This window comes from Neobacillus sp. DZ-9 (genome assembly GCF_059587065.1).
Genome location: NZ_JCAIOL010000008.1, coordinates 115,343 through 171,457, shown reverse-complemented (window position 1 = coordinate 171,457; position 56,115 = coordinate 115,343). Strand labels below are relative to the sequence as shown.

At 40.5% G+C, this 56,115-nt stretch carries 63 protein-coding genes and 2 riboswitches (2 of these 65 only partly in view); of the genes, 48 read left to right on the top strand and 15 right to left on the bottom strand.

Annotated features, from left to right (window positions below; genetic code table 11):
- Positions 1–339: the end of a flotillin lipid rafts scaffold protein FloT gene (gene floT, locus AC59HZ_RS21925; RefSeq protein ID WP_496547889.1), read on the top strand. It extends 1,182 nt beyond the left edge of the window; 339 of the gene's 1,521 nt are visible here — the last part of the coding sequence; its start codon lies beyond the left edge, outside the window; its stop codon occupies positions 337–339.
- A gap of 44 nt (positions 340–383) precedes the next feature.
- On the opposite strand, the gene AC59HZ_RS21920 is transcribed toward floT, so the two are convergent.
- Positions 384–1,745: a sensor histidine kinase gene (locus tag AC59HZ_RS21920; RefSeq protein ID WP_496547888.1), complete on the bottom strand. Its 1,362-nt coding sequence runs from the start codon at positions 1,743–1,745 to the stop codon at positions 384–386.
- 347 nt (positions 1,746–2,092) lie between these two features.
- Between AC59HZ_RS21920 and AC59HZ_RS21915 the strand changes: the two genes are divergently transcribed.
- The gene (locus tag AC59HZ_RS21915; RefSeq protein ID WP_496547887.1) at positions 2,093–2,803 is read left to right on the top strand and encodes a response regulator transcription factor; all 711 of its coding nucleotides are present in this window, start codon (positions 2,093–2,095) and stop codon (positions 2,801–2,803) included.
- The gene (locus tag AC59HZ_RS21910) at positions 2,781–4,154 is read left to right on the top strand and encodes a sensor histidine kinase (RefSeq protein ID WP_496547886.1); all 1,374 of its coding nucleotides are present in this window, start codon (positions 2,781–2,783) and stop codon (positions 4,152–4,154) included. The genes AC59HZ_RS21915 and AC59HZ_RS21910 overlap by 23 nt, the downstream gene beginning before the upstream one ends.
- Before the next feature lie 19 nt (positions 4,155–4,173).
- Here AC59HZ_RS21910 and AC59HZ_RS21905 read toward each other — a convergent pair whose 3' ends face one another.
- Positions 4,174–4,932: a (S)-benzoin forming benzil reductase gene (locus AC59HZ_RS21905; RefSeq protein WP_496547885.1), complete on the bottom strand. Its 759-nt coding sequence runs from the start codon at positions 4,930–4,932 to the stop codon at positions 4,174–4,176.
- Positions 4,933–5,285: 353 nt separating this feature from the next.
- Between AC59HZ_RS21905 and AC59HZ_RS21900 the strand changes: the two genes are divergently transcribed.
- The gene (locus AC59HZ_RS21900; RefSeq protein WP_496547884.1) at positions 5,286–5,948 is read left to right on the top strand and encodes an FMN-dependent NADH-azoreductase; all 663 of its coding nucleotides are present in this window, start codon (positions 5,286–5,288) and stop codon (positions 5,946–5,948) included.
- A gap of 32 nt (positions 5,949–5,980) precedes the next feature.
- Here AC59HZ_RS21900 and AC59HZ_RS21895 read toward each other — a convergent pair whose 3' ends face one another.
- The gene (locus AC59HZ_RS21895) at positions 5,981–6,763 is read right to left on the bottom strand and encodes an undecaprenyl-diphosphate phosphatase (protein ID WP_496547883.1); all 783 of its coding nucleotides are present in this window, start codon (positions 6,761–6,763) and stop codon (positions 5,981–5,983) included.
- A gap of 187 nt (positions 6,764–6,950) precedes the next feature.
- Here AC59HZ_RS21895 and AC59HZ_RS21890 point away from each other — a divergent pair, with 187 nt between their 5' ends.
- Positions 6,951–7,715, top strand: a complete 765-nt coding sequence (locus AC59HZ_RS21890) for a DUF4931 domain-containing protein (protein WP_496547882.1) — start codon at positions 6,951–6,953, stop codon at positions 7,713–7,715.
- An 89-nt stretch (positions 7,716–7,804) separates the two neighbouring features.
- Complete coding sequence (gene rodA / locus AC59HZ_RS21885) at positions 7,805–8,980, top strand: rod shape-determining protein RodA (RefSeq protein WP_496547881.1); 1,176 nt, start codon at positions 7,805–7,807, stop codon at positions 8,978–8,980.
- A 249-nt stretch (positions 8,981–9,229) separates the two neighbouring features.
- Here rodA and AC59HZ_RS21880 read toward each other — a convergent pair whose 3' ends face one another.
- Entirely contained in the window at positions 9,230–10,180 is a 951-nt protein-coding gene (locus AC59HZ_RS21880) for an ABC transporter substrate-binding protein (RefSeq protein WP_496547998.1), read from the bottom strand.
- 218 nt (positions 10,181–10,398) lie between these two features.
- Here AC59HZ_RS21880 and AC59HZ_RS21875 point away from each other — a divergent pair, with 218 nt between their 5' ends.
- The 5 genes from AC59HZ_RS21875 to AC59HZ_RS21855 all read left to right on the top strand — a co-directional run bounded on the left by AC59HZ_RS21875 (position 10,399) and on the right by AC59HZ_RS21855 (position 14,387).
- Positions 10,399–11,403 carry a FecCD family ABC transporter permease gene (locus AC59HZ_RS21875; protein WP_496547880.1) on the top strand — a complete coding sequence of 335 codons (1,005 nt, stop codon included), beginning with the start codon at positions 10,399–10,401 and terminating at the stop codon, positions 11,401–11,403.
- Entirely contained in the window at positions 11,400–12,455 is a 1,056-nt protein-coding gene (locus AC59HZ_RS21870) for a FecCD family ABC transporter permease (RefSeq protein ID WP_496547879.1), read from the top strand. Before AC59HZ_RS21875 ends, AC59HZ_RS21870 begins: the two co-directional genes overlap by 4 nt.
- Before the next feature lie 142 nt (positions 12,456–12,597).
- Positions 12,598–13,416 carry an ABC transporter ATP-binding protein gene (locus AC59HZ_RS21865; RefSeq protein ID WP_496547997.1) on the top strand — a complete coding sequence of 273 codons (819 nt, stop codon included), beginning with the start codon at positions 12,598–12,600 and terminating at the stop codon, positions 13,414–13,416.
- On the top strand, positions 13,409–14,176 hold the full coding sequence (gene fhuF, locus AC59HZ_RS21860; RefSeq protein WP_496547878.1) for a siderophore-iron reductase FhuF: 768 nt from the start codon (positions 13,409–13,411) through the stop codon (positions 14,174–14,176). Before AC59HZ_RS21865 ends, fhuF begins: the two co-directional genes overlap by 8 nt.
- Positions 14,136–14,387 (top strand): DUF2573 family protein, encoded by a 252-nt coding sequence (locus tag AC59HZ_RS21855; protein WP_496547877.1) that lies wholly within the window; start codon positions 14,136–14,138, stop codon positions 14,385–14,387. The genes fhuF and AC59HZ_RS21855 overlap by 41 nt, the downstream gene beginning before the upstream one ends.
- A gap of 68 nt (positions 14,388–14,455) precedes the next feature.
- On the opposite strand, the gene AC59HZ_RS21850 is transcribed toward AC59HZ_RS21855, so the two are convergent.
- Positions 14,456–14,587: a YuzL family protein gene (locus AC59HZ_RS21850; protein WP_430065584.1), complete on the bottom strand. Its 132-nt coding sequence runs from the start codon at positions 14,585–14,587 to the stop codon at positions 14,456–14,458.
- Between the two features lie 217 nt (positions 14,588–14,804).
- On the opposite strand from AC59HZ_RS21850, the gene AC59HZ_RS21845 reads away from it, so the two are divergent.
- The 7 genes from AC59HZ_RS21845 (at position 14,805) to AC59HZ_RS21815 (ending at position 22,210) form a co-directional block, all read left to right on the top strand.
- Positions 14,805–17,192 (top strand): 3-hydroxyacyl-CoA dehydrogenase/enoyl-CoA hydratase family protein, encoded by a 2,388-nt coding sequence (locus tag AC59HZ_RS21845; RefSeq protein ID WP_496547876.1) that lies wholly within the window; start codon positions 14,805–14,807, stop codon positions 17,190–17,192.
- A 33-nt stretch (positions 17,193–17,225) separates the two neighbouring features.
- Positions 17,226–18,401 (top strand): acetyl-CoA C-acetyltransferase, encoded by a 1,176-nt coding sequence (locus AC59HZ_RS21840; protein WP_496547875.1) that lies wholly within the window; start codon positions 17,226–17,228, stop codon positions 18,399–18,401.
- Between the two features lie 59 nt (positions 18,402–18,460).
- Complete coding sequence (locus AC59HZ_RS21835; RefSeq protein ID WP_496547874.1) at positions 18,461–20,242, top strand: acyl-CoA dehydrogenase FadE; 1,782 nt, start codon at positions 18,461–18,463, stop codon at positions 20,240–20,242.
- 242 nt (positions 20,243–20,484) lie between these two features.
- Positions 20,485–20,844 (top strand): arsenate reductase family protein, encoded by a 360-nt coding sequence (locus AC59HZ_RS21830; RefSeq protein WP_496547873.1) that lies wholly within the window; start codon positions 20,485–20,487, stop codon positions 20,842–20,844.
- Between the two features lie 76 nt (positions 20,845–20,920).
- Complete coding sequence (gcvH, locus tag AC59HZ_RS21825) at positions 20,921–21,304, top strand: glycine cleavage system protein GcvH (RefSeq protein ID WP_496547872.1); 384 nt, start codon at positions 20,921–20,923, stop codon at positions 21,302–21,304.
- A 235-nt stretch (positions 21,305–21,539) separates the two neighbouring features.
- The gene (locus AC59HZ_RS21820; RefSeq protein WP_430065572.1) at positions 21,540–21,896 is read left to right on the top strand and encodes a toprim domain-containing protein; all 357 of its coding nucleotides are present in this window, start codon (positions 21,540–21,542) and stop codon (positions 21,894–21,896) included.
- A 5-nt stretch (positions 21,897–21,901) separates the two neighbouring features.
- Positions 21,902–22,210 (top strand): thioredoxin family protein, encoded by a 309-nt coding sequence (locus AC59HZ_RS21815; protein ID WP_496547871.1) that lies wholly within the window; start codon positions 21,902–21,904, stop codon positions 22,208–22,210.
- 1,149 nt (positions 22,211–23,359) lie between these two features.
- Here the strand turns inward: AC59HZ_RS21815 and AC59HZ_RS21810 are convergent.
- Positions 23,360–24,190, bottom strand: coding sequence for a nuclease-related domain-containing protein (locus AC59HZ_RS21810; RefSeq protein WP_496547870.1), 831 nt, complete (start codon positions 24,188–24,190; stop codon positions 23,360–23,362).
- A gap of 202 nt (positions 24,191–24,392) precedes the next feature.
- Between AC59HZ_RS21810 and AC59HZ_RS21805 the strand changes: the two genes are divergently transcribed.
- From AC59HZ_RS21805 to sufB, 10 genes are all read left to right on the top strand, one after another.
- Positions 24,393–24,725 (top strand): hypothetical protein, encoded by a 333-nt coding sequence (locus AC59HZ_RS21805; RefSeq protein WP_496547869.1) that lies wholly within the window; start codon positions 24,393–24,395, stop codon positions 24,723–24,725.
- A gap of 79 nt (positions 24,726–24,804) precedes the next feature.
- Positions 24,805–24,910: riboswitch (SAM riboswitch) on the top strand.
- Positions 24,911–24,968: 58 nt separating this feature from the next.
- Complete coding sequence (locus tag AC59HZ_RS21800) at positions 24,969–26,285, top strand: O-acetylhomoserine aminocarboxypropyltransferase/cysteine synthase family protein (protein WP_496547868.1); 1,317 nt, start codon at positions 24,969–24,971, stop codon at positions 26,283–26,285.
- Positions 26,286–26,403: 118 nt separating this feature from the next.
- A riboswitch (SAM riboswitch) is annotated at positions 26,404–26,508 on the top strand.
- A 158-nt stretch (positions 26,509–26,666) separates the two neighbouring features.
- On the top strand, positions 26,667–27,692 hold the full coding sequence (locus AC59HZ_RS21795) for a methionine ABC transporter ATP-binding protein (RefSeq protein ID WP_496547867.1): 1,026 nt from the start codon (positions 26,667–26,669) through the stop codon (positions 27,690–27,692).
- Positions 27,685–28,353, top strand: coding sequence for a methionine ABC transporter permease (locus tag AC59HZ_RS21790; protein WP_496547866.1), 669 nt, complete (start codon positions 27,685–27,687; stop codon positions 28,351–28,353). Before AC59HZ_RS21795 ends, AC59HZ_RS21790 begins: the two co-directional genes overlap by 8 nt.
- 17 nt (positions 28,354–28,370) lie before the next feature.
- Positions 28,371–29,213: a MetQ/NlpA family ABC transporter substrate-binding protein gene (locus AC59HZ_RS21785; protein WP_496547865.1), complete on the top strand. Its 843-nt coding sequence runs from the start codon at positions 28,371–28,373 to the stop codon at positions 29,211–29,213.
- Positions 29,214–29,677: 464 nt separating this feature from the next.
- Positions 29,678–30,463 (top strand): Fe-S cluster assembly ATPase SufC, encoded by a 786-nt coding sequence (sufC, locus tag AC59HZ_RS21780; RefSeq protein WP_496547864.1) that lies wholly within the window; start codon positions 29,678–29,680, stop codon positions 30,461–30,463.
- Positions 30,464–30,481: 18 nt separating this feature from the next.
- A complete protein-coding gene (gene sufD, locus AC59HZ_RS21775; RefSeq protein ID WP_496547863.1) occupies positions 30,482–31,783 on the top strand; it encodes a Fe-S cluster assembly protein SufD in 1,302 nt (433 codons plus the stop codon).
- Positions 31,783–33,012: a cysteine desulfurase gene (locus AC59HZ_RS21770; protein WP_496547862.1), complete on the top strand. Its 1,230-nt coding sequence runs from the start codon at positions 31,783–31,785 to the stop codon at positions 33,010–33,012. The genes sufD and AC59HZ_RS21770 overlap by 1 nt, the downstream gene beginning before the upstream one ends.
- The gene (gene sufU, locus AC59HZ_RS21765) at positions 33,002–33,445 is read left to right on the top strand and encodes a Fe-S cluster assembly sulfur transfer protein SufU (RefSeq protein WP_496547861.1); all 444 of its coding nucleotides are present in this window, start codon (positions 33,002–33,004) and stop codon (positions 33,443–33,445) included. Before AC59HZ_RS21770 ends, sufU begins: the two co-directional genes overlap by 11 nt.
- Before the next feature lie 51 nt (positions 33,446–33,496).
- Positions 33,497–34,894 (top strand): Fe-S cluster assembly protein SufB, encoded by a 1,398-nt coding sequence (sufB, locus tag AC59HZ_RS21760; RefSeq protein ID WP_496547860.1) that lies wholly within the window; start codon positions 33,497–33,499, stop codon positions 34,892–34,894.
- Here the strand turns inward: sufB and AC59HZ_RS21755 are convergent.
- Positions 34,884–35,048, bottom strand: a complete 165-nt coding sequence (locus AC59HZ_RS21755; protein WP_496547859.1) for a hypothetical protein — start codon at positions 35,046–35,048, stop codon at positions 34,884–34,886. The genes sufB and AC59HZ_RS21755 overlap by 11 nt on opposite strands.
- Before the next feature lie 183 nt (positions 35,049–35,231).
- Between AC59HZ_RS21755 and AC59HZ_RS21750 the strand changes: the two genes are divergently transcribed.
- From AC59HZ_RS21750 to yunB, 5 genes are all read left to right on the top strand, one after another.
- The gene (locus tag AC59HZ_RS21750) at positions 35,232–36,077 is read left to right on the top strand and encodes a DUF72 domain-containing protein (RefSeq protein WP_496547858.1); all 846 of its coding nucleotides are present in this window, start codon (positions 35,232–35,234) and stop codon (positions 36,075–36,077) included.
- Positions 36,078–36,094: 17 nt separating this feature from the next.
- On the top strand, positions 36,095–36,916 hold the full coding sequence (locus tag AC59HZ_RS21745) for a sulfite exporter TauE/SafE family protein (protein ID WP_496547857.1): 822 nt from the start codon (positions 36,095–36,097) through the stop codon (positions 36,914–36,916).
- A gap of 7 nt (positions 36,917–36,923) precedes the next feature.
- Positions 36,924–38,276: a bifunctional metallophosphatase/5'-nucleotidase gene (locus tag AC59HZ_RS21740; protein WP_496547856.1), complete on the top strand. Its 1,353-nt coding sequence runs from the start codon at positions 36,924–36,926 to the stop codon at positions 38,274–38,276.
- A 60-nt stretch (positions 38,277–38,336) separates the two neighbouring features.
- A complete protein-coding gene (locus AC59HZ_RS21735; protein ID WP_430065511.1) occupies positions 38,337–38,639 on the top strand; it encodes a YunC family protein in 303 nt (100 codons plus the stop codon).
- A gap of 75 nt (positions 38,640–38,714) precedes the next feature.
- On the top strand, positions 38,715–39,500 hold the full coding sequence (gene yunB, locus AC59HZ_RS21730) for a sporulation protein YunB (RefSeq protein WP_496547855.1): 786 nt from the start codon (positions 38,715–38,717) through the stop codon (positions 39,498–39,500).
- Positions 39,501–39,526: 26 nt separating this feature from the next.
- Here yunB and AC59HZ_RS21725 read toward each other — a convergent pair whose 3' ends face one another.
- The gene (locus tag AC59HZ_RS21725) at positions 39,527–40,522 is read right to left on the bottom strand and encodes a M23 family metallopeptidase (RefSeq protein WP_496547854.1); all 996 of its coding nucleotides are present in this window, start codon (positions 40,520–40,522) and stop codon (positions 39,527–39,529) included.
- 175 nt (positions 40,523–40,697) lie between these two features.
- Between AC59HZ_RS21725 and lipA the strand changes: the two genes are divergently transcribed.
- Positions 40,698–41,615: a lipoyl synthase gene (gene lipA / locus AC59HZ_RS21720; RefSeq protein ID WP_496547853.1), complete on the top strand. Its 918-nt coding sequence runs from the start codon at positions 40,698–40,700 to the stop codon at positions 41,613–41,615.
- A gap of 40 nt (positions 41,616–41,655) precedes the next feature.
- Here the strand turns inward: lipA and AC59HZ_RS21715 are convergent, their stop codons facing one another.
- Positions 41,656–42,291 carry a YhcN/YlaJ family sporulation lipoprotein gene (locus tag AC59HZ_RS21715; protein WP_496547852.1) on the bottom strand — a complete coding sequence of 212 codons (636 nt, stop codon included), beginning with the start codon at positions 42,289–42,291 and terminating at the stop codon, positions 41,656–41,658.
- A gap of 115 nt (positions 42,292–42,406) precedes the next feature.
- Here AC59HZ_RS21715 and AC59HZ_RS21710 point away from each other — a divergent pair, with 115 nt between their 5' ends.
- Positions 42,407–42,682, top strand: a complete 276-nt coding sequence (locus AC59HZ_RS21710) for a YutD family protein (protein WP_496547851.1) — start codon at positions 42,407–42,409, stop codon at positions 42,680–42,682.
- 27 nt (positions 42,683–42,709) lie between these two features.
- Here the strand turns inward: AC59HZ_RS21710 and AC59HZ_RS21705 are convergent, their stop codons facing one another.
- The gene (locus AC59HZ_RS21705) at positions 42,710–42,994 is read right to left on the bottom strand and encodes a cytosolic protein (RefSeq protein WP_496547850.1); all 285 of its coding nucleotides are present in this window, start codon (positions 42,992–42,994) and stop codon (positions 42,710–42,712) included.
- Between the two features lie 59 nt (positions 42,995–43,053).
- On the bottom strand, positions 43,054–43,320 hold the full coding sequence (locus AC59HZ_RS21700) for a DUF3055 domain-containing protein (RefSeq protein WP_496547849.1): 267 nt from the start codon (positions 43,318–43,320) through the stop codon (positions 43,054–43,056).
- Positions 43,321–43,509: 189 nt separating this feature from the next.
- On the opposite strand from AC59HZ_RS21700, the gene AC59HZ_RS21695 reads away from it, so the two are divergent.
- The 3 genes from AC59HZ_RS21695 to AC59HZ_RS21685 are packed head-to-tail and all read left to right on the top strand — an operon-like array spanning position 43,510 to position 46,053.
- Positions 43,510–44,811, top strand: coding sequence for an EAL domain-containing protein (locus AC59HZ_RS21695; protein WP_496547848.1), 1,302 nt, complete (start codon positions 43,510–43,512; stop codon positions 44,809–44,811).
- A 27-nt stretch (positions 44,812–44,838) separates the two neighbouring features.
- On the top strand, positions 44,839–45,282 hold the full coding sequence (locus AC59HZ_RS21690) for a DUF86 domain-containing protein (RefSeq protein WP_496547996.1): 444 nt from the start codon (positions 44,839–44,841) through the stop codon (positions 45,280–45,282).
- A gap of 6 nt (positions 45,283–45,288) precedes the next feature.
- Positions 45,289–46,053, top strand: coding sequence for a TIGR01457 family HAD-type hydrolase (locus tag AC59HZ_RS21685; RefSeq protein ID WP_496547847.1), 765 nt, complete (start codon positions 45,289–45,291; stop codon positions 46,051–46,053).
- 31 nt (positions 46,054–46,084) lie between these two features.
- Here AC59HZ_RS21685 and AC59HZ_RS21680 read toward each other — a convergent pair whose 3' ends face one another.
- The gene (locus AC59HZ_RS21680) at positions 46,085–46,597 is read right to left on the bottom strand and encodes a phosphatidylglycerophosphatase A family protein (RefSeq protein WP_496547846.1); all 513 of its coding nucleotides are present in this window, start codon (positions 46,595–46,597) and stop codon (positions 46,085–46,087) included.
- A 214-nt stretch (positions 46,598–46,811) separates the two neighbouring features.
- Here AC59HZ_RS21680 and yutH point away from each other — a divergent pair, with 214 nt between their 5' ends.
- Complete coding sequence (gene yutH, locus AC59HZ_RS21675) at positions 46,812–47,825, top strand: spore coat putative kinase YutH (RefSeq protein WP_496547845.1); 1,014 nt, start codon at positions 46,812–46,814, stop codon at positions 47,823–47,825.
- A gap of 95 nt (positions 47,826–47,920) precedes the next feature.
- Positions 47,921–48,910 (top strand): 2-hydroxyacid dehydrogenase, encoded by a 990-nt coding sequence (locus AC59HZ_RS21670; protein ID WP_496547844.1) that lies wholly within the window; start codon positions 47,921–47,923, stop codon positions 48,908–48,910.
- 50 nt (positions 48,911–48,960) lie between these two features.
- On the opposite strand, the gene AC59HZ_RS21665 is transcribed toward AC59HZ_RS21670, so the two are convergent.
- Positions 48,961–49,197, bottom strand: a complete 237-nt coding sequence (locus tag AC59HZ_RS21665) for a NifU family protein (protein ID WP_223591894.1) — start codon at positions 49,195–49,197, stop codon at positions 48,961–48,963.
- 255 nt (positions 49,198–49,452) lie between these two features.
- On the opposite strand from AC59HZ_RS21665, the gene AC59HZ_RS21660 reads away from it, so the two are divergent.
- Positions 49,453–49,782 (top strand): YuzD family protein, encoded by a 330-nt coding sequence (locus tag AC59HZ_RS21660; RefSeq protein WP_496547843.1) that lies wholly within the window; start codon positions 49,453–49,455, stop codon positions 49,780–49,782.
- Positions 49,783–49,825: 43 nt separating this feature from the next.
- Here the strand turns inward: AC59HZ_RS21660 and AC59HZ_RS21655 are convergent, their stop codons facing one another.
- Positions 49,826–50,893 carry an NAD(P)/FAD-dependent oxidoreductase gene (locus AC59HZ_RS21655; protein WP_496547842.1) on the bottom strand — a complete coding sequence of 356 codons (1,068 nt, stop codon included), beginning with the start codon at positions 50,891–50,893 and terminating at the stop codon, positions 49,826–49,828.
- Between the two features lie 262 nt (positions 50,894–51,155).
- On the opposite strand from AC59HZ_RS21655, the gene AC59HZ_RS21650 reads away from it, so the two are divergent.
- Together AC59HZ_RS21650 and AC59HZ_RS21645 are read left to right on the top strand one after the other, a co-directional pair.
- Positions 51,156–51,395 (top strand): YuzB family protein, encoded by a 240-nt coding sequence (locus AC59HZ_RS21650; RefSeq protein ID WP_430065480.1) that lies wholly within the window; start codon positions 51,156–51,158, stop codon positions 51,393–51,395.
- Positions 51,396–51,433: 38 nt separating this feature from the next.
- Complete coding sequence (locus AC59HZ_RS21645) at positions 51,434–51,799, top strand: HesB/IscA family protein (RefSeq protein ID WP_496547841.1); 366 nt, start codon at positions 51,434–51,436, stop codon at positions 51,797–51,799.
- 33 nt (positions 51,800–51,832) lie between these two features.
- Here AC59HZ_RS21645 and AC59HZ_RS21640 read toward each other — a convergent pair whose 3' ends face one another.
- A complete protein-coding gene (locus AC59HZ_RS21640) occupies positions 51,833–52,831 on the bottom strand; it encodes an NAD(P)/FAD-dependent oxidoreductase (RefSeq protein WP_496547840.1) in 999 nt (332 codons plus the stop codon).
- A 452-nt stretch (positions 52,832–53,283) separates the two neighbouring features.
- On the opposite strand from AC59HZ_RS21640, the gene AC59HZ_RS21635 reads away from it, so the two are divergent.
- The 5 genes from AC59HZ_RS21635 to spsC form a co-directional block, all read left to right on the top strand.
- Complete coding sequence (locus tag AC59HZ_RS21635) at positions 53,284–54,501, top strand: NAD(P)/FAD-dependent oxidoreductase (protein WP_496547839.1); 1,218 nt, start codon at positions 53,284–53,286, stop codon at positions 54,499–54,501.
- Between the two features lie 59 nt (positions 54,502–54,560).
- The gene (locus tag AC59HZ_RS21630) at positions 54,561–55,052 is read left to right on the top strand and encodes an NUDIX hydrolase (RefSeq protein WP_496547838.1); all 492 of its coding nucleotides are present in this window, start codon (positions 54,561–54,563) and stop codon (positions 55,050–55,052) included.
- Positions 55,053–55,209: 157 nt separating this feature from the next.
- Complete coding sequence (locus tag AC59HZ_RS21625; RefSeq protein ID WP_496547837.1) at positions 55,210–55,338, top strand: YuiA family protein; 129 nt, start codon at positions 55,210–55,212, stop codon at positions 55,336–55,338.
- Between the two features lie 142 nt (positions 55,339–55,480).
- Positions 55,481–55,804 carry a YuiB family protein gene (locus AC59HZ_RS21620; protein ID WP_496547836.1) on the top strand — a complete coding sequence of 108 codons (324 nt, stop codon included), beginning with the start codon at positions 55,481–55,483 and terminating at the stop codon, positions 55,802–55,804.
- 293 nt (positions 55,805–56,097) lie between these two features.
- Positions 56,098–56,115 carry the beginning of a stationary phase survival protein SpsC gene (spsC, locus tag AC59HZ_RS21615; protein WP_496547835.1) on the top strand. The gene runs 594 nt beyond the window's last position, so 18 of the gene's 612 nt are visible here — the first part of the coding sequence; it begins with the start codon at positions 56,098–56,100; its stop codon lies off the right edge, out of view.

The following is a 56,115-nucleotide window of genomic DNA, read 5'->3' as shown; positions in this document are numbered from 1 at the left end:
GCGAAGGAAAAAATCGCTGAAGCCTTTGAGCAATTTGGTCAAGCAGCGATCCTCGACATGGTCATCAAAATGCTGCCTGAATACGCGAAACAAGTGGCAAGCCCATTATCCAATATTGATAAAATTACTGTTGTGGACACTGGGGGCGGTTCCGGTGCGGACGGTGGCGCCAACAAAATCACCAGCTATGCGACCAACCTGATGGCAAGTCTGCAAGAGTCACTAAAGGCATCAAGCGGTATTGATGTAAAAGAACTGATTGAAAACTACTCCGGTAAAGGAAATGTTCGGAAAAGCATCGATGAACTGACTGACGAAATCAAGAAAAAAGACGCATAAAAATGAAATGCCCACGTGATTTCAGAGCACGTGGGCATTATTATTTAAAGGATAATTTTAAATGTCGTTCCCACATTCAAATTGCTAAAAACTTCAATCGTCCCTCCATGAGCCTCCACCAACTGTTTCACAATCGAAAGCCCCAGGCCAGATCCCCCTAGAGCGCGGGTACGTGATTTATCCACCCGGTAAAACCGTTCAAAAATGCGAGCTAAATCCTTTTCAGGAATCCCTTTTCCCTCATCTGACAAGGTAATGTGAAGCTTGTCATCCTCCTGATTAACCTTCACAGTAATTTTCGTATGTGGCTCCGAATATTTCCGGGCATTGTCCAACAGATTAACAATTACCTGTTCAAATCGAATTGGATCCAGTTCTCTATAGAGTTCAGACGGGCATGAAAGTAGAAGCTCCTTATGGTTCTCTTTTAACGCTGGTGATACCTTTTCAATAATACTCTGAAAATAAGGGAGTAAATGCACCTCTTCTTTTTCGATCGAAAAAGAATTTTCATCCATTTTTGCTAGATGAAATAAATCCTTCACGAGCTTCGAAAGCTTAACAGCCTCTTCAAATATAATCCCTAAATAATTGTCCCGGTCCAAAGCAGTTGTATCATCACGGCGGGCAATTTCTGCATAGCCTTTGATATACGTCAATGGTGTCCTGAGCTCATGTGAGATACTGGCCAAAAACTCATTTCGTTCATTTTTTAATATTTCTAAGTCACTGGCCAGAACCTTTATCGATTCACCGAGCTCCCCAATTTCGTCCTTCCCTAGCTTCGGAAGGGAAACGGAAAAATCCCCATTACTGATCCGCTTCGTCGCATCACTCATCTTAATAAGTGGATGCGTAACTGCCCTTGTCAAAAAGACAATGATAATCAACATAAATAGAAGGGAAAGCAAGCCTGCAAGCAAAAAGTGCCTGTTTAACCCAGAAATTAAATCCCTGATTTTTTGCGTACTTTGGAACATATATACATAACCCTTAACCTTATTATCTATTACTACTGGGCTAATAGAGGCAATATAGGTTGCGTGCCTCCAGTCATCTTCTAAGATTAAACCATTATGAGGCACACTTTTTGGCGTTCCCTTTAAGATTTTCTTCATTTCATCCGTCACTTTATTTGACGACATATAAATGCCATCATCCGGTGTTGTAAGGATTACCTGGGTATCAGTCCGCGCCTCCATCATCGCAATATGCCTGATTGTTTCTTCTTGGAAGGAAGCCTCGAGAATTTCGCGATGATTATTGCCCCGAGTTTGAAGAGCCGACAACTCATCATGAACCCGGGAATGAATGATATTATCGTGTAAGAAAAACATCGAAATACATTCTAATAGAAAAATAGCGACAAAGAAAAGCAATCCTATTTTAAAAGAAATTTTATTCATGGAAAACAACTCCTCATGACCTAAGAATACTACATGTTTAGTCATGAGAAGTCCTCAAATTGTAACCATTTTCTTAAAATCAAAAAAATGGGGCATCCCGCAGCCGGGACACCCTGGTATAAAAAGAGAGGTTAAATTTGGGATGAGTAAGAGTTTTTCAACAAATTACTGCATCAAAGAGGCGATCATTAAAAACTGGGGGTCCTCAATGAATCTCCTCTTCCTTCATTACACTTACATCTTAAAGTGAAAAATTGAAGATGTTATGAAGAACTTGTGGTGAATTTGTGAAGTTAGAAAAATCACAGACCTATGATGATATAGTTAAGATATGGGGAGTGATAATAATGAGAATATTATTAGTAGACGATGAACGTAGAATCATAGAAGTTCTCGAAGCTTACCTAGAAAGAGAAGGCTATGAAATACATAGTGCCGATAATGGCATCGATGCCTTAAAAAAAGTCAAAACTATCAGACCTGATTTAATCATACTAGATTTAATGCTTCCTGACATTTCCGGTGAAGAGGTATGCCGTCTCGTCAGAAAAGATTCCGATGTACCGATTCTCATGCTGACCGCCAAATCGGCGGAGGATGACCGCATTAACGGGATTGTAATGGGGGCAGACGACTATTTAACAAAACCATTCAGCCCAAGGGAAGTCGTCGTTCGTGTTCAAGCGATTTTAAGACGTGCGAAAAAGACAGAAAAAGTAGAGCGTCTTGAATTCAATGGGAAAAAAATAGCGATCGACCTAGATAAAAAAGAAGTAACCGTAAATGGACAATATGTAACTCTTACTCCGATTGAATATAAACTGCTAACCAATTTGGCGGTAAACCCGGGACGAGTATACAGCAGAATGGACTTATTAGAAAAAATCCAGGATGAAGGCATGTATTATGAAGGCTACGAGCGCAGCGTCGACACTCATATAAAAAATCTTCGTAAAAAAATTGAACTGGATTCAAGGCAGCCGGATTTTATCGTAACGGTCTTTGGCATGGGCTACAAATTTGGAGGGGTGCTCGATGTTGCAAACACTCCGGTCTAAAATTCTTTTTTACCTTGTACTCATCTCGATGATCGGGATTTTAATCGTCAGCTTTTTTATCCAATATGGTTTTGAAGAAAGCTTTCACAGCTATTTAGACCGAAACCGCGAAAAAAAGATTGATAGAATTATCACGGAAATTGAGAAGGATTTTCGCAAAAATGGCCATTTTACAAGCGATCCGGTCTTTGGACTCTTACACGAGCACGCGATGACCGATCAGCTTTATTTTCAATTGTATGATCGCTATGGGCAGTTGCAAATGGATTCTTCGAACATTCACGGCATGCTGAATAGCTTAGGTTTAACCGAACCGACGCCGGACGGAGAGGAGTGGCACTCCAAAACCTATACCCTGAAAGTCGACAATGCCATTATTGGCAAGCTGGTTGCCATCTACCCGGAAGGCCTTATTGACGATGAATATACCTTTATCCAAACGATTCAATTATACATTCTGGCAGCCGTCTGTTTAACAATCATTCTCGCGATTATCTTCAGCATGCTATTTTCAAAAAAATTAACCTCAGGCTTAAATAAGCTTTCATTTGCAGCGGGGGAATTGCAGCAGCATAACTTGAACATTCGCATTCCCCTATCAGGTTTACCCGCAGAGGTAAAGCAAATCGCCATATCGTTCAATAATTTGGCTGAGTCTTTGGCCAAGGAAGAAATGCTTCGGAAGCAGTTTACAGGTGATCTTGCTCATGAATTGCGTACACCGCTCGCCACCTTAAGAAGTCAAATTGAGGCTTTTCAGGACGGAATCTGGGAGCCAACACGTGAGCGCCTTGCGACCAGTCATGAAGAACTGATGCGCTTAGTAAGACTTGTGAATGAATTAGAAAAATTGCTCGCAGCTGAAAATCCGCAAATCAGGCTTGATAAAATCGAATTAGATGCTGGCAGTGTGCTGGCAGCGTTATGGGAAATGTTTATGCCCTTGTTTAAAGAAAAGGGAGTCCAGCTTCATATTGAAGAACACGGCCAAGAGGAATTGTTCGAAGCGGACAAGGACCGCTTGATGCAAATTCTTTCAAACGTCCTCAACAATGCCTTGAAATATACGCCGGAAAGAAAAAATGTCATCATCTCCGTCGAAACCGAGATGGAAGGCTTTGTTGGTTTTAAAATACAAGATGAGGGTTCAGGTATGGCCGATGACGATATCCCTCATATTTTCGAGCGCTTTTATCGCGGCGATAAATCGCGTGACCGGAAAACAGGCGGAGTAGGAATTGGTTTATCCATTGTTAAAGCTTTAATGGATGCCCATAAAGGAGTCATAAAAGTAAAAAGCAAGCTGAATAAAGGAACGAGCATAACACTTTGGTTTCCGCAAGAAAAATAGGCCGCTGCATCTGCAGGGCCTATTTTAATAAATCCTTGATATGATATACTTTTCCGCTTTCGAGATTCTCGCTAAGTAGGGATTCAATTAAAGCATTTGCTACGATATCGGGTTTTAATAACAGCTTCTTTTCCTTATATTCTTTAAATTGGTCAAGGTCCTTAAATGCATCCTTAGTAGATGAACGAATGGTTCCCTGCATGTTCGTATCCATCACTCCAGGGCTAAAGGCGATAATTTTATGATTCGAATTTAATTCCGATTGTTCGAGGGCTGCCGTTTGCGTGAACATATTCAGCCCTGCTTTGGAACTGCAATACACACTCCAGCCTTCAATCGATCTGACTGCGGCACCAGAAGTTACATTGATGATTTGGACTAGCGTTTCCGTAAGCTGCGCTTTACTTAAAAACAAATTCGTAATCAGAATGGGGGCAATCAAGTTGATTTGAATGTTCCGAATGACGGACGTTTGATCGAGGTGGCCGACCGTATGGATGGGCTCAATTACACCTGCATTGTTAAAAACAATGATTTCTGCTGGATTCTTTTGAAAAATACAATGAGCAATTTCCATAAATACTTCTTGGACTTCTTCCTCTAATGCAAGGTTACAAGAATAATGCTGATAGAAAAGACCTTTTTCTAATGCCAGCTTTTTAATTTCCTTATTTTCAGAGCGCGAAACAGAAACAACCGCAATTTGTTCCTGTATCAGCCGTTTGGCAATAGCCTCTCCTAATCCCTTTGATGCTCCCGTAATGATCGCATATTTCAAAAAAACTCCCCCTTTATGTAATTCATAACATATTCTATTCTCCCCACTTTTTTAAAGCAAATAAAAAGAGCAGTCCCAAATGGAACTGCTCAGATTGTCGAGAAAGGTAATTTTTTTCGGCAATTTTTTATGAATTGGTTGCCTCTGCTAACTGGCCTGTTGATTTCCGCTCCAATCAACAGGGGGGAGGTCAACCAAAGTAGTTGCAACACACCTTTTGTCTTGACTTGTTCAATAAGTTAGAAGAGTTTCATATAATTTTCACAAACTTCACTCATTGTTCAATTGTGAGCAATGAAGTTTGTTGTAATATAGTAGTAGAAATTAAAATTGTGGTTGGAGGATGGCAGTGAATGGCAAAGCTTTTATATATTACGGCAAATCCGAAAATTGATATAAAACTTTCTAAAGGAATGCAAATTGGGGAAGTATTTTTAGAAGAATTTAAAAAGGCACAGCCTGATGTGGAAATTGAGCGCTGGCATTTATATGATATGGACATCCCTGTTATTGATATGGACTTGTTATATGCACGGGCGAAATTATCCTTTATGGGCTATACAAAAGAACAGCTATCGGAAGCGGAACGCACGAAAATTGAAAAAATGCATGCGCTGGCCGACAGATTTATTGAGGCGGATTATTATGTGTTTGTGACTCCGATTTGGAACTTCGGAGCACCAGCGATTGTCAAGGCGTTTATGGATTGTTTATTTATTGCTGGAAAAACTTTCACCTACACAGAACACGGGGCAAAAGGGCTTCTCACAGGCAGAAAGGCCATCCATATTCAAACGCGCGGAGGCATTTACTCTACTGGACCGATGGTGGAATTTGAAATGGGCGATCGTTACTTAAGAAAGGTATTCGAATTCCTAGGCTTCGAGAGCTTGGATACGGTCATTGCAGAAGGGGTGGATCATTTTCCAAAAAAAGTACCTGAAATTATGTCAAAAGCTAAAGAACAAGCAGCAGAAGCCGCCAGAGAAATGGCTGAGCTGCCCGTTAAACAATAAAAAAATGCGGCTCTGAGAGTCGCATTTTTTTATTAGAACTTACCTGTGAATTGGAAAAATAGAACCATTAATCCCAAAACCCAAACATAGATAGCAAATGGCTTTAAGGAATGCTTCTTCAAGTAGCCAATCATCCATCTAACCGCAACATAGCCGAAGAGAGCAGAAGAGATAATCCCAACAAGCAGGGCAGATAATGAGATTTCTTCCCCTGCACCGCCAAGCAGATCCTTCGTTTGCAAGACAATGGCTCCTGCGATGGCTGGTGTTGATAATAAGAAGGAGAAATAGGCGGCAGTTTCTCGGTCCAATTTTCGCCACAGGGCTGCAACGATCGTCATCCCCGAGCGAGATATCGCCGGCATAATCGCAACTGCCTGAAAAGTTCCAATGATCAATGCATCCTTATAGCTGATGTCGTCCATTTTTTTATGTCCATTTTTTACAGAATCAGCGAACCATAGGAAAATACCAGTAATCAAAAATTCCCAGCCAATCGTCACACCTGTTTTCGATATTTCATCAATAAAATCCTTAAAAGCAAGTCCAAAGATAACGGCAGGAATCGTTCCGACAATTAGCAAAAACGTTAATTTGCTGAACGGTTTTTTGATGATTTTAATAAATTCATCCTTATAAAAAACAAAGACAGCAAGCAAAGTGCCGACATGAAGCATCGTATCGAGTAAAAGACCTGCTTCCTGCAAGCCAAATAAATTTCTTCCTAAATAGAGATGTCCTGTACTACTGATCGGCAAAAATTCTGTTAACCCCTGGATAATCCCAAGTATCAGCGCTTCTAATTTCGTTAACATACATTCCCTCACATTCTAAAAATAACTTGTACTATTAAAAGATATGTCCGACTAGTTATTGAAATTCTCTTCTGTTTTAGGATTTATTTTCCAATGTGGTCAATTAAAAACTCAAACAAAATATGTGCAATTTGTTTGTCTTATCCCATAAAATAGGAGTAAAGCCCTTCCGAGAGGAGATACACGTTTGGAAAACAAACATCTGCATTTTAATACTTCAATCGGTGTCAAAAAGCCTGAAAGTATCCGCAACAAAGCGCAGGCCTGCCCTTTTTGTGACAGGGACCAGCTGACCGGCCTGATTGCAGTGGACGGCCCAATCATTCTATTGAAAAATAAATATCCCGTTCTAGAAAATGCCTATCAAACGGTGTTAATTGAAACAGACGATTGCCATGCTGAATTATCAACCTACTCCAAAGAGCATTTACATAGATTGATTAAGTTCGGCATCAAGCATTGGTTAGAGATGGAGGAAACCAGAGAATATCGTTCGGTTATTTTTTTCAAAAATCATGGTCCTTTATCCGGCGGCACGATCGCTCATCCCCATATGCAAATCATTGGGCTCCATGATCTGGATTATAAAGAAAAAGCTAATCATGAGATGTTTCAAGGAATTATGATTGATGAAGGGGAAGGGGCAAAGCTGATTCTGTCCACGAAACCCCGCGTCGGTTTTTATGAATTTAATATCGAAATGGCGGATTCGTGTTACCAGGAAAGATTTTCGGAGTATTTGCAAATCGCGGTTCATTATATTCTCAACCATTTTCCCTTTAAGGCCAACAGCTATAATGTGTTTTTTCATCATCTTGATGGAAAAATTTACGCCAAGGTGGTTCCGCGTTTTGTTACGACGCCATTGTATATTGGATATGGCCTGCCGCAGGTGCCGAATAATTTAGAGTGGATGGCTGAAGAGTTGAAACGAATTTATTTTTGTAAATAAATCCATTCAATGGTTAGAAGTTGTGATTTAAGCTTGAAAAAAATATAATGGAGGAATGTACAAGTTCATATTAAGGTGGAGACTTACTCGTGACTTCCAATAAAAACACAACTTCAAAACTTGATTATAATCTTGTTTTTATTCTTTTATTATTGTTTTTGGCAAGCTGTATTTCCATTTATAGCGCCCAAGCGAGCGGACAATACAAAGAGAATTTTTTAATTAAGCAAATGGTATGGTACGCCGTTGGCGGCGGGATCATCGCTGCGGTGATGACGCTGGATTCCGACCAGCTGCGAAAGCTGACCTGGTATGCCTATGGTTTTGGACTATTTCTTCTGGGTTTTTTAATTGTCGCACCACCAAGCATTGCTCCGATGATTAATGGAGCGAAGAGCTGGTTTATCGTTCCGGCCATGGGTTCTTTGCAGCCTTCGGAGTTTGTTAAAATATTTATTATCTTAGCACTTTCACGGGTCATCGATGATCACCATCAAAAAAATCAGGGGAACAAGACGATTCAAACTGATTTTTGGTTATTAATAAAGCTTGGCATTGTGACAATGGTGCCATTGATGTTAGTGATGCAACAGCCGGACTTAGGAACATCGCTTGTGTTTATTGCGATATTAGTAGGAATGATTTTTATCTCAGGCATCTCCTGGAAGCTGCTTGTACCGATTTTTTCATCTGGTACCGTCCTAGCTTCAACGATTTTGTATTTTGTTGTCTGGAAACCGGACATTTTGGAGAAATATCTTGGCGTAAAGCAGTACCAATTTGGCAGGATTTATTCCTGGCTCGATCCTTACAATTTTCAAAGTTCCGCTGGTTATCAGCTGACAAAGTCTCTGCTCGCCATTGGCTCAGGCCAAACAGGCGGGAAAGGCTACGGCAATCGAGAAGTTTACCTGCCGGAAAGTCATACCGACTTTATCTTCAGTGTTGTAGGGGAGGAATTTGGCTTTATCGGAGCGAGTGTGTTAATTAGTTTGTTTTTCCTTTTGATTTACCATATTACGAAGGTTGGCATGGAAACAAAGAATAATTTTTATACGTATATTTGTGTCGGTGTCATCAGCATGATTACCTTCCACGTTTTCCAAAATATCGGCATGACGATTGGTGTACTGCCAATCACCGGTATCCCGCTTCCGTTCATCAGCTACGGCGGCAGTGCCTTAATGGGGAACATGCTCGGGCTCGGCTTAATTTTCTCAATACGATACCATTATAAAAAATATATGTTTTCGACAACGGCATAATATTGTTTTTAAAAAGGGCGACAGTGTTCGCCCTTTTTTTGTTGCTGCAAATGGGTTTGGCGGAATTAATTGCAGTTTTCGCGGAAAAGAAGCAAAGTTTCGCGGAATTAATTCAGAAGTTAGCGGAATAAATACTAAGTCCTGCGGAATTCCAGTTCTATTCTGCGGAAAAACATAACAAAAAAAGAGCAAGGCCATGGCAAGCCTCGCTCTTTTCATATGGGAAGGTTTTTTACTAACTAAATTTTCTTACTTAGTCATAATCTTTTCAATATCATCCAGCATAAGGTTTGCTGCAAGCACGCCGCCGGCAGTGTTCCAAATCGCATCACTTACCTCGTGGACATTTCCGTTTTTAACAGCGTTTAAATTTTTCCAAAGCGGATCGTTTGTCCATTCCTTGGCAGTATCCAAGGCTTTTTGATCACCGTTAGGCGCATAGGTGAAGTAGAAAAGCTGATCCGCATCCATTTTAGGAATCACTTCTTTTCCTACCTCTACAGCAAGTTTACCTAGCTTATTTTCTGGAGTAAACAACGTTTCTTGCTGTGGTGCACGTTTAAAGCCTAATTTATCAAAAATAACACCAGAGAATGAATCAGTGTAATAAATACGAGATTTACCTGCCATAAAACGAACAATGGAAACCTGTTCATTTACTTTATCGCCAAGTTTTCCTTTAACATCTGAAACGTGTTTATCAAAATCACTTAAAACCTTATTTCCTTTTTCTTCAAGGTTTAAAGCTTTTGCATATAATTTAAAGTTTTCTTGCCAATCGCCTCTAAGCGTTTCAGAAAAAACGGTAGGGGCAATAGCGCTTAGTTGTTGGTAAATTTTTTCTTGACGAAGCTTGTTACCGATAATTAAATCAGGTTTTAATGACGCAATTTTCTCGACGTTTACTTCACCTTCAACCCCAACTACCTCAACACCGTCCATATCCTTTTTAATATGGTCGTACCATGGATTTCCAAGAAAAGATTGAACAGCTCCAACTGGCTTAACTCCTAAAGATAGCACTGCCTCTGTACCTTCGTTTGTGAGAACAACGACTCTCTTTGGAGTGCCTTTAATAGTTGTCGAACCCATTGCGTGCTCAATCGTATATGATTTTTCTTCTGTTTTCTTCGGTTTTGCTTTTTCCCCGGCAGTTTTCTCAGTTGAGCTGCCGCATGCGGCTAATAAGAAAATAGCCATAACGGAAAAAAGGGTAAGTATTGTTTTAATTGCCTTCAAAATATGTAGCCCCCTTAGCTAGTTGTTAATGATAATCATTTTCAATGACACTCTTATCATAAATTGTGACCTCTTCGCCTGTCAACAATTTTATTGAAAATCGTTCTCATTTTAATTGACAATCATTATCAATTAGAGATAAACTAAAATTAATAACCTAATAGAAAGGTTTACCCGAAATGTTGTTAAAAAGTACTTTTTCAAAATGGATAGGATTATTGCTCGTCATCTTGCTGATGCTTGCTTTCATCTGTGCGAGCATCGTATATGGCTATGCCGATACAAGCTGGCAGACAGCGGTTGATGCCTTTACCCATAACAATGGGTCCAATGAACACATTATTATTCAAACGGTAAGACTTCCACGTGCATTAATCGCATCCACCGTCGGGGCAAGCCTTGCGATTGCAGGCGTCCTCATGCAAACATTAACGAAAAATCCCTTGGCATCGCCTGGAATATTTGGCATTAATGCCGGAGCCGGCTTTTCTGTTGTTGTAGCTATGACCTTATTTTCTGTTAATAGTCTGACAGCTTTCAGCGGTCTTGCTTTTTTGGGGGCTGCCATAGCGGCCATTAGCGTTTATTCGATAGGTTCCTTTGGCCGGGAAGGATTAACACCGATGAAACTGACACTGGCAGGGGCAGCGATATCAGCAATGTTCTCCTCCTTTACACAAGGTATTTTAGTTCTGGATGAAGCCATGCTTGATCAGGTGCTGTTTTGGCTGGCAGGCTCAGTCTCAGGGCGAAAATTGGAAACACTGGCTTCCGTGCTGCCTTACATTGGAATTGGTTGGCTGGGCTCGATATTGATTGCTGGAAAAATGAATATCCTCGCCATGGGGGAAGATGTTGCGAAGGGACTCGGTTTAAATACCGGTTTTGTAAAAATAGCAATTGGTATCTTGGTTATTTTATTAGCGGGCGGATCCGTTGCTGTGGCAGGGCCGATTGGCTTTGTCGGGATTGTGGTTCCGCATATTACCAGATCAATTATCGGCATTGATCATCGCTGGGTGATTCCATTTGCCGGAATTTTGGGCGCGATTCTATTGCTAGCAGCAGATATTGCTGCACGATATATTTTAATGCCGTCCGAGGTTCCTGTCGGGGTCATGACGGCCATTATCGGAACTCCATTCTTCATTTACATCGCGAGAAGGGGGTTCAATGCACGATGAGTAAATATAAAAACTTCCGCCTTTTTAATAATCGAATGTCTTTTTTACTGGATCGAAAAGCAGCCATCATTTTTCTTATACTTCTCATCATTACCGCTGCTGTTTTTATCATCAGCACCGGCGCTGGGGAAATGAAGATTAGCCCGCTTACCGTTGTAAAGGTTTTATTCGGTGCAGGACCAGAAATGGAAACGCTCGTCATACAATCCTTTCGCCTGCCAAGGATTATTATTGCGCTAATGGTAGGCATCTCGTTAGCGGTAGCCGGAGGCATTTTACAAGGGATGATCCGCAATCCGCTCGCCTCCCCTGATGTGCTCGGGATTACAGGCGGGGCAGCATTTGCTGTAGTAAGTTTCCTCGCACTCTTTAGCGATAAAAATCATTCCCTTACCGTCAGCATTGCCTGGCTGCCTTTAGCTGCCTTTATTGGAGCAGGCGTTGTTGCCTTCTTGGTTTATTTGCTAGCTTGGAAAAATGGGGTTTCCCCGATCAGACTAGTATTGATTGGAATTGGAATCTCAACGTTAACACAAGCGTTAACGACCTTAACGATGGTAATGGGGCCGATTTATCAGGCAAGCCAGGCAAACATTTGGATTACAGGAACGGTTTACGGATCTAATTGGAAAAATGTTGCCACACTTGTACCTTGGTCTGTAGTCTTCCTGATCATAGCCTTTGCAGCCGCAAGAACGATCAATATCCAAGAACTGGGCGATGAGGTGGCAACTGGTTTGGGCGGCAAGGTCCAAAAACAGCGATTTTTACTTCTGATGATTAGCACTGCCTTAATTGGAAGTTCGGTTGCCTTTGCTGGCGGCATTGGTTTTGTCGGACTGATGGCACCCCATATGGCACGAAGATTAGTTGGTTCCTCCTTTGGGGCGCTGCTTCCAGCCTCAGCCCTTCTCGGAGGGATCCTGGTTATGATTGCGGATTTAATCGGACGGACAATGTTTTCACCATTAGAAGTACCGGCTGGAGTTTTCACGGCCGGAATAGGTGCACCTTATTTTATCTACTTACTATTTAAAACTAGAAATGCCTAGAAAAGCGGAAGGCGCCTGCCTATCGGTGACAGGCATAAGACGAGCCGGCATGAAGGTTGTATTTTAATCTTCTTGACGGATTGGTTTATGACCCGAGCCGATGGCGCCTGAAGCTAGACAAATAAAGGAGCTGTCAGAGATGATGAATGCGATTGAAACGAAAGAATTATCACTTTCTTATGGGGAGACGCTGATTATTAATGAGCTGAATCTGCAAATTCCAAAGGGTGAAATAACCGTTTTTATCGGAGCAAACGGCTGCGGGAAATCAACGCTGCTTCGTTCAATCGCCCGGCTGCTGAAGCCAAAGTCAGGGGCAGTTTTGCTGGAAGGGAAGGCGATTGCCAAGCTTTCCACAAAAGACATTGCGAAAAAAATGGCCATTTTGCCGCAGTCACCCACAGCACCTGAAGGCTTAACGGTCCTCCAGCTCGTCAAGCAGGGACGGTATCCGCATCAATCCTGGTTAAAGCAATGGTCGGAAGAAGATGAGAAAAAAGTAAACGACGCCTTGAAGGCTACTCGATTAGAGCATTTGAAAGAAAGACCTGTAGACTCTCTATCCGGAGGTCAAAGGCAGCGCGCCTGGATTGCAATGACTTTGGCTCAAGATACCGATATTATTTTATTGGATGAGCCAACGACTTACTTGGATATGACCCATCAAATCGAAATTCTTGATTTGCTTTTTGAATTAAACGAAATGAAAAACCGGTCCGTTGTTATGGTCCTGCATGACCTCAACCTCGCCTGCCGTTATGCCCATAACATTGTGGCAATTAAAGATCAAAAAGTTTACGCACAAGGAAAACCAGAGCATGTCATCAATTGCAGTCTTGTAAAAAATGTTTTTGATATGGATTGTGAGGTAACGACAGATCCATTATTCGGCACACCTCTTTGCATCCCTTATGGGAAGGGAAGATGTATTCTAGAGAAGGCGGTAGCGATCAATGGCTAAACTTTTGACTGTGACCAAGCTCCAAAAATATAGGCTGGCAGCTAATTTGAATCATTCATTTCAAGTCGCTGATTTATTGGATGAAAAGTATTTAAAGTTATTCATTGCTAACTTAGCAGATTCTATCGGTGCACCGAATGAAAAAGCAGCAGCCTCCATTTTTATTAAAAGATATGCCTTTGTGGCCGTCCTCTCCCTTTATGCAATGTCAGTCTGGAATAAAAAAGTCAATGTCTCATTGAGTAATATAGAAATGGAGTCACCTGAAAAGGGAAACGATTGGCTCCCTTCCTTTTTATTAATGGATGAAAAGGAACAGGATTGGAATGGGAATGCCCGCGCGGAGTGGCGAAAGGAAATTATAAACGAGCTATTTGCCAAAAATATTTTCCCTATCATCGATAAATTAGAAAAAACTTTTGGGATTTCTAAATTAATCTTGTGGGAAAATATTGCTGTTTACATATTCTGGCTTTACGAATCAGAGCTAAAGGACATTGAAAATAGCAGTGTAGAAAGCGATTTCCGCTATTTAATTTTTGAAGCAGAAGGCGCCCTGTTTGGACGCTATAAAGGAAATCCTTTGCAAAAATACTATGCCGAAAAGATCGATAATGTAAGAATGAGGAAAACCTGTTGTTTCTCTTATCAATTAGCAGCTGGCAAGCGCTGCAAAACATGTCCATGTATGCAAATCACCAAAGATGGAAGGTGTCAGGATGGAGAAAGTATTTGTTCAACAATTCGAAGCCTTGCTTGAGAAATATAGTGAATTATTAGTAGGGGAAGCGTCTGAAGAGACGAAAGAAAAGGTAAAGGCTTGGGCGCTGTACACTCACATCGCCAAATCGATGCCCGCTTTAGCTAAACACTGGAATGAATTGTACCCAGAAGCAAAAGAAGAAATGAAGCAAATTATTAATGAAATTAAAAAGATGAATGAAGAGCACCGGAATTCTGCGAATAAATGAAAAACAGGCTGAGAGGTTCAGCCTGTTTTTTGTCTAGCTACAGCGCCTAGGCGCTTTCGTTTTTCTAATTACCGTTTATATTGGTTATTCTGGCTATTGGTTTTGTTGAAGCCTGGATCCTCATTGCCTGGTCCGCCATTGCCTTTTACGCTGGCTGCACTGACACCTGCTTTGGAAGGATTTTTCTTCATTTTTGCCATGGAAAATCACCTCAAAAATAGATTTCCCCTCAAAGAAAAATTTATCAAAAGTGAAGAAAAAATTTATTTTTCAAAAAAAAATAAATTTTCCACGTTTATGGATTGCACAAATTTTCAAAATCTTTTATATTAAATAATAACAGAACTCATTCAAGTGTGAAATTTTTTTGAGAAAAAAATGAATGAGTATTCATTCAAAATGTTGAAGGGGGAGACAATGTTGAACCAACTTATTAAAAAAGCAGCCGTCTTAGGATCTGGAGTTATGGGATCAGGAATTGCGGCGCATCTTGCAAACATAGGAATACCAACCCTATTATTGGATATCGTCCCACGTGAACTAACGAAAGATGAAGCAGCAAAGGGATTAACTTTAGCTGACCAGCAGGTACGTAATCGTATCGCAGCAGCAAACATTCAAAAATTATTGAAGCAAAAACCTGCACCGCTGACTGCTAAAAAGAATCTAGCTCTTATTGAAGCAGGAAACCTTGAGGACGATTTAGTCAAATTGAAAGACGTTGACTGGGTAATCGAAGTGGTTGTTGAAAACTTGAATGTGAAAAAACAGGTTTTTGCGCAAGTTGATCAATTCCGTAAACCTGGCAGTATTGTAAGCTCAAACACTTCTGGTATTTCAGTGGAAGCGATGGTTGAAGGAAGTTCCGACGATTTTAAGAAACACTTCCTTGGAACACACTTCTTTAACCCTCCGCGTTATTTAAAATTGTTAGAAATTATCCCAACGCAATACACTGATCCAGAAGTCCTCTCTTTCATGAAAACCTTTGGTGAGGATGTTTTAGGAAAAGGTGTAGTGGTGGCCAAGGATACGCCTAACTTTATCGGAAACCGCATCGGTACGTACGGTCTCCTTGTGACAGTTAGAGAAATGTTAAAGGGCGGCTATAGTGTCGGAGAAATCGATTCAATCACTGGACCATTAATTGGACGTGCGAAAAGCGCTACCTTCCGTACCCTTGATGTAGTCGGACTAGATACCTTTTATCATGTAGCGAACAATGTCTACGATAGTGTCCAAGGGGAAGAGAAGGAAGTTTTTGAAGTCCCTGCCTTTATGAAGACGATGGTGGAAAAAGGCTGGCTTGGAAGCAAATCCGGACAAGGATTCTATTTGAAAAAAGGTAAAGAAATCTTAGAATTGGATCCAAATACGCTGGAGTACGGTCCACGCAAAAAGCTTTCTACACCATCCGTAGAGCTTTCAAAGCAGGAAAAAGGAACTGCGAATAAATTGAAAGCGCTTGTTTACGCCAATGATCGTGCCGGCCAATTTTTATGGAATACAACTAAACATTCATTAATATACTCAGCACAGCTCTTAGGGGAAATCGCCGATGATATCGTAGCCATCGACCGTGCGATGAAATGGGGCTTCGGCTGGGAAAAAGGTCCTTTTGAAAACTGGGATGCCATTGGCGTCGAAAAATCTGTTCAAAAGATGAAAGAAGAGGGCATTGAAGTGCCAGCATGGGTTACCGAAATGCTTGAAAAGGGTCATACCTCCTTCTATAAAGAAGAAAACGGCGAGCATTACTTCTATCACAAAGGTGAATACCAATCAGTGGAGTTTAATCCGAAGGTGATCGACCTTAAGAAAATTAAAAAGCAAAAAGGTGTTATTAAAAAGAATAGCGGCGCGAGCTTAATTGATATTGGCGATGGAGTTGCTCTACTTGAATTCCATTCACCAAATAATGCAATTGGACTTGATATCGTACAAATGATTAATTTCGCTGTCGATGAAGTCGAGAAAAATTACAAAGGTCTTGTCATCGGGAACCAAGGTAAGAATTTCTGTGTCGGTGCCAACCTAGCAATGATGCTGATGGAAGCCCAGGATGACAATATTCTGGAGCTCGATATGGTCGTGCGACATCTTCATAACGCACTTTTAAAAGTAAAATACAGCTCTAAGCCAGTGGTTGCGGCACCATTTGGCATGACGTTAGGCGGAGGTGCAGAGGTTTGCCTGCCTGCAGCGCACATTCAAGCATCCTCTGAAACGTATATGGGACTTGTTGAGGTTGGAGTAGGCTTGCTTCCAGGCGGTGGCGGTAACAAGGAGCTTTATATTAAGCACTTAGAAAGCCTGCCAAATGGCGTTCAATTCGACCTGCAAAACGTGGCCAATAAAGTTTTTGAAAGCATCGCGACCGCGAAAGTATCTACTTCAGCAGAAGAGGCACGCGAGAATAATTTCTTGAACTTTGCTGATGGAATCAGCTTCAATGGAGACCATCTGCTATATGATGCAAAACAAGCCGTATTGGCATTACATGAAAAAGGCTTTAAGCCAAAGGTGCGCCGCAAGGTTCCAGTTGTCGGTGAAACCGGTTATGCGACACTTCTGCTTGGTGCTGAAGCCATGCGTTTATCCGGCTTTATTTCCGAGCATGATCTAAAAATTGCCAAGAAAATTGCTTATGTCATCGCCGGAGGCAAAGTGCCATTCGGAACAGAGGTCGATGAGCAATATCTATTAGATTTAGAAAGAGAAGCTTTCTTAAGCTTAATCAGAGAACCAAAAACACAGCAGCGCATGCAGCATATGCTTGTAAAGGGAAAACCATTACGCAACTAAACTAATAGATTAAGAGAAAGTGAGGGAACTTCCATGAGAGAAGCGGTAATCGTTGCCGGAGCAAGGACACCGGTCGGTAAGTCAAAGAAAGGAACGCTTGCCCAAGTTCGTCCTGATGATTTGGGAGCGTTAGTTGTTAAAGAAACCTTAAAGCGTGCCGGAAATTATGAAGGCAATATAGATGATTTAATTATTGGCTGTGCGATGCCTGAAGCAGAGCAAGGAAATAACATGGCCCGCAATATCGGAGCCTTGGCAGGACTTCCTTACACAGTTCCTGCCATTACAGTGAATCGTTTCTGTTCTTCAGGATTACAGGCGATTGCCTATGCATCACAAGGAATAATGCTTGGCCACACCGACACAGCCCTCGCCGGCGGAGCGGAATCGATGAGTATGATTCCAATGATGGGTCATGTTGTTCGTCCAAATATCAAGCTAGCGGAAACAGCTCCTCAGTACTATATGGGAATGGGGCATACGGCTGAACAGGTAGCACAAAAGTATGGTATTACACGCGAGGACCAAGATGCGTTTGCGGTTAGAAGTCATCAGCGTGCTGCCAAAGCTATTGCAGAAGGAAAATTCGTTGATGAAATCGTACCAGTGGATGTCACTATTCGCACAGTGGGAAAAGACAATAAGCTGGTTGAAAAGACAATCCAATTTACACAAGACGAAGGTGTTCGTCCAGATACAAACTTAGAAACACTTGCGAAGCTGCGCCCTGCCTTTGCTGTTACAGGTTCTGTTACAGCTGGCAATGCCTCACAAACAAGTGACGGTGCAGCGGCTGTTATGGTAATGGACCGTGAGAAGGCAGAAGCACTTGGTCTTAAGCCATTAGCAAAATTCCGTTCGTTCGCTGTAGGCGGTGTTCCGCCGGAAATTATGGGTGTCGGGCCTGTAGTAGCGATCCCTAGAGCCCTTAAGTTAGCAGGTTTAGAGCTATCAGATATTAATCTATTCGAATTGAACGAAGCCTTTGCTTCGCAATCTCTTCAAGTAATCCGTGAACTTGGACTTGATGAAGAAAAAGTAAACGTGAATGGCGGGGCAATTGCCCTTGGACATCCACTAGGGTGTACAGGAGCGAAGTTAACATTGAGCCTGATTCATGAGTTAAAGCGCCGCAACGAACAATTTGGTGTTGTAACCATGTGTATCGGCGGCGGTATGGGTGCTGCCGGAGTATTTGAATTATTGTAATACGGTTAAGGGGGGCCGCGAGTGTAGCCCCTTCTAAAAATCAATTAGGAGGAATTTTTATGACTGAAACTAAAAAAATCGTAAAAGGCGGAAGCTTTTTAATTGAAGATCTTTCATATGAGGATATTTTTACACCGGAAGATTTTACAGAAGAGCATTTAATGATTGGGCAGACTGCTGCAGACTTTGTTGAAAAAGAAGTAGCACCGCAAATCGAGCATTTAGAAAATCATGAATTTGATCGTACGGTTAAGTTATTAAAGAAAATGGGCGACCTTGGCCTTTTAGCTGTAGACGTTCCTGAGGAGTTTGAAGGCTTAGGTTTAGATAAAATTACTTCATCTGTTATTACCGAAAAAATGTCCGGCGCTGGCGGCTTCTCCCTTTCTTATGGAGCGCACGTGGGAATTGGTTCCCTGCCAATCGTGTTATTCGGTAATGACGAACAAAAGAAAAAATATTTACCTGCCCTTGCCTCTGGTGAAAAAATTGCAGCATATGCATTGACAGAGCCAGGCTCAGGTTCTGACGCCCTTGGTGCCAGAACAACGGCAAAATTAAATGCTGCCGGTACTCATTATATCCTTAACGGTGAAAAGCAATGGATCACCAATGCTGGTTTTGCAGATGTTTTCGTAGTTTATGCAAAAATTGACGGCGAACATTTCACCGCCTTTATTGTTGAACGAGATTTCCCTGGTGTTTCAACAGGCGCTGAAGAAAAGAAAATGGGTATTAAGGCTTCTTCTACTCGTACCCTTATTTTAGAAGATGTAGCAGTCCCGGTAGAAAACTTATTAGGTGAATATGGAAAGGGCCACGTCATTGCGTTTAATATCTTAAACATCGGCCGGTACAAGTTAGCAGTCGGCGGCGTTGGCGGCTCTAAGAAGGCATTTGAAATGACTGTTAAATATGCAAATGGACGTAAGCAATTTAAGACTCCAATTGCCCAATTTAATTTAACAAAAGAAAAGTTTGGTACTATGGCCTCTAAAATTTATGCGGCTGAAAGCTCAGTTTACCGCACAATCGGGTTGTATGAAAACAACCAAGGCCAGCTTTCAACTGAAGAAGCGAAGGACATAAAAAAAGTTGCTGGTTCCATCGCAGAATATGCAATCGAGTGTTCTGTAAATAAATTCTTTGCCAGTGAAGTGCTTTCTTACGTAGTAGATGAAGGCGTACAAATTCATGGCGGATATGGCTTCATGCAGGAATATCCGATTGAAAGAGCCTATCGTGATGCCCGTATTAACCGTATTTTTGAAGGAACAAACGAAATCAACCGCCTATTGGTGCCAGGAACCTTCTTAAAAAAGGCCTTTAAAGGCGAGCTTCCATTGTTCCAAAAAGCAATGGCACTTCAAGAGGAATTAATGATGTTAATGCCGGAAGAGCCAGGCGAAGAGCCGCTTGCTCAGGAAAAATATCTTGTGAAAAACGCGAAGAAAATTGGCTTATTAGCTGCAGGATTAGCTGCGCAAAAATTTGGCAAAGCGCTTGAAACAGAACAAGAGATCCTATCAAATATCGCGGATATTGCTTCACAGGTTTATGCGATGGAATCAGTTGTTTTACGTACTGAAAAAGCGATTGCAAAAGACGGCTTAGAAAAGAATAAGCAAAAGCTTCTTTACACTCAAATTTTCTGTCAAGAAGCTTTTAATGAAATCGAACAGCATGCACGAGAAACGCTTGTCGCGATTGAACAAGGTGATACCTTACGCATGATGCTCACTTCCCTTCGCAAGTTTACTCGCCACACTCCAATCAACGTGATTGCGAAAAAACGTGAAGCAGCGGATGTAGTAATTGAAGCAGAACGTTATGTAGTATAATTTTCACTTCGGCTCCCTTCTTTTCCAGAGGGGAGCTTTTTATTTGATTATGATAGATTGGAGCGTAACGCCTGGTATGGAAATCAACAGCTCAGTTTAAACAACTTTTTATTTAAATATTTTTTTAAAAAGCAGGAAATTCTACAAAAGGTGTCGAATTTTACCTTTTGGGAGTGTCATCTATTAGGATTTTATAGTTGTCTGTGATAAAATGCATTTGACTAAAGAGGGTGGTGAAACGGTTGGCAATAACTTTTTACTGGTATCCAAAATGCGGAACATGTCGAAATGCAAAGAAGTGGCTGGATGCCCATCAGCTTAATTATGAAGAAGTACATATTGTGGAAAATCCCCCATCAAGGGAATTGTTGCATGAGTTTTACCAAAAAAGCGGCTTGGAATTAAAGAAGTTTTTTAATACAAGCGGTCAAAAATACCGGGAATTAGGTATTAAAGACCGAATGAAATCGGCAACTGACGATGAACTATTAGATTTATTGGCTTCCGATGGCATGTTAATCAAACGCCCTATTTTAACAGACGGAGAGCATGTGACCGTTGGCTTTAAGGAAGAAGAGTTTGAGAAAATGTGGCTGAAGTAACATAGCCATAATGCAAAAATGGTAATCGATTTAATTCGATATAAATTTTAGATTAATTCAATGGAGGGATTTTGTAATGAGTACACCAAAAGAATTACGTTATTCTGAAGAACATGAATGGGTAAAAGTTGAAGGAGAAAAAGTACGTGTCGGGATCACGGACTTTGCACAGCACGAGTTAGGGGATATCGTTTTCGTTGAGCTTCCTGAAGTGGGCGACGAAGTAACTGCTGACGAACCATTCGGCAGCGTTGAATCAGTTAAGACTGTTTCAGAACTTTACGCTCCAGTCAGCGGAAAAGTTGTTGAAGTTAACGAAGATTTAAGTGACAGCCCTGAGTTCGTGAACGAATCACCATATGAAAAAGCATGGATGATCGTGATTGAATTATCCGACAACAGCGAGTTAGACAAGCTTATGACTGCTGAACAATACGAAGAAATGACTAAAGAAGACTAATTCTTAACTTGAAAGCACCTCATGCAGGTGCTTTTCTTACATTTTCCACTTTTTCTACTACTAAATTTGGGCAAGCTATCATAAAATGTGAAGAAGGCGGAAAAGCATCCATGAGCAAAAACCTATTTTTGAGATGACAATAATGCTATAGTTAACGTACCTAAGAAGCAGGCACACATTGTGAAAAATTTGGAATATGTTATCATAAAACAACTTCTTTTACAGGTGATGGATAATGAATGATACGTATGTTGACAAAGTTCTTATTGTCGAAGGAAAATCGGATAAAAATAAGGTCAAGAGTATTTTAAAGGAACCCGTTGAAATCATTTGTACAAATGGAACCATCAGTTTGACAAAGTTGGATGAATTGATTGAATTTCTTGAAGACAAGGATGTCTATATCCTTGTGGATGCCGATGAAGCCGGCGAAAAGCTTCGGAAACAGTTTAAACGGGAGTTTCCTCATGCGGAACATTTATATATTGATCGGATGTATCGTGAAGTAGCTACAGCGCCTGTGCATCACCTTGCAACAGTTTTATTAGGAGCGAATATTGACGTTCATACCGAGTATTTAGAAATGAGCTAACTGAAATGAATGAGTGGAATCGAAATGATTTAACCACCTTCCTCGAATCAAAGGCAACCGGAGTGGTCTATTTTTATACGCCGATGTGCGGCACCTGCCAGCTGGCCTCTAAAATGCTATTGGTAGTTGAGGAACTGGTTGAGATAGAAATGGGAAAAATGAACTTAAATTTTTATCCTGATTTAGCGGTGGATTTTGGCGTTGAAAGTGTCCCATGTTTGCTGATCGTACAAAACGGGTTCGTGATGGAGACATTATATGCTTTCCATTCAGTGCCGTTTTTGTTGGATAAAATAAGGAAGTATATAAGCTAAAACAGATGCTTTTGTGGGCATCTGTTTTTTTGTGACATATAAAAAGAGTGTTGCTAGTCATTGGGAAAGGGCCAGAGTGCCTGTGACAGGGTTGGAAAAGAAACAGCGGTCACTTTGGAAGAGTTAGAGTGCCCGTGGCAGGATTGAAAAAGCGAAAGCGGTCACTGTGAAAGGTTCAGAGTGCCCGTGACAGGGATGAAAAAGAAACAGCGGTCACAGTGGAAGAGTCAGAGTGCCCGTGGCAGGCTAAAAAAGGCGAAAGCGGTCACTGTAGAAACGTCAGAGTTCCTATGACAGGGTTGAAAAAGCGAAAGCGGTCACTTTGAAAGGGTCAGAGTGCCCGCGACAGGATAGAAAAAGCGAAAGCGGTCACTGTGGGAGTCAGAGTGCCTGTTACAGGATAGAAAAAGAAACAGCAGTCACTGAGGAAGAGTCAGAATGCTCGTAACAGGGTTAAAAAAGTTTCATCGGTCACGTGAAAGGGCCAGAGTGCCCGCGACAGGATAGAAAAAGAAACAGCGGTCACTGTGGAAGGTTCAGAGTGCCCGTGACAGGGATGAAAAAGAAACAGCGGTCACTGTGGAAGAGTCAGAGTGCCCGCGACAGGATAGAAAAAGAAACAGCGGTCACTGTGGGAGAGTCAGAGTGCCCGCGACAGGATAGAAAAAGAAACAGCGGTCACTGTGGAAGAGTCAGAGTGCTCGTGACAGGGTTGAAAAAGTTTCATCGGTCACTGTGAAAGGGCCAGAGTGCCCGCGACAGGATAGAAAAAGAAACAGCGGTCACTGTGGAAGGTTCAGAGTGCCCGTGACAGGGATGAAAAAGAAACAGCAGTCACAGTGGAAGAGTCAGAGTGCTCGCGACGGGATAGAAAAAGAAACAGCGGTCACTGTGGAAGAGTCAGAGTGCCTGCGACAGGATAGAAAAAGAAACAGCGGTCACTGAGGAAGAGTCAGAGTGCCCGTGGCGGGGTTAAAAAAGCGATAGCAGTCACTGTGAAAGCTCCAAAGTGACAATTACGAGATAGAAAAAATCACAACGGTCACTAACAAATAAGCAAATATCAATTTACTTATTTCAAATTTAAAAAACTATATTCTTTCTTACCAGTAGAAATATAGTTTTCCTTTAAAACCCGTCTAATTGTTTTCATTGACACCCCCCACACCATTCCATCACAACATTAGTGGTAATTCTCATATCCGGAAACAACAGCTTAATTTCTTCCACACTCCGTATAACAGCAGCATCAATTGCTTCCTCGCTCCCGCAATCAATACATATCAATTTTCCAGTAGCCAATGATACTTTAAAGGAATGGCACGCACAACAAGTTAACCCTTTTCGAAGAAAACCAAAATTATAAGCCCGGAGCTTTGCATATGGTAAATCAATTTGATTCAAAGAAACTAGTTTATCTGCGAGAACGTTCTGCCGAGAAGATAATTTGGATGGAATACTATTTAACTTTTTCATGAAACTTTTTAACTGAGGTACATAAATAATGGGCTCGCTGGAGGGTGCTTCGTATAAGTAAAACTCGGGGTTAATAAAAACAACGTATCCCTTAATCGGTATATTGTAGCCTAAATTATGGAGTAATTGACTTAGTAGGGTTTTGCTGCGATTTAACTGATCAAGCGGATTTTGATATACTTTTCCATTTAGAGTTTCTAACCTATCACGCTTAAAAACAAAATTTCCTTGATAATTTTTCACCTCAAAAAGGTAGATCGGTTGTTGAAAAAGGAGCGCAGAATCAATTTGGAATTTTTTATTACCGGCCTCAAGCTGCAAATCATTTAAAATAAAACATTGACTTTGCACTTTCTCCGTTAATAAATCAAACTGAACTTCCCCTTCGTAGCCTTTTTCAAGATTCAAATAATGCTGCATTTCATTCTCCGTCAACTCCATTCGCGTGTTTAAAATCCTAAGAATCAGTAACTCTAGTGACTCTATTCGTGGTTTGTAAGCCATGTTCCACACCCTTTCTTTACTTCAAATTTTATAAAAATATCACCCATCCTTAACTACAAACAATTGAACAATTTATAACAATTCCACCAATTTCGACACACACCTCCGCCGATCCCCGCAATAACTGTCGAGCATTATTAAAAGGATAATAGCGCCCCATGATGAATAGTATTAGTAAAAGCATGGGACCGGAGTGGTGAAAATGATAGAGGCTTTAAATAATTTTCTAACAAAGATAAAAGAACAAAGGCATATCCTTCCATTGATAGAAAACGCGGACCTTCGAGTGAACATAAATACCAATCAACACTCCATACAACTGGTAATAAAAAATGGAACCATTTTTACACTTCAAAACCAACCTGCTAAATACGAAATTAGCGGCGATCTAAATGCAATGACACAACTCCTCGAGGGGAAGAAAAGGTTACGAACACTAAAACTCAGCATTTCAGCTCCTTTAAGAACGACCCTGCTTCTCGAATCCCTTTTTTACCTCACAAAGGCACAGGAAGATTTTGTGAAAATAGTTTAATCAAAGCTATTGACTCGGAATTAGACATCATGTATGCTGAATTTAGAATATTCTACCAATAAATCAATCAAATAAAGTAATCTTATCTAGAGAGGCGGAGGGACTGGCCCGATGATGCCCGGCAACCGGTTGGACAACCAAGGTGCTAATTCCAGCGGAGCAGAAAAGGCTTCGGAAGATAAGAAGAGAGACCCCCTCTTCTTATTGAAGCGGGGGTTATTTATTTTAAAAGGAGTGGGTGTAATGGCAGAAAATCAAAAAAAGTATCGATTTGAAACATTAAGTGTTCATGGCGGATTAACACCAGATCCCGTAACAGGAGCACGCGCTGTTCCGATCTACCAAAACAATGCCTATCAATTTAAAAACACAGAACATGCAGCAAATCTGTTTAGCTTAGCGGAACCAGGTTACATATATACCCGCATTCATAATCCAACCACCACCGTATTTGAAGAACGTGTCGCTCTCCTAGAAGGAGGCGTCGGCGCCCTAGCAGTCGCTAGCGGGATGGCTGCCATCACACTCGCAATCCTAAATATTGCCGAAGCAGGCGATGAAATTGTTGCAGCATCCAATCTCTATGGCGGAACCTATAATTTATTTGCGGTTACTCTCCCTAAATACGGGATTAAAGTAAAATTCGTAGATGCAGATAATCCGGAAAACTTCCGCACGGCAATTACCGAAAAAACAAAAGCAGTTTTTGCTGAAACAATTGGTAATCCAAGCTTGCGCGTTCTTGATATTGAAAAAGTTGCAGAGATTGCTCACGAGGCTGGAGTTCCATTAATTGTTGACAATACCTTTGCAACACCTTACCTTTGCAGACCAATTGAACATGGTGCAGACATTGTGGTACACTCCGCAACCAAGTGGCTCCTGGGGAATGGCACCACGACAGGCGGCATCATTGTTGATGGCGGTAAGTTTGATTGGAATTCGTCTAAATTCCCTGGCTTTACTACTCCAGATGTAAGCTATCATGATCTTGTCTATGCAGAGGCACTAGGGGCCGTTGCATATATTATCAAAGCGCGAGTCCAGCTCCTTCGTGACCTTGGACCAGCCTTAAGCCCACAAAATGCTTTCTTATTTACACTTGGTCTTGAAACGCTGCATGTTCGTATGAAAGAGCATGTCACCAATACAAATCAAGTCGTTGAATATTTGTTAAATCACCCTGCCGTCAAGTGGGTTTCCTATCCAGGGCACAAAACACATCCAGATCACGAGTTAGCCTATAAATATTTGCCAAAAGGGGCAGGATCTATGGTTATTTTCGGAATTAAGGGTGGAAAAGAAGCTGGAGCAAAGCTAATAGATTCCCTCTCTTTATGGGCTCATGTTGCTAATGTTGGGGATGCAAAAAGTTTAATCATTCATCCGGCGAGTACAACACACCAGCAGCTAGATACTGAAGGACTTAAGGCAGCAGGTGTATCAGAAGATTTAATCCGCCTATCAATCGGTATCGAGAACGTCGAGGATTTGATTGAAGACCTGGAATCCGCGATTGAGTCTGCAACAGGCTTAACTTCGTTAAAAGTAAATGTTTAATATTTCCTAAATTCTTTTTTTCGAAAATTTCATTGACACTCTTTTTTATCCGTGGTACGATAATTTTCGTAAAATAATTACTTAAATAATTTAACGTGTTAATTGAATATATAGGATGCTCTTATCAAGAGAGGTGGAGGGATGTGCCCGATGAAACCCGGCAACCGTCAATTTATTGAAATGGTGCCAATTCACACAAAGCGATTGCTTTGGGAGATGGGAGAAAGGTTATATTAATAATGCCTTTCTGCCTGTGCAGAAAGGCATTTTGTTTTCCTAAAATAGGAATTTTTTCTACCAAACAATCAAACCCTATAATCAAGTAATAGGTTGTAATTTCAGAATTTTAAGTAAATAGGATAAAAAGTAGGTGAAACGACTATGATCTCGATAAAAAATGTCCGAAAAATCTATCCATCGAAACAGGGGCAGTTAAAAGCCGTCGATGACGTCAACCTGGAAATTAAAGAAGGAGAAATTTTCGGAGTAATTGGATATAGCGGTGCTGGGAAAAGTACTTTAATCCGTATGCTCAACGGACTTGAGCTGCCGACCGATGGAACTGTAACGGTAGCTGGTCGTGTTATCTCAAAAATAAAGGGCAGCGAACTTCGAAAGGCACGCCAGGAAATTAGCATGATATTCCAACATTTTAATCTTCTTTGGTCAAGGACAGTCAGCGAAAATATTGCTTTTCCATTAGAAATAGCTGGGGTTCCAAGCTCACAAAGACAAAAAAGAGTTAATGAGCTCATTAAGCTAGTTGGTCTTGAGGGCAGAGAAAATGCGTATCCATCACAGCTGAGCGGCGGGCAAAAGCAGAGGGTCGGAATTGCCAGAGCACTCGCGAATAACCCAAAGGTTTTGCTTTGTGATGAAGCAACCTCCGCGCTCGATCCGCAAACAACCGACTCAATTTTGGAATTATTAGTTGATATTAATAAACGGCTTGGCTTAACCATTGTATTGATTACACATGAGATGCATGTCATTCGAAAGATCTGCCACCGTGTTGCGGTAATGGAAAGCGGAAAAGTGGTTGAGCTTGGTTCAGTTCTCGATGTATTTAAAAACCCTCAACAGCCGATTACAAAACGATTTGTCCAACAAGTGACAGAGCCGGAAGAAACAAAGGATACTGCAGAGCATTTGCTTGAACGTTATCAATCAGGTCTGATTGTCCAACTAACCTTCATTGGGGAATCTGCTGAGCAGCCGATTATCACTAATTTAATAAGAAATAACAATATTACGGTAAATATCCTGCAGGGGAAAATATCACAAACCCAAAGTGGTTCATATGGTACGCTTTTCATCCATATCGATGGGGACGAAAAAGAAGTCATGAATGCAGTTGACTTTATCCGTTCTCAACAGGTAGGAGTGGAGGTGGTAGCAAATGATTAAGGAGTATTTTCCAAATGTTGATTGGCTTATTTTGTGGCAAGAAACAAAAAATACCCTATATATGACGGGGATCTCGGTTCTTGCAACTTTTATTTTAGGGACCTTGCTTGGATTAATTTTATTTCTTACTTCTAATGGAAACTTATGGGGAAATAAACCGGTTAACGCGGTATTCAGTACGATCGTGAATATTTTCCGTTCTATACCATTTATTATCTTAATCGTGTTATTAATTCCGTTAACTACGATATTGGTTGGATCCATGATTGGTGTTAATGCTGCATTACCATCATTAATAATTGGAGCTGCGCCGTTTTATGCGCGGATGGTGGAAATTGGACTAAGAGAGATTGATAAAGGAGTCATTGAAGCAGCCAGATCGATGGGAGCAACAACTGGTACGATTATCTGGAAGGTGCTTCTTCCGGAATCAATGCCGGCACTCATTTCAGGTATTACAGTTACAGCCATTGCCCTTGTCAGTTACACAGCGATGGCAGGTGCGATTGGGGCAGGCGGCTTAGGAAGTCTCGCTTACAACTATGGGTATCAGCGAAACCAAAATGATGTCACCTTTATGGCAACAGTCGTCATTTTACTTATTGTGTTTGTGATTCAATTTATTGGTGATTTCATCACTTCAAAATTAGATAAACGATAAAAAAAGGAGAGGTTAAAATGAAAAAATGGTTAACAGTACTTTTAGCATTAACACTTGCACTTGCGCTGGCAGCTTGCGGTAAATCTGAAGAAAAATCAGAAGGTACTACTGAAAAGGGCAGTAAAACAACAACATTAGTTGTCGGGGCATCTACTGTTCCCCACGCTGAAATTCTTGAAAAAGCAGCACCGCTTTTAAAAGAAAAAGGGATTAATTTAAAAATTACAACCTTTACTGACTATGTTTTACCAAACAAAGCTCTTGCTTCAAAAGAACTTGATGCTAACTATTTCCAACACATTCCTTACTTAGAGTCTCAAAATAAAGAGTTTGGATATAATTTTGTCAATGCTGGCGGAATCCATATCGAGCCAATTGGTATTTATTCTAAGAAATACAAAAAACTAAGCGACCTTCCAGAAGGTGCTCACCTAATCATGAGCAACTCTGTAGCAGACCACGGCCGTCTCCTTTCATTGCTTGAAAAACAAGGCCTAATCAAACTTAAAGATGGCATTGATAAAACAAAAGCTGAATTGAAAGATGTTGTTGAAAATCCTAAGAATTTGAAATTTGATGCAAACTATGAAGCAAAATTATTACCACAAATCTATAACAATGGCGAAGGCGATGCGGTTCTAATCAACTCAAACTATGCGATTGACGCGGGCTTAAACCCAGTTAAAGATTCCATTGCGATTGAAGATAAAGAATCACCATATGTAAACGTAATTGCGGTTCGTAAAGGTGATGAAAACAAGCCAGCAATCAAAGCACTTGTTGAAGTACTTCATTCAAAAGAAATCCAAGACTTTATCCTTGAAAAATACAAAGGTGCCGTTGTACCAGTATCTGAATAAGTACCATGAAAAAGCAGGCGATGTAAGCCTGCTTTTTCATATGGCTGTGTTAAAGGCTAGTGTTGATTTTTAACAAAGTTGACTGGAACGCAAATCAACAACTAAGTTTAAAAGGGCCTTACATATAGATATAGGTAGAAACTGAGGATACATGAATCAACCTAAATGGGTAAAAATACAAAAGACTTTATACCTGAATCCACTTGGCAATTATGAAAAAAATGAGGTATCATTTTAATCGAGTGTGTTTTACATAATTGGATAGTTGTCTGAATTTTTCGAAAACCACTCTTTATATTCTCATTTAGGACATCCTCAATGAAAATAGCTGCTTGGTTTTTACTGTTTAAGAGTTGCTAATACATTTCATTTGTTATAAGATTGGAATGAGAATAAAATGAGAATAGAGTTATAGATCTCCTGTGATCTACAAGATACAAAACATTCTTTTCGGAGGTATTAATATGGCTGGATCAACTTTAACTATCAAGGATTTACACGTAGAAATTGATGGGAAAGAAATCTTAAAGGGTGTAAACCTTGAAATAAAAGGTGGAGAAATTCACGCAATTATGGGTCCTAACGGAACAGGTAAATCTACTTTATCTTCCGCAATTATGGGGCATCCAAAATATGAAGTAACAAGTGGCAGCATCACATTAGATGGTCAAAACGTTCTTGAAATGGAAGTAGATGAGCGTGCTCGCGCAGGTCTTTTCCTTGCAATGCAATATCCAAGTGAAATCAACGGCGTAACGAATGCGGATTTTTTACGTTCAGCCCTAAATAGCCGTTTAGGTGAAGGCAATGAGATTTCTTTAATGAAGTTTATCCGCAAAATGGATAAGCAAATGGAATTCTTAGAAATGGATTTAGATATGGCACAGCGCTACTTAAATGAAGGCTTCTCCGGCGGTGAGAAAAAGCGTAACGAAATCCTTCAATTGATGATGCTGGAGCCAAAAATGGCGATTCTAGATGAAATTGACTCTGGTCTTGATATTGACGCTCTAAAGGTTGTTTCAAAGGGTGTTAATGAAATGCGCGGCGAAGACTTTGGCTGCTTAATTATTACTCACTATCAACGTCTTTTAAACTATATCACTCCTGACCATGTGCATATTATGATGCAAGGCCGTATTGTGAAATCAGGCGGCGCAGAGCTTGCACAACGCTTAGAAGCAGAAGGATATGACTGGATTAAGAAAGAGCTCGGCATTGAAGATGAAACAGTTGGGCAAGAAGCGTAAGCAGTTAGGAGGATTACAATGACAACAGAAACAAAATTACCATTTGATAAAGGGTTTGTGAGTTCTTTTTCAAAAGAGACGGGCGAACCTGCCTGGTTTGCAGAGCTTCGTCTAAAGGCATTAGAACACTTCGAAGAATTGCCAATGCCGCGACCTGACAAAACGAAAATTGATAAATGGAACTTTACACAATTTAATCAGCATGTTGTAAAAAGTGCTGCTTACACTTCACTAGCTGAACTTCCAGAAGAAGTAAAAGCATTAGTTGAAGAGAATAAGAACTTATACATTCAACGAAATCAAACTCCTGGCTTTTTATCTTTATCAGAAGATCTAAAAGCAAAGGGTGTTATTTTTACCGATATTTTCACCGCAGCAAAGAACCATGGCGACATATTGAAAAAGTACTATATGACACAGGCTATTAACGCTGATGAGCACCGTTTAACTGCCCTTCACGCTGCACTTGTGAATGGGGGAGCATTCTTATACGTTCCTAAAAATGTTGAAATCTCTGAACCAATTCAAGCGGTGTTTGTACAGGATGATGCCCAAGCGAATCTATTCAATCATGTGATTGTCGTGGCGGATGACAACAGCTCCGTAACATACGTTGAAAACTATATTTCAACGATGGAAGAATCGAATACACTAGCCAATATTCTAACCGAAGTCATTGCCAATAGTAATGCGAAGGTCCAATATGGTGCGGTTGATTACCTCGCAAAAGGAATCACTACCTACGTGAACCGCCGCGGTGTTGCTGGCAGAGATGCTCGGATTGAATGGGCGCTAGGTTTAATGAATGAAGGCAATACGATTTCCGAAAATACAACAAACCTTCTTGGTGACGGCGCGTATGCCGACACGAAAACAGTTGTGGTTGGACGCGGAGAGCAAACACAAAACTTTACTACAAAGGTCGTTCACTTTGGAAAACACACAGAAGGTTATATCTTAAAGCACGGCGTAATGAAGGATAGTGCTTCTTCCATTTTCAATGGAATCGGCAAAATTGAACATGGCGCTTCTAAATCAAATGCAGAGCAAGAATCACGCGTATTGATGCTTAGCGAAAAAGCACGCGGCGATGCCAACCCAATTCTCCTCATTGATGAGGACGATGTAACTGCAGGACATGCAGCGTCAGTTGGCCGTGTTGACAAAATCCAGCTCTATTATTTGATGAGCCGCGGCATTCCGAAAAAAGAAGCTGAACGCTTAGTTATTCATGGCTTCCTTGCTCCAGTTGTAAACCAGCTTCCGATTGAAGGAGTAAAGAAACAGCTAACTGAAGTGATTGAAAGGAAAGTACGCTAATGAATATCGGGGAAATTCGCAAACAGTTTCCAATCCTAGATCAAGAGGTTAACGGCAAGCCTTTAGTATATTTGGATAGTTCAGCAACTTCCCAAAAGCCCCTAAAGGTTATTGAAACCGTTGGAAAATATTATCGTGAAATCAATTCCAATGTCCACCGTGGTGTGCATACACTAGGAACAAGAGCTACTGATGCATACGAAGGTGCCCGTGAAAAGGTTCGTAAGTTCATCAATGCCAAGTCGATTCAAGAAGTTATTTTTACAAGAGGCACAACTACTTCCATCAACACAGTTGCAGCAAGCTACGCGGCGGCGAACCTGAAGGAAGGCGACGAAATCGTTATTACGCATATGGAGCATCATAGTAATATCATTCCTTGGCAGCAGGTTGCCAGACGAACAGGTGCCCAATTGAAGTATATTCCACTTCAAGAGGATGGAACAATTTCACTCGAGGATGTACGAGCAACAGTGACACCGAATACGCAAGTTGTTTCGGTAATGCAGGTTTCTAACGTTCTTGGTGTCATCAATCCAGTCAAAGAAATCGCCCAAATTGCCCATGAAAATGGAGCGATTATGGTAGTGGATGGTGCGCAAAGTGCCCCGCATATGAAAATTGATGTTCAAGATTTAGATTGTGATTTCTTTGCTTTTTCAGGACACAAAATGTGCGCTCCGACCGGCATTGGTGTTCTTTATGGGAAAAAACATTTGCTTGAAAAAATGGAGCCAATCGAGTTTGGCGGCGAAATGATTGATTTCGTTCAATTATACGAATCAACATGGAAAGAACTACCGTGGAAGTTCGAAGGCGGTACACCGATTATTGCAGGTGCTGTGGGTCTTGGTGCTGCTATCGACTTTTTAAATGAAGTGGGATTAGACAATATTGCCGAGCATGAACATAAGCTTGCAGCCTATGCTTTAGAAAAGATGTCAACGGTTGAAGGCATGACCATTTATGGTCCGCTTGATCCGGCAAAGCGTGCAGGACTTGTAACGTTTAATCTAGCAGACGTTCACCCGCACGATGTTGCGACAGTTCTAGATGCGGAAGGAATCGCAGTTCGCGCCGGACATCATTGTGCGCAGCCGCTGATGAGATGGTTAAAAGCTTCCGCAACCGCTCGAGCAAGCTTCTATTTATACAATACAGAAGAAGATATTGATAAACTTGTTGAAGGGCTTGTCAAAACAAAGGAGTATTTCAGCGATGTCTTCTAATAATTTAGATACACTGTACCGTCAAGTTATTATGGATCATTATAAAAATCCCCGTAATCGTGGAGTTTTGGAAGATGGCAGCCATACGATTGACATGAACAACCCAACCTGCGGTGACCGCATTCGTTTAACACTAAAAGTGGAGAATGGAATTGTGGTTGATGCTAAGCAGGAAGGGGAAGGCTGTTCGATTTCAATGTCCTCTGCGTCGATGATGACGCAGGCGATTAAAGGTAAAACAATCGAAGAAGCGTTAAAGCTCTCGCAGATTTTTTCCGATATGATGCAGGGAAAAGATTACGATGATGACGATATCGATTTAGGCGATATCGAGGCACTTCAAGGTGTTTGCAAATTTCCAGCCCGAATTAAGTGTGCGACACTTGCTTGGAAGGCAATGGAAAAGAGTTTAAAGGAAGAGGAACAACAATAGAACGGCAGGGGTTTTGAAAGCCCCTCTCGTTTATGAATGGAGGACACGATAATGGCAAAAAAAATGCCTGAAATCGGTGATTATAAATATGGTTTTGCCGATAAAGACGTTTCCATATTCCGATCAAAGCGTGGATTGACAAAGGAAATTGTTGAAGAGATTTCAAAGCTTAAGAGCGAGCCGCAATGGATGCTGGATTTCCGTTTGAAATCACTTGAGCATTTTTACAATATGCCAATGCCGCAATGGGGCGGAGATTTGGCTTCTTTAAATTTCGATGAAATTACGTATTACGTAAAACCATCTGAGAAGTCTGAGAAGTCATGGGACGAAGTACCTGAAGAAATTAAAGCAACTTTTGATAAATTGGGTATTCCTGAAGCTGAGCAAAAGTATCTTGCTGGGGTATCTGCACAATATGAATCAGAGGTTGTTTACCATAACATGAAGGAAGACCTTGAAGCACTAGGAATCGTTTTTAAAGATACAGATTCCGCTCTTAAAGAAAATGAAGACATTTTCCGCGAGCACTGGGCTAAAGTAATTCCACCTACGGATAATAAGTTTGCTGCATTAAACTCTGCTGTTTGGTCCGGCGGTTCATTCATCTATGTACCACCAGGTATTAAAGTAGATACACCGCTTCAAGCGTATTTCCGCATTAACTCAGAAAACATGGGTCAGTTTGAGCGTACGTTAATTATTGTTGACGAAGGCGCACACGTACACTATGTAGAAGGCTGTACAGCTCCTGTTTATACAACAAACTCGCTTCACAGTGCGGTTGTTGAAATCATCATTAAAAAAGATGCTTACTGCCGTTATACGACGATTCAAAACTGGGCAAACAACGTGTTTAATCTAGTTACGAAGCGTGCAGTATGTGAAGCTAATGCAACTATGGAATGGATCGACGGTAATATCGGTTCTAAGTTAACAATGAAGTACCCTGCGGTTATTTTAAAAGGTGAAGGCGCACGCGGTATGACGTTATCGATTGCAATTGCCGGTAAAGGTCAGCACCAGGATGCTGGAGCGAAAATGATTCACTTGGCTCCAAATACTTCATCAACGATCGTATCTAAATCGATTTCTAAGCACGGTGGTAAGGTAACCTACCGTGGAGTCGTTCACTTCGGCCGTAAAGCGGATGGCGCACGTGCTAACATCGAGTGTGATACATTGATTATGGATAATTTGTCAACTTCGGATACAATTCCTTACAACGAAATCCTAAATGACAATATTTCACTTGAGCACGAAGCCAAAGTTTCCAAGGTTTCTGAAGAGCAGCTCTTCTACTTGATGAGCCGCGGTATTTCTGAGCAGGAAGCAACTGAAATGATCGTTATGGGCTTCATCGAGCCGTTTACAAAAGAACTGCCAATGGAATACGCCGTTGAGATGAATCGCTTGATCAAGTTCGAGATGGAAGGCTCTATTGGTTAATATTTTTGAAAAAATTACCCGCTTGCCTTGATGGCAGGCGGTTTTTTATGTGTTGAAATATGCTAATCAGCGGATAACTGGCTCCAATCAGCGGATATACGCCGCCATTCAGCGGATGGCTGGCTCCAATTAGCGGATAACGCAGCTCAATCATCGGAAAGCACTCCAATTAGCGGATAACTGGCTCTAATCAGCGGATAACGCCGCCCAATTAGCGGATAACTGGCTCCAATTAGCGGATAACTGGCTCCAATCAACGGATAACGCCACCCAATCAGCTGATGGCTCTTCTAACTGTATTTGGTTATGCTATTATTAAGTGGTGGAGGTGAATGAGTTGATTTATATTGGTGTGACCGGCTGGGGCGACCATGACAGCTTATACCCTGGTCAAATTTCCTCTAGAGATAAATTGAAAGAGTACGCAGGCCATTTTCCCATTGTTGAAGTAGACACTGCATTTTATGCGATTCAACCGCAGCGGAACGCACAAAAATGGGTAAATGAAACGCCGGAAAGCTTCCAGTTTATCGTAAAGGCTTATCAGGGGATGACCGGCCACTTACGCGGAGAAATCCCGTTCGAAACAAAACAGGCTATGTTTAATGCCTTTAATGAATCACTAGAGCCATACATAGAGAAAAAAAAGCTCGCAATGGTGCTTTTTCAATTCCCTCCTTGGTTTGATTGCAACCGCGAAAATGTTGACTATCTAAGATGGTGCAAAAAGCAAATGGGAGAGGTACCATGTGCCTTGGAATTTAGACATCAATCGTGGTTTAAACTAGAATACCGTGATAGAACACTCGATTTTATGAAAGAAGAAAAATGGATTCATAGCATATGTGATGAACCGCAGTCTGGGGAAGGATCTGTTCCAACCATTCTTCGATCCACCACTCCAGAAAAAGTACTTGTCAGGTTCCATGGCCGAAATGTCCACGGCTGGCAAAAGCGTACCGACGTGGATTGGCGGGAAGTCCGGTTCCTATACCGCTATAACCAACAGGAACTAGAAGAATGGGCTGAATCCATCGCAAAGCTCAAAAAAGAATGCAGTGATGTATATCTTCTCTTTAATAATAACTCTGGCGGTGACGCTGCAGATAACGCTAAACAAATGATGGAACTGCTCCAGATTGAATATGAAGGGCTTGCCCCAAGGCAGTTAGGTTTATTTTAAAATTAGAAGGTGTAAAAATGGAATGGATTCTACTGGTTATCATAGGACTGTTAGCGAGTTCATTAGGATCGCTAATCGGTTTAGGAGGAGGAATAATCGTTGTTCCCGCCTTGCTTTACTTAGGATCATTTTCGGCCTTTGGCTATGTTAGCCCGCAGGTTGCGGTAGGAACGTCCTTGTTCACGATGATTTTCACAGGGCTATCCTCTACGCTTGCTTATATGAAACATAAGACCGTCGATTATAAGAGCGGATTAATTTTCTTGATTGGCAGTGGTCCCGGCAGTATTCTTGGAGCATGGGTAACAGAAAAATTACCGATGCATTCTTTTAATATTCTTTTTGGATTGTTCATTATTTTTGTCTCAATCATTTTACTGCTAAAAGATAAACTAAAGCCGATTCCTTATAAAAAGGAAAAAGGAATTGTTCGCACTTTTACAGACAATACGGGGAAAACCTTTGAATACGGCTATAGTCCAATGATCGGCATTCTCGTTGCATTTATTGTTGGGTTTATATCAGGGATATTTGGGGTCGGAGGAGGCTCCTTGATGGTACCAACGATGATATTAGTCTTCTTCTTCCCTCCGCACGTCGCTACGGCTACCTCGATGTTTATGATTTTACCAACATCGATCCTCAGTTCCATTACGCATATAACGCTCGGGAATGTCAATTGGCTTTATGCACTGGCACTAGTCCCTGGGGCGTGGATTGGCGCTAGGGTGGGGGTCTACTTAAATACTAAGCTTAAGAGTAAAACGATCGTATTATTATTGCGGACGGTACTAGTTATTGTCGGCATACGATTAATTTATGAAGGAATTGCAGGTTAAGATACAAATGGAAACCATACATATTTATCATACAAATGATATTCACAGCCACTTAGAAAATTGGCCTAGAATTGAGCTATTCCTCAAACAAAGAAAAACGGATCATCAAAAACATGAAGAAGAAAGTCTATTATTTGATATCGGTGATTTTATTGACCGCTGGCATCCTTATTCGGAGGCTTCTAAAGGAAAAGGAAACATCCAATTATTAAATATGTGCGAATATAACGCCATCACGATTGGAAATAACGAAGGAGTCAATCTCCCATACGATGATTTGGATCATCTATATGATGACGCCCATTTCGATATAATTGCGGCGAATTTTTATAAAAAAAATCAAGTTTATCCAAGCTGGGTTAAACCATATAAGATTTATCCCACAAAAAACGGAACCCGTATCGGGGTCATTGGGGTAACGGCGAATTTTGCGCATCTATATAAATTGCTTGGCTGGGAGTTGACGGATCCCATCATGGAGTTGAAAAAATGGCTCCCAATCTTAAAAGAACAATCAGACATTATCATTTGTCTTTCTCATCTTGGCAAAGAGGATGATGAAAAAATTGCCAGTGAGTTTCAGGAGATTGATGTCATTCTAGGGGCTCATACACATCATTATTTTGAAAACGGCCGGCTAGTAGGGGAAACACTGCTTGGAGCCGCAGGGAAGTATGGATATTTTGTGGGCCATATCACCCTAAAGGTAAATGAACAAAAGCAAATTAACGATAAGGAAGCTATAGTTTATGACGTAAAGGAACTTCCGGAGACTCCAAATGAACAGGAGCAGGTCCAGTCATTCCTAAGGCTAGGTAAAGAACTGTTAAGTCAAAAGGTAACAACTTTACAAGAACCACTGTTAGCTGATCCGTTTAAGGAAACTAATTTTTCCGAATTTCTTTGTTCCTCCCTTCAAGAATGGTGTGAATCAGATATTGCTATGATTAATGCTGGACTCCTTTTAGGACCCTTATCGGGTGAGGTCACTGAATATGACCTTTTAACGGTTTGCCCTCATCCCATCAATCCGTGTGTCGTAGAGCTGACGGGCAGGGAATTTATAAAAATTCTCACAGAAACCCAGGATGAAAACCTTCAACATAAACAAATCAAAGGATTAGGATTTAGAGGGGACGTTCTTGGGATATTTGTATATGAAGGCATTCGAATCCAAGATGGAAGGATGTTCATTAATGGAAAACCATTAGAGATGGAGGAAAGGTACACATTGGCATTGCCGGATATGTTTACCTTTGGCCATTTTTTCAAAGATGTCCTTCTCTCTAAACATAAAACCTATTTTCTGCCTGAGTTCTTGCGAGATCTATTAAAATGGAAATTGCTGCAGATGTCCTAGTTGAATACACTCTTTTTCGATAATTGTCATAATGTGATAATGAGGAAAGGAGTGGAGGAATTGATTGAGCTTTCACCAATCGAAATAGACGGCCATACCTTTTTGGCTGTGACTGTGTTACTTCCTAAAACAACATTGCTTGCCATTTCAAGCGATAAAGGATACATCATGTGCGGTGCCTTGGACGTCGGCCTTTTAAATGAAAAATTGAAGGACCGCAAGATTATTGCTGCAAGAGCCGTCGGGGTAAGAACCATCGATCAGCTTCTAAATGCGCCAATGGAATCGGTGACATTTGAAGCAGAAGAACTGGGAATCCACCAAGGAATGATCGGCAGGGACGCCTTGCTGAAAATGATTTAAAAGCTTGCTTTTAACTAAGCAAGCTTTTTAATTGGGCTAGTTCCACATCTTCAAGCATACATATAGCTTGAAGGGGTGATTGTTTTGGCAAAGATTCGCCGACGGTTTACGAAGCGAGGCCCGCTGCCTTTCCGTTATGTTATGCTGCTATCATTTGTTTTTTTTCTTTTTTCCACCGCCTTCGGGATATGGGTTATTAACAAAGGCATTGAACCGACGTTAATCAGTTATGCGGAATCCCAATCAAAAAAAATAGCCTCACAGGTCATTACGAAAGCCATAAATAAAAAGACAGTCGAGATCGGCGATGTAATTGCCATAGAACCGGGCACGGATGGAGCTCCGCCTAGCGCAACCTTAAAAACGGAGGTAGTAAATCAGAAATTGTCCGAAATCACCAGTCAGATCCAAAAGAATCTTAATGCTGCCGAGAAGGGGGATCTTTCTTCCCTACAGCAATTAACTGACGTGGAAATAGAATTAGAAAATACGAATACGGATGGAATTGTTTGGAATGTACCGCTTGGGCGGGCAACCAATATGGCCTTGTTTGGGAATCTTGGGCCGAAGATACCGGTGAAGTTTCAAGCTATTGGGGACGTCCGGCCGGATGTGAAAATTACACCAAAGCCATTGGGAATCAATAATACGTGGATTGATGTAGCCATTCATTTAGAAGTATCGGTGCAAATTATTACACCGTTTTCAACGAAAATCACAAAGCTGGATCAAAAAATTCCAGTTGGCGGCAGATTAATTCAGGGCGATGTTCCGCAATTTTATAATAATGGCAGCAATGCTCTGCCATCCATCGAATTGCCTAAATCAGAAGAAAAGAAAAAAACAAAATCGACAAACTAAAAGGACAATCCTTAATGGAAAGTCCTTTATTTTTGCTTCCTTAGATTCATCCGCTCAATCCGCTTCCATTTTGCTAAATGCGGGTATGGATCAAACGACCATTCTGTTATCCCGTTATCTTTGTACATACCATAATGCAAATGAGGAGGAAATTTGCCCGCGGTGCCTGGAGGCCCGTACCCAGTGTTTCCAACACTGCCAATAACCATTCCTGGCTCAACAATAGATCCAACCTTTAAATTTCCAGCAAACCCTCCTAGGTGGGCAAAGTAATGATAGGTATTGTTAATATCGCGGATGCCGATTCTCCAGCCCCCGAACTTATTCCATCCCTTCATCTCTATAATGCCATAACAGGTGGCCCGAACAGGTACTCCATGGCCGGCAAAAATATCGGTGCCTTCATGCATCCTTCTGCCTCCCCAGCCCCTTGCATCTCCCCATGTACTGCGATAACTGTGATTGGAGCGAATTGGAACAGGGAAAACCTGAGTATCCAAATTAAGCCTTCCAAAATGGCGGTACATTTTGGCCTTACCAACAATAATCCCAACCGTTTTATCGCGATGATAGTAATTCCATAGTCCGATTTTTATATTATCATGATCGACACCGTAGGAAAGAAGATAATTAGCAAAAGCATATAAAACATCCTCATCACTCTTTAAGCTCGCTTTACCATCTCCATTACCATCGATACCTATTCCATTAAAGAACTGAATGCTAGCTGGATTTTTAGACTTAGGGTTCGGATTTGTTAAGCCAGACCACTCTTCAGGACGAAAATAAATGGCAATGGTCCCTTCTGGTTTTGGTAAATCACGACGGGCCAAACGGACACTTCTTTCATATTGATCGATGGCGGCTAGGTAATACCAAGGTATATTTGTAACGGTTTCCACTTTTTTATAAAGCTTCATTCTTTCCTGATAGGGATCAGGTTCCTTAGCTTGAGCATCCCTGACAGCAAATGTAGAGGTGAAAAATAAAAGGAAAGTTCCAATCATTAGAACAACCCTCACGCAGGAATCCTCCTTCCGAATAATGTACAAGTTTAGTTTATGCCTTCTAAACAATTTCATAATGGTCAATAATTGGTAAGAAGAATAGATTGCTTGTCGTCAGGCAGGCAGTATGTTAAAGTGACAACAGAAGAACTCATTTTCCATACATAAGTGGATTGCAAGGGGTGTAAAAATGAGCAAGAAAGAAGAAATATTACGTAAACCCGAGTGGTTAAAAATAAAGCTGAACACGAATGAATCTTATACGGGCCTGAAGAAAATGATGCGTGAAAAAAACCTTCACACTGTATGTGAAGAAGCTAAATGCCCTAATATTCATGAATGCTGGGCTGTAAGACGTACGGCAACCTTTATGATACTAGGTGATACTTGTACTCGTGCCTGCCGCTTCTGTGCCGTTAAAACGGGGCTTCCAACAGAACTTGATTTGCAAGAACCAGAACGAGTGGCCGACTCCGTTCAGCTTATGAACTTAAAGCATGTGGTCGTTACAGCAGTTGCACGCGATGATTTAAAGGACGGTGGTGCTGCTGTATTTGCTGAAACGGTGCGGGCGATTCGCCGGAAAAATCCATTCACGAGCATTGAAGTTCTTCCTTCCGATATGGGCGGAAAAGAAGAAAATTTACAGTTGTTAATGGATGCTAAACCCGACATCTTAAACCATAATATTGAAACCGTTCGCCGCTTGACTCCAAGAGTTCGGGCACGTGCTAAATACGACCGTTCGCTTGAATTTTTACGACGAGCAAAAGAAATGCAGCCAACCATTCCAACTAAATCCAGCTTAATGATTGGAATTGGCGAAACAAAGGAAGAAATTCTTGAGGTAATGGATGATTTGCGAGCCAACCATGTGGATATTATGACCATCGGACAATATTTACAGCCTACCAAGAGCCATTTGAGAGTTGAGAAATATTATAGTCCTGATGAATTTAAAGAACTGCAGCAAATTGCCATCAGCAAGGGCTTCAGCCATTGTGAAGCCGGTCCGTTAGTGCGCTCCTCCTACCATGCCGATGAACAGGTAAACGCTGCTGCAAAGCATAAGCAATTACTTGGTGAAAAGGAAGCAAAGAAAGCATAAACGAAGAAGAGTTCAGTCTAGGATGACTGAACTCTTTTTATTACTTATTGTGGTTATAATTTTGATCTTCCGGAGTAAGTCCATTTTCGTCCTCATGAGCGCTCATCCGTGAACCTTGAGGAGATTTTTTCATTTGTTTAATTAAGCCATTGACCAAATTCCGGGTATTACGGCTTGTTGAATCGAGATTAGCCAGATTTTCAACATCGCGCATTAAAACCTTATTGTCTGTCACATAAACGTGGTAATATCTTGGTACAACGGACATTGCGGTTTGTTTCACCTGATCCGCCGTTAAATTTCGGTCCTTGGAATTAGTGTCATAAGCAACTAAAACTTCTTGGTCTGTTACAAGGGTGGCTACATCATTTACATTATGAATGTTGGTACTGTACTTGCTGATTATGTTAGCAAGCTGTTCTCGGTCAAGAGCTGTATAATGATTATTGGCTGTGTTATCATTCATCAACGGACTCTTTTGGTGGCGGACATACCCATAATTGTTGCTAACATTTCGAATGCCGCGGCCTGCTCCTTCATTGTAGAGCTCATGCCGCTTATTATTTACATTAATGGTATTACCGCTTTCCTCATAAATGTCATTCTTAGTGTCCTTTGTACATCCAGTTAAAGCAGTAAGCGTACACAATCCAATGACGATGATTGACTTTTTCAAGCTTAACACCTCCTTTTATTAGAATAGCCAATGGGAGGATTTTTTTTCTTAGTAATTGATGGTGAATCGGTTATAATGGGAATTAAGAGTGTCTGGCAAATTGAGGTGAAAAAGGATGATAAATATTAACAACACCATGTATGAAATGGTGCAGGAGCATCGTAACGGTTTTAATGAAGATGCCCTTAAAGCGAGATATAGCGATATTTTATCAAGATACGATTACATTGTGGGAGACTGGGGCTATGGCCAGCTCCGTTTAAAGGGTTTTTTTGAAGACCAAAATCAAAAAGCTACCTTTGATACTAAAATAAGCACGCTCAGCGAATATCTTTATGAATACTGCAATTTCGGCTGTGCTTATTTTGTTTTGAAAAAGGTAAAAAAATAACGAAAGGCCAGAAATCTGGCCTTTCGTTTATTTGTTATATGGGGCCTGTTCATCCGTGTCCGGATCATCATGCGGAGGATGGGCTCCTTCCATCTGCCGGGGCAGATCTTGATGAAATGACTTGAATTCATAATTAAATGCACTAAGGGTTCGCTGCCCTTCTTCCCAGGGCGTGCTTTTATTTTGAACAGGCTTGTCTTTTCGGAAGTCCGAACCATAAGGCCCCTCGGGAAACTCCTGAGCAGTAAGGAAATTATTCTGTTTTTCCACATTGGATAATTCCGTATACTTCTCTGCCTCTTTATCCGCCATATTTTCCACTCCTTTTAAAACCTAGTTTAGCCCAAGGAGTGAAAATCATGAGCAATTGTTTAAACTAATTCCATTAGAAAGGATCTTAGTTCTTCTGCATCTTCTTCATTTAATTGAAAAGCATATTCTAAATAGCCTTCCTCTTGCAGGTCATCGTGGCCAATAATAGCAAAACGGTTTCCCTGCATATCTAGGACAAGATGTTTACCATAATGGCGTGCGGATTGAACAATGGCTAAATCATAGCGCTGGTTCTCACCAACAAAACTAACAAATCTTGTTTTTGTATTCTCCATATCATCATATAAGAAAAACCGTTCTTTCATCTAAATAATCTCCTTTAAAAAAATACTTTTTAGCACCTTCTCTATAGTAACAAATTTATTTGTTTGAGGGGAGTAGTGAAATTTCCGCAAAATTTGGGAAATTTCGCGTCTGGGAAAATACGAAATCTGTCAAAATATGCTACAATATACTTAAATTCTCAATTGTTGACTGGAAGAGGGATGAGTTTAATGGTCCGTCGTTACATCGAAAAAGCAATAAGTGTAATGCAATGGGGAAAGAATATACTGCCTCTTTCGTCAATTCGCTTTTATCCACCCCCAATTATATTGCGGAATCCCGCGTTAGAGGGTGTTACAGCAGCCCTTCAATCTGGACATGAAGTGGCTGTGATTGTTTTTAATATCAAAAAATCTTCTGAATTAGCTGATTTACTGGGACAACCCCTCTATACACAGCTAATTAAAAATATTAAAAAGTATTTCCGTCTTTCTATTGAGAAAGAAATAAACAGTAAAGATGTCATCACTATCCATGATTTTTATGGTGACGGTTTTACAATTTTCTTAAAAGTTGATTTTGATCGGGATTGTTTATCAGAAATAGATCTGTTTATGAATAAAATAACCTATCATGTTGAAAAGAAATTACATAAGTTATACCCTGCTGTCGAGCTTCATTTTGAAACAGGATATATGTTTGTTGAGAAAAAACATTACTCGATTCATGATTCTGTTTTAAAAGCCCATAGACAGGCCGTTTTTATGGCAGAAAGAAAAGCTGAATCCGGTTTTAATGAAATGGTTATGACGATGAATAAAATTATTTCAAAAAAGGAAATTAAACTTTTAGCTCAGCCGATTATTGATGTAGCAACAAAAGAAATTCGAGCCTGGGAAATGCTTACACGAGGACCACAGGGAACCCTATTAGAAAATCCAATGCCGCTCTTCTCGCTGGCCAGGCAGACAGGGATGCTGTACGAACTGGAAATGATTATCATTGAAAAAGTCTTGCAGCAAATAAAGACAACGCGATGCCGCCAGGACATATTTGTGAATTGCACACCTTTAACTCTAGGCAATTTAAGATTTACAAGAGATTTAAAAAATCTTATGTTAAAATATAAAAGTATTTCGCCTAAGCAAATCACTATTGAAGTAACCGAAAGCGATTCGATCGAGGGCTTAAAGAACTTTATCTATAATATTAAAGTGTTACGATTAATGGGGTTTCGAATCGCGGTCGATGATACAGGTGCAGGCTATTCCAGCCTAAATACAATTAGTGAAATCATGCCAGATATCATCAAAATTGATCGCTCCGTGATCCAAAATATTCATCTAAATTCTCTAAAGGAATCAATGCTGAAAGGATTGCTGCTTGTGGCAAGAGAAGCAGGGTCGTTAGTTGTCGCTGAAGGAATTGAAAGCGAAGAAGAAGCATCGGTTCTGACGAGAAATAAAGTGGATTTAGCGCAAGGAAACTTTTATGCCCCTCCAGCTGCATTCGTAAACGGGATTGCTACTTAGTAGACAACGAAAAAGGAAGTGGAGCAAATGTATTTTGTAGACCGTGATAAAATGGAAACAACATTGGTTTATTTAGAAAAACAAATAAATCTTTTTACTTCGCAGCCGGAATGGACAACTCCATTAGAAAAAGCTGCATTAGAACGGGTAACACAAATGATGCTAGAAGCCATTTTTGATGTTGGCAATGCCATGATTGACGGTTTTATCATGCGCGACCCCGGAAGCTACGACGATATCATTGAAATTTTAATGGATGAAAAAGTCATTTCACAAGAAACGGGTAATACATTAAAAAGTCTCATTCCATACCGGAAAAATCTTGTCCAAGATTATACAGCAATCGTCCATAGTGAATTAAAGGAACAATTTGAAAAGTCTCATCCGGCTTTATCTCTTTTTGCGAAAAATGTGCGCGATTATCTTACAAATGAATTAGGTCCAGTTTCCGCCTTTAAAAGTCAGGGGTGAGGGTTTTTGAAAAAATATAAAGGCTATTTAATTGATTTAGATGGAACGATGTATAAAGGATCTGAGCGGATTGAGGAAGCCTCAGATTTTGTCAAAAAACTACGGGATAACAAAATTCCGTATCTATTTGTAACAAATAATTCATCAAGGACGCCAGCACATGTTGCCGAAAAGCTACGCGATTTCGATATTCCGGCAGAGGAAGAACTTGTATTCACGACCAGCCAGGCAACCGCCAATTACATTTATGAAACCAAGAAGGATGCTTCTGTTTATGTTATTGGAGAAGAGGGGCTACGCTCGGCGCTGGAAGAAAAGGGATTCCAATCTGCCGGGGAAAATGCCGAATTTGTCGTGATTGGGATTGACCGCTCCATCAGTTATGAGAAATTAGTTGTTGCTTGTTTAGCGGTTCGAAATGGAGCAACTTTCCTTTCTACGAATGGTGATATTGCGATTCCGACTGAAAGAGGACTTGTACCGGGTAATGGTTCGCTGACATCCGTCATTACGGTTTCTACCCAAACGAAGCCGATTTTTATCGGCAAGCCGGAATCGATTATTATGGAGCAGGCCTTAAAGGTATTAGGAACGGCCAAAGAAGAAACGATTATGGTCGGGGATTATTATGACACAGATATTTTAGCAGGCATGAATGCCGGGATGGACACGCTATTAGTTCATACAGGTGTGACCACGAAAGAATTGCTTAAAGGGTATAAACGAAAACCTACATATGCCATTGATTCATTGGATCAATGGGAGGTATAAAAAGGATGGGATACGCACCCATCCTTTTACACTATTTTTTTTCTTTTTCCAGTCTTGCTGCCCTGTGCGCCAGTCTGCTTGAGGCAGCGGCTGCAATCGCACCGACTATATCATCTAAAAAAGTATGGCATTCTCCGGTTGATTTATCATTTAGATGGGCTAAGATGCCAGGCTTTTGTTTATCAATATAACCATAATTGGTAAATCCAATTGATCCATACACATTCACAATCGAAAAGGCAAGAATTTCATCCACTCCATAAAGACTTTCATCTGTCCCTATGATTGATTGAAGCGGCTCCTCAAGCATACCTTTTTCAGCAAGCATGTCGAGCTGGATTCCGGTAATAATGGCATTTTGCACTTCACGTTTGGAGAGAACACGTTCTACATTAGCAATACAGTCTGCCATTTGTAAATTTTCATGATATTTTTCTTGTAAATAAAAAACTAAATCAGCAATATCTTGAATTTGGACGCCTCTTTCTGTTAGCCATCTGCGTGCAGTTTCTTCGGTCAAATCTACTTTTTTGTCGTCTGCCATCCCTTTTATCACCTTTTCTTTGGATTTTCACTATATATATACGCTTTTTTCATAAGATATGCAATTTTAACGTAAAAGAACTAGACAAAATTTTATCTTTCCAATCGAGCATTTTTCCTATTCATTTTTGAAAAAAAACGGGAAGACAACAAGTTTTTTAATAGTGATACATATATATGACTTAATAAGGGTATGAAAAAGAGGTGGGACTCGAATGCTTCAGAAAATGCTTGAAAATCAATATGGGATTACGACACAAGAATATATAAAATTAGATACTTATGACGCCTTAAGAGGCAATGGCTGGCTGTATGTAATCTCTAATCCTGCTGGAAGAGAAGAAGAGGATCTTTCTGAGTTAGAGAAAATTGCCGAGCATCTGCGAAATTATGGCGACCATAATGTACCTACATTTTTGCAGTCGAAGGAAGGGAATTTAATTACGACATGGGAACAAAATAAATATTGTGTATTAGCCAATCGGCAAGCAGATGAAAAACAACGGAAAATTAAATTAGGGCGTAAGCTTGCCAAGTTTCATGAGCGCGGGAGGAGGGTTCCCTATCAAATCGAGCGGTCAAGCCGGATGGGAAAGTGGAAGGAATTATGGGAAAAGCGGCTTGAACAAATGGAAAAGGTTTGGAACGGCCTTCTCTTTCAAACGCCAGAAGATGAATTTGAACGGATGTTTATTGAATCATTTCCCTATTATATGGGTTTAACTGAGAATGCCATTCAATACCTGGTAGATACAGAGTTAGATGATGAGCCAGTCGAAACGGACAGTGGCACAGTCTGTCATGATCGTTTTTGTAAAAAAACGTGGGGCGGTAATTATGTTATTAAAAATCCCTTTGATTGGGTCTTTGATCATCGCAGCCGGGATATAGCAGAGTGGACAAGGGAGAGATATTTCCGAAATTTTCAAACGTACGATGTCGACCTAAAACAATTTTTTGAAGAATATCAAAGTGTTGCCCCATTATCATCATTTTCGTGGCGCTTATTATACTCGCGTTTAATTTTTCCTCTCCACTATTTTGAGTGTATTGAAAATTATTATATAACTCGGTCGGAGCAGGACAAGAAGGTATTAGAGGAACAGCTAAGTAAAATTTTAAGACAATCGGGCGAATATGAGCGATTTTTGGCCGGATTTTTTCACATTTCGGGAGCTCCAGTCAAAAGGTTGAATCTCCCTCAATTAGAATGGCTATATAAAGTGTAAAACACACGATTCGACTCATTTCTGAAAAATTTCAATCAGAATAATAGGTATAATAACCAGGAGTTCCAAAATTAGGATTGAGGTAGGTTCGCAGAATGAAGCCTTATATTTACATTACTAGAAAGCTGCCGGAGGCAGTGTTTAAAACCATACAACAAAAATACGAAGTAAAAATGTGGGAACAGGAGGATATACCGGTTCCAAAAGAGGTCCTTCACGCAGAAGCTAAAAAAGCAGATGCCCTCTTGACCATGTTATCTGACCAAATCGATGAACAAATTTTAACCGCTGGAAATCGGTTAAAGGTTGTCGCTAATTTGGCTGTGGGTTTTGACAATATTGATGTTAAAACAGCTAGCATTGAAGGAGTTGCAGTTTGCAATACTCCTGATGTTTTAACCGACACAACGGCTGATTTAACCTTTGGATTGCTAATGGCGGCCGCTCGTCGGATTGTCGAGGCAGCCGAATATGTTAAAGACGGAAAATGGAAGAGTTGGAGCCCGATGCTCCTTGCAGGCCATGATATCCATCATAAAACAATTGGTATTGTAGGCATGGGTAAAATTGGCGAAACCGTTGCGAAACGTGCAATAGGGTTTGATATGGATATTCTTTATCATAACCGGACCAGAAAGCCTGAAATGGAACAGCAGCTAGGTGCCAAGTATGTTTCTTTTGAAGAGCTTGTTGAAAAATCCGACTTCATCGTCTGTCTAACTCCGCTAACACCAGAAACCAAAAACTTGTTCACCCGTGAAGTATTCAGAGGAATGAAACAATCGGCTATTTTTATCAATGCTTCTAGAGGTCCTGTGATTGACGAGCAGGCCTTATATGACGCCTTAACAGCAGGGGAAATAGCCGGTGCTGGGTTGGATGTATTCGAAAGAGAACCAATCAATCGGAACCATCCATTGCTATCGCTTCCAAACGTAGTCGCACTTCCGCATATCGGCAGTTCAAGTGTTGAAACCCGAATCGCCATGATGAAGCTATGTGTCGAAAATATCACCGCAGTCTTAGAAGGAAACGTGCCAAAAACACTTGTTAATAAAGACTGGAAGCCATTTGTAAAAGCATAAAAAATAAAAAAGCGATTGCTGTCAATGGCAATCGCTTTTGTCGTTTTAAATTAAAAAACTTGCTCTACTTCCACAACGCCTGGCACTTCTTCTAAAAGAGCTCTTTCAATGCCGGCTTTTAATGTGATGGTTGAGCTTGGGCAAGATCCGCAAGCACCAAGCAAGCGAAGCTTTACAATACCATCCTCTACATCAACTAATTCACAATCCCCGCCATCGCGAAGAAGAAATGGGCGTAATTTATCTAATACTTCCTGAACTTGTTCAAACATTTCTTGTTCTGCCATATTAATCGTCTCCTTTCCTATCTATATTATAATGTCATTGGCCTTAAAAATCCATTCTCAGAAAATAGGATAACACACATTTACAGTCAATTTCTTCGTTTTTATCATTTAATTATTGTAAAATAAAAGAAAGGCTGAGTTAAAGAACATTGTTGATTTTAAAACTCTGTTGATTGGAGCGGAAAGCACGCGCCTAGAGCGCAAATCAACAGCCAAGTTTAACACAGACAAAAGAAAAAAGATGGGAATGGTTTTATGGAATTTACGGAAGTAGAAATTGTTCTTTACGGTGCTGAACAATTATGCCCAAGCTGTGTCAACCTGCCGTCGTCTAAAGAAACGTTTGAATGGCTGGAAGCGGCCATTACAAGAAAGTTCCCGGAGCAGCCCTTTAAAATGACATATGTGGATATCCTGCTGCCTCCAGAAGAAGACCCTGAAAAATATCATTTTGCGAAACGTGTTGTTGATGAAGATATGTTTTATCCAGTAGTTGTGATAAAAGAAAAAGTAGTTGGCGAAGGCAATCCACGCCTCAAGACCATTTTTTCAGAGCTTGAAAAGTACGGATATAAAGCGATATAAAAAAGAAGCATTCCAATTATCAAAACGGAATGCTTCTTTTTTATCAGCCGTTATGCCATTTATACATCCACAGAAGGCCCGATTTCAACAGGCGAGCCACACGTCCCGTAATTGCACGCTCAGCCATCATTCCAAACCCTTGTTTCTTACCAAGAGAACCAAGGACACCCTTTAATTTAATAACTGGGAACGTTTCAGGCAATGGTTCGCCGCTCCAGCGCTTCTTAAGTACTTCGACAATTTGTTCAGCCTGACCCTCAGCTAATTGGGCGCTTGGAGCATGCGGGGAACTAGCACAGTCACCAACAATGAAAATGTGTTCATCATTAGGAAGATGATGATGAGGTGTTACCTCCATCCTTCCTAATCGGTCCTTTTCCCCTTCCATCTCCCGGACAATTTTATTCGCTTGAATCCCTGCTGTCCAAACAATCACGTCACATGTGACTGCCTGATCATGATTGAACAGTGTATTTTCTTCCACTTTTGTTATATTAGAGTTGTTAATAATTTCGACATTGTGCTTCACAAACCAGTTTTCAACATATTTGCTTAATCGCTCTGGGAAAGAAGAAAGAATATACTTTCCGCGATCAAATAATTTAATCTGAATATCTTCACGGCTTTCGCTCAATTCGCTTGCCAGCTCTACCCCACTAAGACCTGCACCAACAATTCCAACAACAGATCCGGGAGCCAAATTGTTTAATGCGGAGTAGGTGCGGCGGGATTTTTCAATGCTTTGAATGCTGTACGTAAATTCATCAGCACCAGGGACCCCATGATATTTGTCTTCACAGCCAAGGCCGACAATTAAGTCATCATATTCAATAGGATTATCACCATTTAACAAGACCTTTTTATCTTTTTGGTCAATCCCGATGACATCCCCATATTTGATGTTGAGTTGTGAATGCTCTGGAAAGGCGACCCGGATTTCTTTATCCGAAATCGTTCCTGCAGCAAGAGCATAGTATTCTGTTTTTAAACAATGATACGGGACGCGGTCAATAAGCGTAATCGTAACGTCCTCTGGCAGATGATTTGGAAGCAATTCGCTTAAAACTTTCATGCCGCCGTATCCGCCGCCTAGTATAACAAGGTTTTTCATTTTTGGATTTCCCCTTTTTTAAACCAATATCTAATGTCTTTATTTTGCTCAGATGGGACCCATTTCAGAATTAAAAACAAATGGGAATTAATTGATATATTTTAGAATAATTTTCTGTTCTTTTACCACATATGAGTATATCTAAAATGTGTCGAAATAACAACACTTATCACACTTTTCTTGACACTAAAGCTGCAGTCGCGATAATTGACGGAACATGCTAAAAATAGTAGGATAGGTACGTAATGGAGAGGTGAAAAGAATGATTCAACCGATCATTGAATTTTGTATCAGCAATCTGGCCAATGGTGCGCAAAAAGCACTTGAAAAATTAGAAAAAGATCCAAATTTGGATATCATTGAATATGGATGTCTTGGATATTGCGGTAAATGTGCCTCCACTTTATATGCTCTAGTTAACGGAGAGGTAGTGACAGGAACAACGCCTGATGAACTAGTAGACAACATCTATCAATATTTAGAGGAAAATCCGATGTTTTAAAATATACTATATTAAAACTAAAAAAAGGAGGAGAAATTATGAGCAAGGATGTAGTAATCTTAACAGAAGCGGCGGCTCTTCACATTAAAGAAATGATGAAGCATAATGATGAAGAAGGAGCCTTCTTACGTGTAAGTGTAAAAGGCGGAGGATGCAGCGGCTTATCTTATGGTATGGGCTTCGAACACGAGCTAAATCCGACTGACATGCAGTTTGAGCAGCATGGAATTAAAGTAGTCATTGATCAAGAGAGTGCACCAATTCTACAAGATACGAAAATTGATTATAAAGAATCCATGATGGGCGGCGGTTTTACGATCGACAACCCGAACGCTATTGCTTCCTGCGGATGCGGTTCTTCTTTCCGTACAGCGACTGCAGCAGGTACACCAGAAGAATGTTAAGAACAAAGGCGCCTAATTGGGCGCCTTTGTTTTTTATTTATCAAACATAGATGAACTATGAAGCGGCTGTACTTTTGCTTTAGGATCGATAAATGATTTCGCATTATTTACGGCAGTTGGCGCTTCACCAAAACCACAAGCAATAAGTTTTACTTTACCATCATAGGTGCAAATATCACCGGCTGCATAAATTCCCGGAATATTTGTTTCCATTTTGGAATTGACGACAATCGAGTTTTTAGCAATTTCGAGACCCCATTCTTTAATAGGTCCAAGTGAGGATACAAATCCATAATTACAAATGACAGCATCCACATCAATCGTTTCTTTTCCTTCCCCATTAGCATCTTGAAGTACGACTTGTTTAATTCCCTCTTCATTGCCAATCAGTTCTGCAGGAACATACGGAGTTTTTACATCTACTTTTGAATTAAATAAATTTTCCACACTATGCTCATGTGCGCGGAACTTATCACGACGGTGAACAATCGTTACTTTCTCGGCAATTGGCTCTAGCATTAAAGCCCAGTCTACTGCTGAATCCCCGCCGCCGAATACGACAACTTTTTGGCCGGCAAATTGGTTTAAGTCCTCTATAAAGTAATAGAGGTTTTTCTTTTCATACTGGACAGCACTATCAAGCTCTAAGCGGCGAGGTTGGAACGCTCCGTTTCCGGCTGTAATGATAACGGTTTTAGAATAGTGCACCTCTTTATTAGTGGTTAATTTAAAAGTACCGTCTTCTTGCTTTTCCAATTTTTCAACAGATTGCTCAAGGGCAACGGAAGGTTCGAATTTCGCCATTTGTTCCTTCAAGTTATCAATTAATTCTTGTGCACGAACCTTAGGAAAACCAGCAACATCATAAATATATTTTTCCGGATAAAGGGCCGATAATTGGCCGCCAAGCTGAGGTAAGCTTTCAATGATTTTTACTGAAGCTTGTCTCATTCCTCCGTAGAAAGCAGTAAAAAGACCGACAGGGCCTCCGCCGATAATAGTAATGTCAAAAACTTTTTGATTTTCTTGCACGCCGTATCCCCCTAAATAGTAGTTACAACCCCAATCCCTATAATATCATAAATTAATAAAATCCTCACATATTTATGGCAATATTCAGACTGGAGTCACTATTTAAATAACTTGATTTAGGTTATAAAAAGTAAAACATTTTAATAATCTTATGGTAAATAAATTAAAAAAATCGCTTGAAAATCCAAGGAAAGTAGCATAAGATGTAATGTGGATATATTATTAATTATTTGTGACAAAATAGGTACAATTTTATGACCGGTTTGAAAATCCGATAGCATTGACTAATGTTGAAATCGGGTGTATTTGAAATTGTCTTTTTTCTTTATCCTCATTCGTGAAGTATATCACATACATTTTTCTAAGCAGAAAAATAAAATTAGCTAAAGCAGAGGAAGATAAGAATAAGCGAATTTATTCAAAAAATTACTTAAAAGGTGGAAGTGATCACTTTGAGAAAGCCTAAAATTGTTATTCTCGGTGCTGGATACGGCGGACTGATGACAACTGTTCGCTTACAAAAACTTGTCGGTATTAATGAAGCCGATATCGTATTAGTTAATAAAAATGATTACCATTATGAAACAACGTGGCTTCATGAAGCGTCTGCGGGCACACTTCATCATGACAAAGTACGTTATGACATCCGTGATGTTATTGACCGCAGCAAGGTTGACTTTATTCAGGATACAGTAGTTGAAATTAAGAAAGATGAAAAGAAAGTCGTATTAGAAAAAGGCGAAGTCAATTACGACTACCTTGTTATTTCTCTTGGCGGCGAACCTGAGACTTTTGGGATTAAAGGATTAAAAGAGTTTGCCTTTGGGATCACTAATGTGAATTCTTCACGCCAGCTTCGTGAGCATATCGAGTATCAATTTGCTACCTACAATATGGAGGAAGAAAAAAATGATAATCGCCTATCCATTGTTGTCGGTGGAGCAGGCTTTACGGGAATTGAATTTTTGGGAGAATTAACAAATCGAATTCCTGAATTATGCCACGAATATGATGTTGATTATAATAAAGTAAAAATTATCTGTGTTGAAGCGGCTCCAACTGTATTACCTGGATTTGATCCGGAATTAGTTAATTATGCTGTATCTCAATTAGAACGAAAAGGTGTAGAATTTTTAATTGGAACGGCTATTAAGGAAGCTACTCCTGAAGGTATTATCGTAGCAAAAGGTGAAGAGGAGCCTCGTGAAATCAATGCGGGCACTGTTGTTTGGGCAGCGGGTGTACGAGGAAATTCTATCATCGAAAAATCTGGTTTTGAAGCTATGAGAGGCCGTGTAAAGGTAACTCCAGAATTACGAGTACCTGGTTTTGATGATGTATTCATTATTGGCGACAGCTCTCTTGTCATTAATGAAGAAATCAATCGCCCATATCCTCCGACTGCCCAAATTGCTATGCAGCAGGGAGAACTTGTGGCACGCAACTTGGCAGCGCTTGTTCGGAACAAAACAGAACTTGAAACCTTTACATTTGATAATAAAGGTACGGTTTGTTCACTTGGTGAAGATGATGCTATCGGTGTTGTATTCGGCAAGAAAGTAACTGGTGCTAAAGCATCCTTCATGAAAAAAGTAGTTGATAACCGCTCTCTTTACATGATTGGCGGCGCTGGTCTTGTACTGAAAAAAGGAAAATTTAACGTATTTTAATAAGTAAAAAAGGACAGTGACCCTGTCCTTTTTTGTTATGATTATTTAGGGGTGCTACAATGAACAATCGTGAAAAACGTGGCAAGGTGTGGTTAGCTGTCTCAGGGTTAGTGATTTCAAGGGATGGTAAATGGCTTGTGGTGAAGAAAAGATACGGCGGCTTGAAAGGCCAGTGGTCCTTGCCCGCGGGTTTTGTTGAGATCGGTGAAACGGCAGATGAAGCTGTTATAAGAGAAGTTAAGGAAGAGACAGGAATTAATTGTTCTGTAAAGGGGCTTATCGGTCTAAGAACCGGGGTAATTAAAGAAGAAATAAGCGACAATATGATCGTTTTTTTAATGGAGCCAACTAGCGGACAAAAGGTAATCCATCAGGAAAATGAGCTTTATGAAGCGAGATTTATGACACCGGAAGAGCTATTAAATGAAAAAGATGCTTCAATTATTCTTCACCAGCTAATTAAGCAAAAGGATTTTTGCATTAAACCTGGTATTGATGGGTTGAACCCGGGAGATCAGTTTGGATATACAGCATATAAATTATTTTTGTAATTTTTTGAAAATTTAAGTAACACTTAGAAAATGAAAGAAAACTTTATATGTATCCGTTTTCTTTTAAGAATTTGCAAGAATTTAGCTCTTTCCTTTTTCGCCAATCCTTGATATATTATCAGAAAATTAAGTTAATAATACGAGGGGGATGAAAAGAATGACAGTTAAGAGCTTGGATACTAAAAATTGTGATTATTGCTCAGGGTATGGCTATTTTCAACTAGTGCTTGGAGGTTCTGAAACGTGTTCTTGCTGTGGTGGCACTGGCAAGAAAGATGAGGAATAAGATAGTTTAGTTTTGTAACTGAAAAGAAAGTGCTGGATACTGCTTCTTCGAACATTTCGAAGGGCTATTTTTTTGTGTTTATATTGACTCCACTTTGGACGTTAGGTACACTTAGTGTTGATGCGTAAAGGGGGAATCTCGGATGCAAATGAGCATCGTTGTCTTAATTATTTCAATATTGCTATTTTTTGTCTTGTTTTTCGGTATTGGATTTATCCTAAATATGCTTTTAAGAATGTCATGGGTTATGGCGATAATTTATCCTATTGTGGCCATTTTAATCGTAGATAAAGTAAGATTTATTGAATATTTTACAAATAGTAAGTCTGCCTTTTTAGAATTAGGGCATAAATTCAGCTCGTTAGCCACCGCTGATATTCTAATTTTATTAAGTGGTTTAGCTGGAGCCATAGCTGCTGGATTTACCATCAAACTGCTTCGAAAAAATGGCTATCAAATGTTTTAAAACTCTTTGCCTTTTAGCAAAGGGTTTTTTTGTTTTGCTCTTTTAACTAGTCTGTTGATTTGCGCTCCAGGTGCTTCGCTTTCCGCGGGCGTGCCGGGGAGCCTCCTCGGCGCTTAGGCGCCTGCGGGGTCTCCCCTGCCCCGTACCCCCGCAGGAGTCTTCGCGCCTTCCGCTCCAATCAACAGAGTTATATAATGACCATTTGCTTTGGCCCTTGTTAAATTTTTTCACTCCTTTTTTGAATAATTCCCTTCAGCTTGGGAATGAATATTTTTGGAGGAGTGAAAATTTTAATGGATATATTTAAAAAT

What these genes read in the sequence shown, in the direction of transcription:
- AC59HZ_RS21790 (WP_496547866.1), top strand. Translation starts at nt 27,685, where the DNA reads ATGATTAAGGAGTATTTTCCAAATGTTGATTGGCTTATTTTGTGGCAA.
- AC59HZ_RS21785 (WP_496547865.1), top strand. Translation starts at nt 28,371, where the DNA reads ATGAAAAAATGGTTAACAGTACTTTTAGCATTAACACTTGCACTTGCG.
- AC59HZ_RS21650 (WP_430065480.1), top strand. Translation starts at nt 51,156, where the DNA reads ATGATTCAACCGATCATTGAATTTTGTATCAGCAATCTGGCCAATGGT.
- AC59HZ_RS21665 (WP_223591894.1), bottom strand. Translation starts at nt 49,197, where the DNA reads ATGGCAGAACAAGAAATGTTTGAACAAGTTCAGGAAGTATTAGATAAA.
- AC59HZ_RS21810 (WP_496547870.1), bottom strand. Translation starts at nt 24,190, where the DNA reads ATGGCTTACAAACCACGAATAGAGTCACTAGAGTTACTGATTCTTAGG.
- AC59HZ_RS21620 (WP_496547836.1), top strand. Translation starts at nt 55,481, where the DNA reads ATGCAAATGAGCATCGTTGTCTTAATTATTTCAATATTGCTATTTTTT.
- AC59HZ_RS21855 (WP_496547877.1), top strand. Translation starts at nt 14,136, where the DNA reads ATGGAGAAAGTATTTGTTCAACAATTCGAAGCCTTGCTTGAGAAATAT.
- AC59HZ_RS21690 (WP_496547996.1), top strand. Translation starts at nt 44,839, where the DNA reads ATGTATTTTGTAGACCGTGATAAAATGGAAACAACATTGGTTTATTTA.
- fhuF (WP_496547878.1), top strand. Translation starts at nt 13,409, where the DNA reads ATGGCTAAACTTTTGACTGTGACCAAGCTCCAAAAATATAGGCTGGCA.
- AC59HZ_RS21920 (WP_496547888.1), bottom strand. Translation starts at nt 1,745, where the DNA reads ATGAATAAAATTTCTTTTAAAATAGGATTGCTTTTCTTTGTCGCTATT.
- AC59HZ_RS21805 (WP_496547869.1), top strand. Translation starts at nt 24,393, where the DNA reads ATGATAGAGGCTTTAAATAATTTTCTAACAAAGATAAAAGAACAAAGG.
- AC59HZ_RS21795 (WP_496547867.1), top strand. Translation starts at nt 26,667, where the DNA reads ATGATCTCGATAAAAAATGTCCGAAAAATCTATCCATCGAAACAGGGG.
- gcvH (WP_496547872.1), top strand. Translation starts at nt 20,921, where the DNA reads ATGAGTACACCAAAAGAATTACGTTATTCTGAAGAACATGAATGGGTA.
- AC59HZ_RS21865 (WP_496547997.1), top strand. Translation starts at nt 12,598, where the DNA reads ATGAATGCGATTGAAACGAAAGAATTATCACTTTCTTATGGGGAGACG.
- AC59HZ_RS21670 (WP_496547844.1), top strand. Translation starts at nt 47,921, where the DNA reads ATGAAGCCTTATATTTACATTACTAGAAAGCTGCCGGAGGCAGTGTTT.
- AC59HZ_RS21740 (WP_496547856.1), top strand. Translation starts at nt 36,924, where the DNA reads ATGGAAACCATACATATTTATCATACAAATGATATTCACAGCCACTTA.
- AC59HZ_RS21870 (WP_496547879.1), top strand. Translation starts at nt 11,400, where the DNA reads ATGAGTAAATATAAAAACTTCCGCCTTTTTAATAATCGAATGTCTTTT.
- AC59HZ_RS21705 (WP_496547850.1), bottom strand. Translation starts at nt 42,994, where the DNA reads ATGGCGGATAAAGAGGCAGAGAAGTATACGGAATTATCCAATGTGGAA.
- AC59HZ_RS21680 (WP_496547846.1), bottom strand. Translation starts at nt 46,597, where the DNA reads ATGGCAGACGACAAAAAAGTAGATTTGACCGAAGAAACTGCACGCAGA.
- yutH (WP_496547845.1), top strand. Translation starts at nt 46,812, where the DNA reads ATGCTTCAGAAAATGCTTGAAAATCAATATGGGATTACGACACAAGAA.
- AC59HZ_RS21710 (WP_496547851.1), top strand. Translation starts at nt 42,407, where the DNA reads ATGATAAATATTAACAACACCATGTATGAAATGGTGCAGGAGCATCGT.
- AC59HZ_RS21845 (WP_496547876.1), top strand. Translation starts at nt 14,805, where the DNA reads ATGTTGAACCAACTTATTAAAAAAGCAGCCGTCTTAGGATCTGGAGTT.
- AC59HZ_RS21915 (WP_496547887.1), top strand. Translation starts at nt 2,093, where the DNA reads ATGAGAATATTATTAGTAGACGATGAACGTAGAATCATAGAAGTTCTC.
- AC59HZ_RS21910 (WP_496547886.1), top strand. Translation starts at nt 2,781, where the DNA reads ATGTTGCAAACACTCCGGTCTAAAATTCTTTTTTACCTTGTACTCATC.
- AC59HZ_RS21660 (WP_496547843.1), top strand. Translation starts at nt 49,453, where the DNA reads ATGGAATTTACGGAAGTAGAAATTGTTCTTTACGGTGCTGAACAATTA.
- AC59HZ_RS21895 (WP_496547883.1), bottom strand. Translation starts at nt 6,763, where the DNA reads ATGTTAACGAAATTAGAAGCGCTGATACTTGGGATTATCCAGGGGTTA.
- lipA (WP_496547853.1), top strand. Translation starts at nt 40,698, where the DNA reads ATGAGCAAGAAAGAAGAAATATTACGTAAACCCGAGTGGTTAAAAATA.
- AC59HZ_RS21800 (WP_496547868.1), top strand. Translation starts at nt 24,969, where the DNA reads ATGGCAGAAAATCAAAAAAAGTATCGATTTGAAACATTAAGTGTTCAT.
- AC59HZ_RS21755 (WP_496547859.1), bottom strand. Translation starts at nt 35,048, where the DNA reads ATGATTGAGCTGCGTTATCCGCTAATTGGAGCCAGCCATCCGCTGAAT.
- AC59HZ_RS21700 (WP_496547849.1), bottom strand. Translation starts at nt 43,320, where the DNA reads ATGAAAGAACGGTTTTTCTTATATGATGATATGGAGAATACAAAAACA.
- sufB (WP_496547860.1), top strand. Translation starts at nt 33,497, where the DNA reads ATGGCAAAAAAAATGCCTGAAATCGGTGATTATAAATATGGTTTTGCC.
- AC59HZ_RS21655 (WP_496547842.1), bottom strand. Translation starts at nt 50,893, where the DNA reads ATGAAAAACCTTGTTATACTAGGCGGCGGATACGGCGGCATGAAAGTT.
- AC59HZ_RS21770 (WP_496547862.1), top strand. Translation starts at nt 31,783, where the DNA reads ATGAATATCGGGGAAATTCGCAAACAGTTTCCAATCCTAGATCAAGAG.
- sufD (WP_496547863.1), top strand. Translation starts at nt 30,482, where the DNA reads ATGACAACAGAAACAAAATTACCATTTGATAAAGGGTTTGTGAGTTCT.
- sufC (WP_496547864.1), top strand. Translation starts at nt 29,678, where the DNA reads ATGGCTGGATCAACTTTAACTATCAAGGATTTACACGTAGAAATTGAT.
- AC59HZ_RS21645 (WP_496547841.1), top strand. Translation starts at nt 51,434, where the DNA reads ATGAGCAAGGATGTAGTAATCTTAACAGAAGCGGCGGCTCTTCACATT.
- AC59HZ_RS21630 (WP_496547838.1), top strand. Translation starts at nt 54,561, where the DNA reads ATGAACAATCGTGAAAAACGTGGCAAGGTGTGGTTAGCTGTCTCAGGG.
- AC59HZ_RS21695 (WP_496547848.1), top strand. Translation starts at nt 43,510, where the DNA reads ATGGTCCGTCGTTACATCGAAAAAGCAATAAGTGTAATGCAATGGGGA.
- AC59HZ_RS21815 (WP_496547871.1), top strand. Translation starts at nt 21,902, where the DNA reads ATGAATGAGTGGAATCGAAATGATTTAACCACCTTCCTCGAATCAAAG.
- AC59HZ_RS21850 (WP_430065584.1), bottom strand. Translation starts at nt 14,587, where the DNA reads ATGGCAAAAATGAAGAAAAATCCTTCCAAAGCAGGTGTCAGTGCAGCC.
- AC59HZ_RS21625 (WP_496547837.1), top strand. Translation starts at nt 55,210, where the DNA reads ATGACAGTTAAGAGCTTGGATACTAAAAATTGTGATTATTGCTCAGGG.
- AC59HZ_RS21875 (WP_496547880.1), top strand. Translation starts at nt 10,399, where the DNA reads ATGTTGTTAAAAAGTACTTTTTCAAAATGGATAGGATTATTGCTCGTC.
- AC59HZ_RS21840 (WP_496547875.1), top strand. Translation starts at nt 17,226, where the DNA reads ATGAGAGAAGCGGTAATCGTTGCCGGAGCAAGGACACCGGTCGGTAAG.
- AC59HZ_RS21900 (WP_496547884.1), top strand. Translation starts at nt 5,286, where the DNA reads ATGGCAAAGCTTTTATATATTACGGCAAATCCGAAAATTGATATAAAA.
- AC59HZ_RS21835 (WP_496547874.1), top strand. Translation starts at nt 18,461, where the DNA reads ATGACTGAAACTAAAAAAATCGTAAAAGGCGGAAGCTTTTTAATTGAA.
- AC59HZ_RS21820 (WP_430065572.1), top strand. Translation starts at nt 21,540, where the DNA reads ATGAATGATACGTATGTTGACAAAGTTCTTATTGTCGAAGGAAAATCG.
- AC59HZ_RS21880 (WP_496547998.1), bottom strand. Translation starts at nt 10,180, where the DNA reads ATGGCTATTTTCTTATTAGCCGCATGCGGCAGCTCAACTGAGAAAACT.
- sufU (WP_496547861.1), top strand. Translation starts at nt 33,002, where the DNA reads ATGTCTTCTAATAATTTAGATACACTGTACCGTCAAGTTATTATGGAT.
- AC59HZ_RS21745 (WP_496547857.1), top strand. Translation starts at nt 36,095, where the DNA reads ATGGAATGGATTCTACTGGTTATCATAGGACTGTTAGCGAGTTCATTA.